Below are 55,180 nucleotides of genomic sequence, written 5' to 3'. Positions count from 1 at the left end.
TTGGCCGCAAGCACCCCGCCGATCGTGCCGCGCCCCGGCTCCGCTCCAAGAAGCGGGCCATAGTCCATCGGCTCGAAGGCGAACTCCTGATTGTTTTCGGCGAGCAGGGCCTCGATCTCGGCCAGCGGCGTGCCCGCCTTTGCCGAAAGCACCAGTTCCTCCGGCTCGTAGAGGGTTATGCCCGAGAGCTTCGAAAGATCCAGCGTGTGCTCCGTCTGCACGGGCCGGCCGATGCTGCGCTTGGAGCCGTGGCCGACCACCTCCAGTGGCATTTCCTCAGCCACGGCCCATTGGACGATTTCAAGCGTCTGGGCAGCGGTGGTGGGGGTGAAGGTGGTCATGTTCGAGCACAGACCTGCATTATCGATGGGCCTCCAAAATTGCGAGCAGCGCCCTGCCCCGCGGCGAAAGTCCGTATCCAACGTCTAGGCTCTCTGTCAGGCCCAGTTCTTTCAATTTACGCACGTCGCGCTTGAGCTTGAGCTTCTCCACCCCAAGTTGCTCAGCGATGCGTGCTGCGGCAACGCCGCTTCCGGCCGCGATGGCATCGAGAATGCTGCGGTGATAGCCCTCGCGGCCGTTGGCCTTGTCCCAGCGGGACAGCTTTGCCTCGATCGCCGCCGCCTCCTGCGGAGCAAGTGCGCTTTCCTGCCGTAGCGGGACGCGACGGTCCACTTCGATCCCGCACAATTCGATCCGGTAGAGACGGCGGCCTTCGCCGTCCCGCAGGTCTTGCCTGAGTTCGTCCAACGAAGCGAAACCCGCCCTTTGCGCCTCTTCCTCTCCGAGTGCTGCTTCTTCGGCCCGTTCCACGGCGCCGATCCGCACCTCGCCCAAGGCCGTCCGCAATCGTGCGCCCGGAGAAACCGTGGGCTTCTTCCAGTGACGGAACGCGAGCGTGATTTCGCCCCGCGCTATTCCTACTAGGACCGACCGCCTGAAGAGCACCGCCTCAAAACCTCTCCAGTTCCGGAAACGGCATCTGCCCCCGGTGAATGTGCATACGGCCGAGCTCCGCGCAGCGGTGAAGCTGCGGGAACATCTTGCCGGGGTTGAGCAGATGGTTCGGGTCGAAGGCGCATTTGACGCGGATCTGCTGGTTGAGGTCGTCCTCGGTGAACATCTCCGGCATCAGGTCGCGTTTCTCGACGCCCACCCCATGCTCGCCGGTCAGCACCCCGCCGACCTCGACGCACAGCCGCAGGATATCGGCGCCGAAATCCTCCGCCTTTTCCAGCTCCCCCGGCTTGTTCGCGTCGTAAAGGATGAGCGGGTGCAGATTGCCGTCGCCGGCGTGGAAAACGTTGGCAACGCTGAGCCCGTATTTCTCCGAAAGCGCCCGCATGCCCGCAAGCACGCGCGGCAGTTCCTTGCGGGGGATGGTGCCGTCCATGCAATAATAGTCCGGCGAGATGCGGCCGACGGCCGGGAAGGCCGCCTTGCGCCCGGCCCAGAAGGCCTGGCGCTCCTCGTCGGAATTGGAAACACGGCTGGTCGTCGCGCCATTCTTGCGCGCGATCTCTTCCACACGGGCGATCAGGTGGTCTACCTCCGCCTGCGGCCCGTCGAGCTCGACGATCAGCAGCGCTTCCACGTCGAGCGGATAGCCCACTTGGACGAAATCCTCCGCCGCATGGATCGCCGGCTTGTCCATCATCTCCATGCCGCCGGGTATGATCCCGGCACCGATGATATCGGCAACGCATTGGCCGGCCTCTTCGCTCGAAGGAAAGCCGATCAGGAGCGCCCGTGCCGTCTCCGGCTTCTTCAGGATGCGTACGGTGACCTCGGTCACGACGCCCAGGAGCCCCTCCGAGCCGGTCATCAGGCCGAGCAGGTCGTAGCCTTCCGCGTCGAGATGCTTGCCGCCGAGGCGGATCACCTCGCCGGTCATCAGCACCATCTCGATGCCGAGGATGTTGTTGGCCGTCAGCCCGTATTTCAGACAGTGCACCCCGCCGGAATTCTCCGCCACATTGCCGCCGATCGAGCAGGCGATCTGGGACGAGGGATCGGGTGCATAATAAAAGCCTTCCTGCTCGACCGCGTTGGTGATGCCGAGATTCGTCACGCCCGGCTGCGCCACCACGGCCCTGTTTTCGAAATCGATTTCCAGAATCCGGTTGAAGCGGCTCATGACCAGAAGCACCGCGTCGGCGAGCGGCAGCGCGCCGCCCGAAAGCGACGTGCCAGAGCCGCGCGGCACCACGCGGATATTGCGCTCGTGGCAATATTTGAGAATGCGCGAGACCTGGGCAACCGTTTCCGGCAGGACGACCACGAGCGGCAACTGCCTATAGGCGGTCAGCCCGTCGCTTTCGAAGGCACGCATCTCGTTTTCAACCGCCACCACACCTTCGCCGGGCACGATGATGCGCATGTCCGCGACGATCTCCTCGCGCTTTTTCAGCGTTGCCGCGTCGGCTTCGGGCATATGCGGTCCGGACATGGCCTCTTGTTCCCGGTGGTAAGCAAACCGACCGCTTTTCCCTGCGCTACCGCGCTTGAGAAAGCTTTGTCGAAAATTGGTTAAAACATTTGACCAGTTGTCGTCAATGTCGCTAGATTGCCGCCATAGCCAAAAGCCCCGTTTTGCCGTGGATACCATCTATTCCAGAATCGAACATGCCCGTACGGCCGACGCCGTGGTGCGCCAGATCGAGGCGCTGATCCTGCAGGGTATTCTGCGCGACGGCGACCGGCTGCCGGGCGAGCGCGAGTTGGCGAGCCGGATGGACGTCTCGCGCCCCATCCTGCGCGATGCGCTCAAGGCGCTCGAAGCCAGAGGTCTTCTCGTCAGCCGCCAGGGCGGCGGCACGCACGTTGCCAGCATCGTCGGCGAAGTCTTCGCCAAGCCCATGCGCGAGCTCATCGCCACCCATCCCAAGGCCACCGCCGACTATCTGGAGTATCGCCGCGAGGTCGAGGCCGTCGCCGCCGAAATGGCGGCGCGCCGGGCGACGGAGGCCGACAAGGCACTGCTCGCCGACATCGTCGCGCGGATGGAGCATGCCCACGCCACGGCCGATTTCAAGACGGAAGTCGAGATCGACGTCGAGTTCCACAACGCCGTCGGCGAATGCACGCACAATTTCGTGCTGCTTCATACCTTGCGCTCCTGCTACCGGCTGCTGGCGGATGGGGTGTTCTACAGCCGCGCCCGGGTCTACGGCCTGCCGGGCGCGCGGGAAGATCTGCTTTCCCAGCACCGGGCGATCTTCCTCGCCATCCGCGACGGCGATCCCGCGACCGCGCGTTCCGCCTCCGTCGATCACATCGCATATGTGGAGTGGGCGAGCACGGAGGCCGAGCGGACAGGCGAGTGGGAGCATATCGCGAAGCTCCGCCTCCAGCAGCGCTCTTCGCCGGAGGCGAAGGCCGTGCGATCGGGCCGGTCCCGGCGGTCCGCCGCCGCCAAGTCAAAAACAGGATGATGCCTTTGAAACACGAAACCCTGAAACAGCCGCGCGTCGGACTTTTCGTCACGTGCCTGGTCGATCTCTTCCGGCCCACCGTCGGCTTCGCCTCGGTCAAGCTTCTGGAGGATGCCGGCTGTAAGGTCGACGTGCCGATGGCCCAGACCTGCTGCGGTCAGCCGGCCTATAATTCCGGCGACCGGGACGACACGACGGCCATCGCGCAAAAGACGATCGAGACTTTCGAGGAGTTCGACTATGTGGTGGCGCCGTCCGGCTCCTGCGCCGGGATGCTGAAGAAGCATTATCCAGCGCTTTTCAAGAACGGTCCCTGGGCGGAGCGCGCGGCCGCCTTTTCGGACAAGGTGCACGAGCTGGTCAGCTTCCTGGTCGATGTCCTGGGCGTGGCGGACGTCAAAGCCGCCCACCAGGGCAGCGTCACCTATCACGATTCCTGTTCGGGCCTGCGCGAACTCAACATCCGCGAGCAGCCGCGGCGCCTGCTTGCGAGCGTATCCGGCCTTGAATTGAAGGAACTGAAGGATTCCGACGTCTGCTGCGGTTTCGGCGGCACCTTCTGCGTGAAATATCCCGATATCTCCAACCGTATTGTCGAGGAGAAGGCGGCAAATATCGAGGCCTCGGGAGCGGGCACGCTGCTTGCGGGCGACCTCGGCTGCCTCATGAACATGGCCGGCAAGCTGCAGCGCCAGGGCAAGGACGTCGCCGTGCGCCACGTGGCCGAGGTGCTGGCCGGGATGGATAACGGTCCGGCGATCGGCAGGGGAGAGCGCTGATGCAGATCACCTCACCCTTCTTCAAGGCGAATGCGCGTGCGGCGCTCGCCGACCCGCAACTGCAGAAAGCCCTTCATCACGTGCGCTCGGGCTTCATCGACAAGCGCCAGAACGCGGTCGACGCGCTGCCGGAATTCGACTCCCTGCGCGACTCCGCCCGCGCCATCAAGGATCATGCTCTCGCCCATCTCGACCTTTACCTCGAAGCCTACGAGGAGAAGGTGCAGGCGGCCGGCGGCCATGTGCACTGGGCCGAGACGGCGGAGGATGCCCGCGCGGCGATCCTAGAGATCTGCCGCGCCGCCGGAGCCCGCACGGTGACCAAGGGCAAGTCCATGATCACCGAGGAGATCGGCCTCAACGAATTCTTCGAGAAGGAGGGCATCCGCCCCGTCGAGACCGATCTCGGCGAATACATCATCCAGCTTCGCGGCGAACACCCGAGCCACATCATCGCGCCCGCCGTGCATCTGACCAAGGATCAGGTGGAGAGCGATTTCCGCCGCGTGCACGACCACCTGCCGCCGGGCCGCGACCTGTCGGAACCCGAGGCGCTCCTGGGCGAAGCGCGGCGCGTGCTGCGCTCGGAGTATTTCTCCGCCGATGTCGGCATCACCGGCGCCAACTTCCTGGTCGCGGAAACCGGCAGTTCCGTGATCGTCACCAACGAGGGCAATGGCGACCTGACGCAGATCCTGCCGCGTGTGCACATCGTCGTCGCCTCGATCGAGAAGATCGTCCCGACGCTGGAGGATATGGGCCAGATCCTGCGCGTGCTCGCCCGCTCCGCCACCGGCCAGGACATGAGCGTCTACACCACCGTCTCGACCGGGCCGCGCCGGCCCGAAGACCCCGACGGGCCCGACGAGTACCACGTCGTCCTGCTCGACAACGGCCGTTCCGCCATGCTCGGGACGGAGTTCCAGGACATGCTGCGCTGCATCCGCTGCGGCGCCTGCATGAACCACTGCCCGGTCTACCACGCCGTCGGCGGCCACGCTTACGGCTGGGTCTATCCCGGGCCCATGGGCGCGGTGCTGACGCCGTCGCTCGCCGGCGTCGACAAGTCGGGCCATTTGCCGAACGCCTCGACCTTCTGCGGCCGCTGCGAGGCGGTGTGCCCCATGCGAATCCCATTGCCGAAGATGATGCGCCACTGGCGCGAGCGGGAATTCGCCCGCGGGCTCAACCCGGCAGGCCAGCGCTACGGCTTGCGGGCATGGGCCCTCTTCGCCCGCCGCCCGCGCCTTTACCGGCTGGCCACGTCCTTAGCCATTCCCGCCCTTTCGCTCATGGGTGGGGCAAAGCGCCGGTTCCGCTACCTGCCTTTCGCCGGCGGCTGGACCAGGCACCGCGACCTGCCGGCCCCCGAAAGCCGCACCTTCATGCAGCAATGGCGCGATCGCGAGGCGTTGAAACAGGGAGCGCGCGCATGAGCGGGCGCGAGGCGGTACTGGGCAAGGTGCGCGCATCCCTTGGGGCTGCACCGGGCGATAGCCGCGCCGCAAAGGTGGCAAAGCGGCTCAAGGATGCGCCGGCGGGCATCATTCCCCGGCGCGGCCAGAAAGCGGAAAACGAGCGCATCGCCCTGTTCTGTGAGATGGCGCACAAGGTTTCCGCCACCGTCGAGCGGGTGAAAGCGCCGACCGATGTGCCGAAGGCCGTCGCGGCCTATCTGCGGGCGAAGAACCTGCCGGCCGCCGTGCGCATGGGTGCGGACGAGCGGCTGGGCGCCATGCCGTGGAAAAAGGTCAAGGCGCTTGAGGTCAAGCCGGGCCCTGCGGACCCGGACGACCAGGTGGGCGTCAGCCACGCCATCGCCGGCATCGCCGAAACGGGCACCGTCGCGCTGCATTCGGGCGCGGAGAACCCGACCACTGTCAATTTCCTGCCGGAGCACCATATCGTCGTGGTGAACGCAAAGGACATTGCCGGCGATCTGGAGACGGTGTTTTCAGGCCTCCGGCGGAAATTCGGCAAGGGAACGATGCCGCGCACGCTCAACCTGATTACCGGGCCGTCCCGCTCCGGCGACATCGAGCAGACGCTGCTCCTGGGAGCCCATGGACCGCGTGCGCTGCATCTCGTCGTGGTCGATGGCGGCTGAAGGGGGGATTCATTTTGACGACGCCGCCGCGCCGGAGGGCATGCGGCTTTATGCCGTGGGAGACATTCACGGCTGCTACGACCTCATGGTCGAGATGCACCGCCGCATCATGGCCGAAATCATCGAGGAGCGGCCGCCGGACTGGCGCATCATCTATCTCGGCGACTATGTCGACCGCGGGCCGGCGTCGCGGCAGGTGATCGAGTTTCTATCGCGCACAACCGCGAGCGACCCGCGTGTCGTGGCGCTCGGCGGCAACCACGATGTCGGTTTCCTGGAATTCCTGATGGAGCCGATGCCGGATGGCATGTTCGCCAATTATGGCGGCACCACCACGGCACGATCCTACGGTGTGGAGATGGCTTTTCATCCGCTCGAGGCGCTGGAGCGTTCCGCACAGGCCTTGCGGGATATGATCCCGCAGGCGCACATGGATTTCCTGCGCGGGTTGAAGCTGTCGGCGAGCTTCGGCGACTACTTTTTCTGTCATGCGGGCATCAAACCCGGCGTGCCGCTGGAGGCGCAGTCGGCCGAAGACCTCATCTGGATTCGAGACCTGTTCCTTAGCCACGTGCAATTGCACTCAAAGGTGATCGTGCACGGCCATACTCCCGTGCCGAGGCCGGAAATCCTGCCTAACCGGGTAAACCTCGACACCGGTGCTTTTCACAGCGGCCGCTTGTCCGCGATGATGTTCGAGGGAAAGCGCAAGCGCCTCCTGGGCGTCGGCCGATAAAGCGAAATGCGCACGCATTCGCTTCAATATATCGCCTTACCTCTTTGCCTTTGGCGCGTTTGCGGGCGAAAGAATTCCGCTTGGCAAATTGCCTTAACTACTTCGCGAATGTTGTGATGCCGTAGCCATCCGTCGTCTCATAGACATCGGAGGCGGTCGCTGCCCAGATTCCGGCGCCGCTCGTCGCAACGGCTGTGATCAACATCAGGGAGAGAAAAGCTGTGCGCATGGGGCTCGTCTCGTGTCAGTTCGGCAGTCAAGAGTATGACTCGCGGGGTTACCATTTGGTTCCGACGAAACGTCGGGAGAAAAATTGTTCGAATTGTCTTCAATTCACGAGTGATGGCCCAATTATCCGTCGGGAAGGGAAACGCAAGATGACGATAAGGGGCATCCACGTCTTTGCGTCGGCATTGTCGCCCTCCGGCAACACCGGTCGTGCCGGGCTCGTCGCCTGAAGGAGGATGCCATGCCGCTGCAGAACCGTGCCGATCCTTTCGGCGCTCTTCACGCGATTGCCGCGCGTGGCCTCTTTACGGGCAATCGCGGGGTCATTCACGATCCGGAGACGAAGACTTTGCTCGCCCGCCGCTGGACGACCCGCGCCTGGATCGTCTGCGAGTGCACGTTCAAGGACCGCCGGCGTGCGGTGATGGGCCGGAACGGGCGCTCTGGCGGCCCCGGCTGGACGGAGCTCTTCTTCCTCGACGAGGTGACGGCGCTCGCCGCCGGCCATCGCCCCTGCTTCCTCTGCCGCAGGGAGCGGGCGCTGAGCTTCGCCCGTTTCTTCGCGCAAGGCGCCGGGCGTGGGCGCCTGTCCGCACCGGAAATCGACAGCCGCCTGCATCGCCAGCGGCGGGCCTCCGGCATTCCGTCCTTCGCCCTGCGCATGGCCCAGGTCGATGATCTGCCTGACGGCGCGATGGTCGAGGTGGATGGCAGCGCTTTTGCTGTGCACGATGGCCGGTTGCTGCCGTGGGATTTCGGCGGCTACGGTGCGGCTCGAGACCCGCGCAAGGTCGCCGGCCCGTTCCTGCTGATCACGCCGCCTTCCACCGTTTCCGCCTTGCGCTGTGGATATGCGCCAATCTGGCACGCAACTGCGCGCCCTTGACCGCATCGCTCACGCGGCGCATCAAGCTGCCATGCGAGCGAACTACAAGATGCAGCGGCTTTTCCTGCCGGAGAATCTCGCCGCCGAGGCCGAGATCGAAACGACGCGCCACCAGGCGCATTATCTCGCCAATGTACTGCGCATGCGCGAAGGCGATCGGCTGCTCCTGTTCAATGGCCGCGACGGCGAATGGCTGACGGAGATCGCCGCGCTTTCCAGGAAGTCCGCGCGGCTGAGGCCTCTGCAGCGGGAGCGCCCCCAAACGCCTGTTTCCGACCTCTTTTACTGCTTCGCGCCGCTGAAGCAGGGACGGTTGGACTACCTGGTGCAAAAGGCGGTCGAGATGGGCGCCGGCATTCTCCAGCCCGTCGTCACCCAGCACACGCAAGTGCCGAAGCTCGGCATGCAGCGCCTCGAGGCCAACGTTATCGAGGCGGCCGAGCAATGCGGTATCCTCTCCGTTCCAGAGGTGCGCCAGCCGCTCAAGCTCGACAAGCTGCTCGAGAGCTGGGAGGAGGAAAGGCAACTCGTCTTTTGCGACGAGGACGCACCAGGCAACAACCCGCTCGATGCGCTGCTGGCGCTGAACGGTGCAAGTCTCGGCCTTCTGGTCGGGCCGGAGGGCGGTTTCTCCGATGCCGAGCGGAAGCGCCTGCGCGCGCTGCCCTTCGTCCTGCCGATTCCCCTTGGCCCGCGCATCCTGCGTGCCGACACGGCGGCCGTTGCCGCGCTGGCGCTGATCCAGGCCGCGGCCGGAGACTGGCGCGCCGAGCCGGCAACTGCTTGATGCAGCGTTCAGAACTTTTTGCTTGATTGCCTCGGCCGACTTGGCCAATCAGGCGTTGCATCCGAACGAGAGGCCGGAGGGATGAATGGCGCGCGACACGACCGATAACCGGCCGATCGAAGGGATCGACGAACTGGTGGGCTACATGGCCCGCGGTTCGAAGCCGAAGGAGGCATGGCGAATCGGCACCGAGCACGAGAAGTTTCCGTTCTATGCCGACGGCAACCGGCCCGTCCCCTATGAGGGGCCGCGCGGCATTCGGTCGCTGCTCGAAGGCATGCAGAAGCTGCTCGGCTGGGATCCGATCGAGGATGGCGGGCGCATCATCGGCCTCGTGGAGCCGACGGGCCAGGGAGCGATCTCGCTGGAGCCGGGCGGCCAGTTCGAGTTGTCCGGCGCCGCTCTCGAGACGCTCCACCAGACCTGCCGGGAGGGCAACGCCCATCTGGCGCAACTGCGCGAGATCGCCGAGCCGCTCGGCATCCGCTTCCTGGGCCTCGGCGCCAGCCCCAAATGGCGGCTTTCCGAGACGCCGAGAATGCCCAAGTCGCGCTACGATATCATGTCCGCCTACATGCCCAAGGTGGGCAGCCACGGCCTCGACATGATGTACCGCACCTGCACGATCCAGGTGAACCTCGACTTTTCCTCCGAAACCGACATGCGGCGCAAGATGCAGGTCTCTTCGCGGCTGCAGCCGCTGGCGACCGCGCTCTTCGCCAATTCGCCCTTCACCGATGGAGCCCCGAACGGCTACCAGTCGTGGCGCGCGGAGATCTGGCGCGACACCGACAACCAGCGTTCGGGCCTCTTGCCCTTCGTCTTCTCCGACGGTTTCGGCTTTGTGGATTACGTGGAATGGGCGCTCGACGTGCCCATGTATTTCGTCATTCGCGAGGGGCGCTATCACGACTGCACCCACGTCACCTTCCGCCAGTTCATGGATGGCGCACTGCGCGAGACGGTCCCCGACGGAATGCCCACCATGGGCGACTGGGCCAACCACCTTTCGACGCTCTTTCCCGACGTGCGGCTGAAGCGCTTTCTGGAAATGCGCGGTGCCGACGGTGGCCCCTGGCGGCGCATCTGCGCGTTGCCGGCCTTCTGGGTCGGGTTGCTTTACGACGATGAAGCCCTCGATGCGGCCGAGGAAATGACCAAGGGCTGGAGCTTTGTGGAGGTCCAGGCCTTGCGGGACGCCGTGCCCGTGGAAGGGCTTGCCGCCCGCTTCCGCAATCACGAGCTTCGCGAGGCCGCGCGCGAGGTGCTGGCGATCTCCCGCATGGGGCTGAAGCAGCGCGCGCTGCTCAACCGCGAAGGCTACGACGAGGCGGAATTCCTGAACCCGCTCGACGAAATCGTCGCCCGCGGCACCACCAGCGCGCAGGAGATGATGAGCGCCTTCAACACACGCTGGGGCGGCTCCATCGAACCGGTTTTCTTTGAGCAGGCATATTAGGGGAGCAAGGGAATAGCCATGCGCCGGTAAGGGGCGGCTCCGCGGTTCTGCCGCATTTCTTCCTATCGCCTTACTGCCCGTCTCCTTCCCTCCCCTCATTCATTGACTTTCGGCAACGCGCTTCTTATAAGCCCGGCACGTCCGGGCCGGCTGCCCGGCGCATGGTTCGTGCGCCCCGGCGGTCTGGAATGCTCCTGTTCATCGAGACAGAATAAAGAAGGGCCGCACGCCGCGGTATTAAACAAATGAAGCGCACATATCAGCCCTCGAAACTCGTCCGCAAGCGCCGGCACGGCTTCCGCGCGCGCATGGCCACCAAGGGCGGCCGCCGCGTGATCGCTGCCCGCCGTGCACGTGGTCGCAAGAAGCTCTCGGCATAAGGTGATGGGCGCAGGGCCGAGACGGTGTCTGGCCGGGCGCAGGTACGCCATCCCGCGCGCCTTACGAAGCGCGCCGAGTTTCTGGCGGTGCGCCGTGGAACAAGGCGGCGCGGCCCGTTTTTCCTGCTTGAAGTCCTGGAGCGCGGCGACGACGGCCCGCCGCGTCTGGGAATCACCGTGACCCGCAAGGTCGGCAACGCCGTCGAGCGCAACCGCATCCGGCGCCGCCTGCGTGAGGCGGTGCGCGTCCATGCCGCCGATGACATGGCGCCAGGCACTGACTATGTGATCGTGGGAAGGCGCGAAATATTGAATGCGCCCTTCGCAGCGCTGAAGGAAGAGCTTTCACGCCGTATGAGCGGCAGAAACCCCGTGCGCACGGGCTAAGGACATTCATGGACAACAATCGCAACTTTCTGATCACGATCGCGCTGTCGGTGCTGATCCTGACGGTCTGGCAGGTGTTCTACATGAACCCGCGCATCGAGGAGCAGCGCGAGACCGCTCAGGTCGAGGCGGAGCGCCCCGGCGAGACCACCGCCCAGCAAGGCACCGGAACTGGCGGGGAAGGCAATATCCCGTCGGCGAACGGCGCGCAGGGCGGCACGGTTCCCGGCAGTTCCCCTGCCACGACCGCACCGGCCAGCCGCGAGGCGGCGGTCGGCGCGGCCGAGCGGGTGAAGATAGACACGCCGCGCCTTGCCGGTTCCATCAATCTCACCGGTGCGCGGCTGGATGACCTTCTGCTCAAGGACTACCACGTCACGGTCGACAGGGATTCGCCGAACATCGAACTGCTGAACCCGGCCGCATCGCCGGACGGCTACTATGTGGAGACGGGATATGTCGGCGATGGGGCGGGCACGCTTCCCGGCCCGCAGACCGTATGGATGCTCGAGGAAGGCTCGGTGCTTTCGCCCGGCAATCCGGTCACGTTGCGTTACACCAACGACGCCGGCCTGACCTTCCTGCGCACCTTCTCGGTCGACAGCAATTATCTCTTCACCATTTCCGACACGATCCGCAACGAGGGAGGCGAGGCGGTCGCGCTGAGCAACTATGGCCGCAGCACGCGTCTCGGCCAGCCCGAAACCACCGGCATTTACATCCTGCACGAGGGTTTCATCGGCGTGACCGGCGAGGAAGGCCTGCAGGAGATCAGCTATTCCGAGGCCGAGGACGAGGAGGGCAACGCCATCACGCCCGCAAAGTCCTCGGATGGCTGGCTCGGCATCACCGACAAGTACTGGGCGGTGACCATGGTGCCGCGCGCCGGCGAGGACTTTCAGCCGCGCTACTCCTATTTCCAGGACGGCCGCACGGGCTACCAGGCGGATTTCCTGACCGACCCCGTCACCGTCGCCCCGGGCGGCGAGACGACCGTCGACACGCTGGTCTTTGCCGGCGCGAAGGAGGTCAACGTCATCAACAGCTACGAGCGTGAGCAGGGCATCCGCCAGTTCGAGCTTCTGATCGACTGGGGCTGGTTCTACTTCATTACCAAGCCGATGTTCTATCTCATCGACTGGCTCTTCAAGCTGCTCGGCAATTTCGGCCTCGCCATCCTGGCGACGACCGTTATCGTCAAGCTCATTTTCTTCCCGCTCGCCAACAAGTCCTACAAGTCGATGGCGAACATGAAGAAGGTCCAGCCCGCGCTGATGGAACTCCGCGAGAAATACGCGGACGACAAGATGAAGCAGCAGCAGGCGATGATGGAGCTCTACAAGAAGGAGAAGATCAATCCGCTGGCCGGCTGCTGGCCGATCCTTATCCAGATTCCGGTGTTCTTCGCGCTCTACAAGGTGCTCTACGTCACCATCGAGATGCGCCATGCGCCCTTCTTCGGCTGGATCCAGGATCTCGCGGCGCCTGACCCGACCTCGATCTTCAATCTGTTCGGCCTTCTGCCCTACGACGTGCCGTCCTTCCTCATGATCGGGGTCTGGCCGCTGATCATGGGCGTCACCATGTTTCTGCAGATGCGCATGAACCCGTCGCCGCCCGATCCCACCCAGGCGATGATCTTCAACTGGATGCCGGTGGTCTTCACCTTCATGCTGGCGACCTTCCCGGCCGGTCTCGTCATCTACTGGGCATGGAACAACCTGCTGTCGATCATCCAGCAGGGCGTGATCATGAAGCGCCAGGGCGCCAAGATCGAGCTGTGGGACAATCTGGTAGGCCTGTTCAAGCGAAAGCCGGATCCGGCGGAATAGCCGGAGAGACGGAAAAGTCCGGGGCCCGCTTCGGCGGGCCCTTTTTCCCTGAAGGCGCACTTCGGCAAGTCGGGTCAGGTACCATTAAGGCACGGCGCATCGGACCGGAGGAAAGCCATGCCGCCATCCAGTGAAAGTTCCGTTCCGCAGACCATGGCAGCAATGGTGCTGACCGGCCATGGCGGCACCGACAGGCTCGTCTATCGCAAAGACGTGCCGGTTCCAAAACCGGGACCGGGCGAGATCCTTGTCAAGGTGACAGCCACCGCCAAGAACAACACCGACCGCAAAGCGCGCGAAGGCCTCTATCCCACCAGGGACAAGGGCGATGTGACGTCCTTCCAGATCGGCGGCACGCCCACTTTGACCTTTCCGCGCATCCAAGGGGCCGACGTGGTCGGTCATGTAGCCGCGGTGGGCGAAGGGGTTGATCCCGCACGCATCGGCGAGCGCGGCCTGCTGGATTTCAATCTCTACGCAGACGAACGTCGGGATATCAATCTGACGCCGGACTATTTCGGCCATGGCGCCGACGGGGGCTATGCGGAGTACATTGCCGCTCCGGCGGATCAATTCCATACGGTCGAGAATCGGGAACTTGCCGACGCGGAACTGGCCGCCATGGGCATGTGCTCCTATCAGACTGCGCTGCACATGCTGAACGTCGCGGGCGTTGCGCCGGGCGAGCGAGTTCTCGTGACGGGAGCGAGCGGCGGTGTCGGAACGGCACTCATCCAGCTGTGCCGCATCATGGGCGCCGTGCCCTACGCATTGAGCCAGCGCGAAAAGACGGATGCACTGCTCGCGTTGGGCGCCGAAGCGGTTCTCGACCGGTCCGACATGCAAGGTTTCACGGAGGAGATTCGCGAACTGACCGGCGGTGCGCCGCTCGATGCGGTGATGGATCTCGTCGGCGGCGACATGACCGACCGCTTCATCGACGCGATGGTCTTCGACATGAAGCGCCGCACCACCTATCCGCGCCTGAGTATCGCAGGGGCAAGCGCGGGCAACCTCACCGAAATCATGTGGACGCGCATCTATCTCTACCAAGTCCAGATCTTTGGGGTCTCCCACGGTACGCGTGCTGAAGCCGCACAGTTGATCGCGTGGATACGCGACGGTCGGTTGAAGCCGGTCCTGCACGGTGCGTTCAAGCTTTCCCAACTTCATGAAGCCGAACGTTATTTCGTCGATCGCACGAAGGACTTTCTGGGCAAGATCGTCATTGTGCCCGACTCGGAATGGGCCAGCCACGGTGCGGGCTTCGCCTTGGCCAGTTGATATCCCGCATGTGCAGCGCGCACCATCTGAGGATGGCGGCCGATCACATCGTTTGTTATGCGTCGGCGGTGCGCTATAAGATGTCGAACCATTGGGGAGCATGTTCGATGATCGGCTGACGGGACCGCACATATCGCACGTTCGTCCGGGATCAGGTCCGTCCCGGGGCTTCTCGGAAGAAGCAGACGCGCGAAATCCTCCGTCATTTTCCCGCGACCATGGGGACCGCCATGCATGGACCGAATCCCGAGATCAAACATCCCATCATGATGCATCCACGCGTCGGCTTCCTGAAGCCGCTCGTCGACAAGCCGAACATCGAAATCGGCGAATATACCTATTACGACGATCCGGAGGGGCCGGATCTGTTCGCCGAGAAATGCGTGCTGCATCACTACGAATTCATTGGCGACAAGCTCGTCATCGGCCGCTTCTGCGCCATTGCCGAGGGCGCCCGCTTCATCATGAACGGCGCCAATCACGTGCTGTCCGGCTTTTCCACCTATCCCTTCAACATTTTCGGCCAGGGATGGGAGCAAGGCTTCGACGAGGAGACCTGGCGCCGCGAGGTGCGCGGCGACACGATCGTCGGCAATGATGTGTGGATCGGCTTCGACGCGGTCATCATGCCGGGGGTGAAGATCGGCGACGGCGCGATTGTGGGCGGCCGCTCCGTCGTCACGCGCGACGTGCCGCCCTACGCGGTCGTCGCCGGCAATCCCGCGGAGATGGTCAAGATGCGTTTCGACGCGTTCACCGTGCGCCAGCTCCTCGCCATCGCCTGGTGGAACTGGCCGGCCGACAAGATCACGCGCAATCTGGACGCCATCCGAGGAAACGATCTGGCGCGTCTGGAGGCATCAAAGTGAGCGAGAACGACGCCGTGACGTCGGGCGGCCGGGCCGGCGAAAAGCTTTTCGCGCGGCCGTGGATTTTCATCCGTGGCGTGCCGGCGATGAAATTCCTGCCTCCCGAGGGTCCATCCGAGGTGGCGTTTGCCGGCCGATCCAACGTGGGAAAGTCGTCTCTTATCAACGCGCTGGTGAGCCGCAAGGGGCTTGCCCGCACCTCCAACACACCGGGCCGAACGCAGGAACTCAATTATTTCGTTCCCGAGGGCTACAGCGGCGAGAAGGGCGACCTGCCGCCGATGGCGCTCGTCGACATGCCCGGCTACGGCTTCGCCAAAGCGCCCAAGGCGAAGGTCGATGCCTGGACCAAGCTCGTCTTCGACTATCTGCGCGGCCGCGTGACGCTGAAGCGCGTCTATCTGCTGATCGACGCACGCCATGGCATCAAGACGGTCGACGACGAGGTGATGGACCTGCTCGACACCGCCGCCATCTCCTACCAGGTGGTGCTGACGAAGGCCGACAAGATAAAGCCCCCGGCGCTCGCCCGGCTTGTCGAGGAGACGCGGCAAAAGCTCGCGAAGCGCCCCGCCGCCTTTCCCGAGATCGTCGCCACGTCCTCGGAGAAAGGACTGGGCATCGACGACCTGCGCGCGGCAGTCCTGCGCGCGGTCGACCATGGTTGAGTGCCTGTCTGCTCCTGGAGAGAAGAGATCAGGGCGCCTACGCTGTCTCTCCCGGCCGGAACGTCAGCGCCACGCCGTTGATGCAGTGGCGCTTGCCGGTGGGCGGCGGACCATCGTCGAAGATATGGCCCAGATGCCCGCCGCAGCGCCGGCAATGGCATTCCGTGCGCACCATGAAGAAGGAGCGGTCGTCCTTCGTGCCGATGGCGCCGGGCAGCGACTCCCAGAAGCTCGGCCAGCCGGTGCCGGAATCGTATTTGACTTCCGACGAATAGAGCGGAAGATCGCAGCCCGCGCAGTGGAAAAGGCCAGCCCGCTTTTCGTCGTTCAGCGGACTGGAGAATGCGCGCTCCGTCGCCTCCTCGCGCAGCACGTCATACTGTTCGGGCGTCAGGATGGCGCGCCACTCTTCTTCCGATTTCACGATCTCGAAGCTCTCGGCCTTGGCGCTTCCGCGCGAACCGGCGCGAAACATCAGCGCACCGCCGGCGAGCGCGGTGACGGCGCCAATGCCGCCATACAGGAAATTGCGCCGTTTCATCGTCTCGTCCTCCGTTCGGACCGGAGATTAGGCGCGCTTGCCGTATCACGGCAAATCAATGGGCCGTGAGGGAATTTGAAGCGGAACGTTTGCCTGCCGCCGCGAATGCGCTATGAGACCGCTGGTCGATCAAGCCTTGGGGGCCGAGATGACGGAGAATGCCGGGATTGCCGAAGACCAGGCCCGCCTGCTTTCGGCGGCGCTGCCCTATATGCAGCGCTACGAGAACTCCACGGTCGTGGTGAAATATGGCGGCCACGCCATGGGCGATGCCATGCTCGGCCGCGCCTTTGCCCGCGACGTGGCGCTTCTGAAGCAGTCCGGCGTCAACCCCATCGTCGTCCACGGCGGCGGGCCGCAGATCGGCTCCATGCTCAAGAGCATGGGCATCGAATCGAAATTCGAGAACGGCCTTCGGGTCACTGACCAGGAGACGGTCGAGATCGTCGAGATGGTTCTGGCCGGCTCGATTAACAAGCAGATCGTCGCCCTCATCAACGCCGAGGGCGAATGGGCGATCGGCCTGTGCGGCAAGGACGGCAACATGGTCTTTGCCGAAAAGGCCCGCAAGACCGTGACCGACCCCGATTCCAACATAGAGCGCGTGCTCGACCTCGGCTTCGTCGGCGAGCCGGTGGAGGTCGACCGCACGCTTCTGGACCTGCTCGCCCGCTCCGAGATGATCCCCGTGATCGCACCCGTGGCGCCGGGCCGCGACGGCCACACATACAACATCAACGCCGATACGTTCGCCGGCGCCATCGCCGGCGCCGTCCAGGCCAAGCGGCTCCTCTTTCTCACCGACGTTCCGGGTGTTCTCGACCGCAACGGCAAGCTCATCGATGAACTCACCGTCGCCGATGCGCGCGCCCTGATCCGGGACGGGACGATCGCCGGCGGCATGATCCCGAAGGTCGAGACCTGCATCGAAGCGATCGAGCGCGGCGTGGAGGGTGTCGTTATCCTCAACGGCAAGACCGCGCACTCGGTCCTGCTCGAACTCTTCACCGAGCACGGCGCCGGTACGCTGATCGTGCCCTGACCCCCGCCGGCCTCCTTTCGAGCCCTGAAGGCCTCAGCCGATCAGCATCAGCGCCACGATCCCGGCGACGATCAGCACGCAGCCGGCCACTTCCGTGCGGTTGATCCGCTCGCCGAAGAAATAGACGGACGAGGCGAAGGTGAAGATCATTTCCACCTGAGCCAGTGCCTTCACCACCGCCGCCTGCTGCAGCGTCATTGCCGTAAACCAGCCGAGCGAGGCCGTGGCACCGACGAAGCCAGCGAAGAGCGAGGGCTTCCAGGCTCGGCCGATACGCACCAGCTCATCGCGGTCCCGCCACAGCATCCAGCCCGCCATGAGGACCGTCTGGAAGCCGATGGTGAACATCAAAGTCGTGGCTGCCTGCATCAGGAAGTTCGGCCCCCCGAGCGAAAGCGAGGCGGCGCGGTAGGAGACTGCGGCGATGCCGAACAGGGTGCCCGAGGCGAGCCCGATGAGGGCGTTGCGGCTGACCAGCGAGGCGAAAAGATTGCGCCAGCTCATTGTCGTGTGGGCGACCGAGATCAGCATGACGCCGACGACCGTGATCGCGATCGCCGCCAGCGCCCCAGGGCCGGCCAATTCGCCGAGGAAGATCAACCCGAAGATCGCCGCCTGCACCGGCTCCGTGCGCGAATACGCTGTGCCGACCGCGAAGTTGCGGAAGGAGAAGAGATGGATGAGCAGGAAGTTCGCGGCGATTTGCGTCGTTCCGCCGATGAGGACCCACACCAGGAACCTGCCGTTCGGCTGCGCGAAGGCGAAATCTGCGAAAACATGCAGCGCCAGGACGAAGAGAACGGCGAAAGGCAGGCCGAAACCGAAGCGAACGAAGGTGGCGCCGGTCGTGCCCATGACGCCCTTCAGGTGTTTTTGCGCCACCGAGCGCAGGTTCTGCAAAAACGCGGCCGCGATGGTGATGGGGATCCAAAGTTCCATGGAAATGTCCGAAATGGCGGGCGGGCAAGATGCCAAGACCTACCGGCCTCGCCTCATCGGCGCAAGCATGCTTGGCTGGCGGCGCAGTCCGTTGCGTTCATCGCGCGCCGGCAAACCGTTTCCATCAGGTTTGCGTTGAAAAGGCAGGCGAAACATCTGACATAGGAAGCATGACAAACCGTCCCGATCCGGCCCGATTCGCCCATGTCACCGACTGGGTGTTCGATCTCGACAACACACTTTATCCCCACGACAGCAATCTGTTTTCACAGATCGACGTGCGGATGACTGCCTATGTGTCGGAACTGCTGCAGCTTTCTCGCGAGGACGCGCGCACGCTGCAGAAGGCGCTCTATCGCGAGTTCGGCACGACGCTGAAGGGGCTGATGGAGCGCTATCGCGTCGATCCGGACGACTTTCTGCAGAAGGTGCACGATATCGACTACGACTGGCTGCAGCCGGATCCCGCACTTGGCGAGGCCATCCGTGCCCTACCCGGCCGCAAGTTCATCTTCACCAACGGCAGTCGCCGACACGCCGAGTGCGCCGCACGCCAGCTCGGCATTCTCGACCATTTCGAGGATATATTCGATATCGTCGCCGCCGGCCTCACCCCGAAGCCGGCGGCCGAAAGCTACGACCTGTTTCTCGCCCTGAACACGATCGTCGGTTCGGATGCGGTGATGTTCGAGGACCTGGCGCGCAATCTTCTGGTCCCCAAGCATCTCGGGATGACCACCGTGCTGATCGTGCCGAAGAATTTCGAGCCGACCTTCTCGGATATCTGGGAGCAGGACAAGGAACAGGAAGACCACGTCGACTACGTGACGGACGACCTCACGCACTTCCTGCGCGCCGTTGCGCCAGGCTAGCTAACGCCGTCGCTTTTCTGGCCGGTAGGCGGCACGCTCCAGCACCTTCTGTGTTTCGCTGTCCTTGTCGGAACCGAGCAGTGTGCCGAGACCGCGATTGGCACGGGTGTCTTTCTCGATGCGCTCTTCGGGCGTCTCTTCTTCCGCGTCCCGGGCTTTCTGGGGCTGCGACTTGGTCGCGTGCCCCAGGTCCCTGGCCTGCTGGCCATCCATGATGTCGTCGTCAGGTACGCTTCTGGGCATATCGGCCTCCTCTATTCAAGGAAGAAACGCCGCGAGGCCTGTCGGCGTTCCCTAGGGGCGCAGCGCCGCCGCCGTGCTCTACAGCTTGTAGAACGCCGCTATATGGGACCACGCGTCCTCGGCGGTGTCGACGAAGGTGATGAGTTCCTCGTCGCCCGGCGAGATGGTGCCTTGCTCGGCCAGGAACTCGAGGTCGATGGCGCGCTCCCAGAACGTACTGCCGAAGAGGATCACCGGCATGCGTTCCATGCGGCCGGTCTGGATGAGGGTCAAGGCCTCGAAGAGCTCGTCCATCGTGCCGAAGCCACCGGGAAAGACGGCCACGGCCTTGGCCCGCATCATGAAATGCATCTTGCGGATCGCGAAGTAGTGGAAGTTGAAGCACAGCTCCGGCGACACATAAAGGTTCGGCGCCTGCTCGTGCGGCAGGACGATATTGAGGCCGATGCTCGGGGCCCCACAGTCAGTGGCACCGCGGTTGCCCGCCTCCATGACGCCCGGCCCGCCGCCGGTCACCACCACATATTCGCGGTAGCGCGATTTGGCCGACTGCTCCGAGCACAACCGCGCGAACTTGCGCGCTTCGTCGTAATAGCGGCTGTTGTCCTCGAGGTTCTTTTTCTGCACCTCGTTCTTCGCCGCCCACGCCTCGCCGCCCGGTTCGGGAATGCGCGCGCCGCCGAACAGGATGACGGTGGAGCGGATGCCGCGCTCGGCCAGCACCATCTCCGGTTTCAAAAGCTCGAGTTGCAGGCGCACCGGCCTGAGCTCGCGGCGCGTCATGAAGTCCTCGTCGTCCCAGGCAAGCCGGTAGGTCTCGGCGCGCGTCTGCGGCGTGTCGGGTACGCTGCGGGCGCGTTTCAGGTCCTCGTCGGAATGCGGCAGGGGTGTCCAGCCGCTTCTGTCCTCTGTTTTCATGCGGTCCCTGTCCCGTGTTCCGGCGCGTCCCCCCGCGCGGCCGCGATTGACCCTTTCCGGCGCTTCGCATAGGTTCGCGCCGGCTTGTCTTGCAAGCCCATTCTGACCTTATTTTGCAGCCCTTAACAGCCCGTGTAGCGGAGACAACCTGCAGATGAAGAACCCGGACATCGCCGCCCTCGAGCAAACGGTGGAAAAAGCGTTCGAGGAGCGCGATTCCGTGACGGTCGAAACGCGCGGCGAGGTGCGCGAGGCGGTGGGGGAAGCGCTGGCCTTGCTCGACAGCGGAAATGCGCGCGTCGCCGAGCGGGGGGCTGACGGCACCTGGCAAGTGAACCAGTGGCTGAAGAAGGCCGTGCTGCTCTCCTTCCGGCTCAATCCGATGCAGATCATCAAGGGCGGGCCGGGCGAGGCAGTCTGGTGGGACAAGGTGCCTTCCAAGTTCGACGGCTGGGCGGCCGGCGATTTCGAGCGCGCCGGCTTCCGCGCCGTGCCCAATTGCGTGGTGCGCCACTCCGCCTATGTGGCGCCGGGCGTCGTCCTCATGCCCTCCTTTGTGAATCTCGGCGCCTATGTCGGCAAGGGCGCCATGGTCGACACATGGGCGACGGTGGGCTCCTGCGCGCAGATCGGCGAGAATGTGCACCTGTCCGGTGGTGTGGGCATCGGCGGTGTGCTGGAGCCGATGCAGGCCGGCCCTACCATCATCGAGGACCATTGCTTCATCGGCGCGCGCTCGGAGGTGGTCGAAGGCTGCATCGTACGCGAGGGCTCCGTGCTCGGCATGGGTGTGTATATCGGCAAGTCCACCAAGATCGTCGACCGGGCGACGGGCGAGGTTTTCTATGGCGAGGTGCCGCCCTATTCCGTCGTGGTGGCCGGCACCATGCCGGGCAAGCCCATGGGCAACGGCGAGCCGGGCCCGGGCCTCTATTGTGCCGTGATCGTCAAGCGCGTCGACGAGAAGACCCGCGCCAAGACGTCGATCAACGAGCTTCTCAGGGACTGACGGCGCAAAAGGGGGCGGGCGGACGTGGACGGAAAACAGCTCAAGTGGCTCTTCTTCGGCTTTTCCGGTCGCGTCAGCCGCATGGCCTATTTCCTGGCCGGCCTTCTCCTGGCGATCTTCCAGGCCTTCGCGCTCTACCAGTTCACCCTGGCGCCGGAGGAAAGCAGCGCCAGCCAGGTATGGGCAACGCTCTTCTGGACCGTCTTCTTCATCTCCGTCTGGTCCTATGTGGCGCTGGGGGTGAAGCGGCTACACGATTTCGGCAAGCCGGGCATCTTCGCCGTGACGCTGTTCATTCCCATGGTCTCGATCCTCGCCTTCATCGTCCTGTGCCTCTATCCCGGCGATCCCGGTGGGAACGAATACGGGGAGCGGACCAACGCGCCGCGGTGAGCCGACTTGGCGGATGACAGCAGCGCCTGCTTCGACTATCCCTCGCTTTATGACATTGCCTACGGATCCAGTTGCCAATCTGTCCGCTCTCATCCGCTGTCCTTCCGTTACGCCGGAAGAGGCCGGAGCGCTCACCGCCTTGGAGAAGATGCTCGCGCCTCTCGGTGCGACGGTTGAACGGCCGATCTTCCGTGACGGCGGAACACCGGATGTGGAGAATCTCTATGCCCGTCTCGGCGAGGGCGGCCCGCACCTGATGTTCGCCGGCCATACGGACGTGGTGCCCCCCGGCGACGAGGGTGCCTGGCGGCATCCGCCCTTCGCCGCGGAGGTTGCCGACGGCGCCATGTTCGGCCGCGGTGCGGTGGATATGAAGGGGGGCATCGCCTGTTTCGTCGCAGCCCTCGGGCGGTATGTGGACGCCCACGGGGCGCCCCGGGGCTCCGTCTCGTTCCTCGTCACCGGAGACGAGGAGGGCCCGGCGGTCAATGGGACGGTGAAGCTCCTCGAATGGGCCAGAGAGCGCGGGGAGACGTGGGACGCCGCGCTGGTCGGCGAGCCGACCAACCGCGAGATGCTGGGCGACATGATCAAGATCGGCCGGCGCGGCTCGCTGTCGGGCCGGATCACCGTCCGCGGGAGACAAGGCCACGTGGCCTATCCTCATCTGGCGGACAATCCGGTGCGCGGCCTTCTCGCGTTCGCCGAGGCGCTTCTCCAACCGCCATTCGACGAGGGAACGTCCGATTTCCCGCCGAGCAATCTGGAGCTCACGTCGATCGACGTGGGCAATCCCGCCGTCAACGTCATTCCCGCCCGCGCCACGGCCGCCTTCAACGTGCGTTTCAACGACCTGTGGGAGACTGAAACCCTGCAGGCCGAAATTCACCAGCGCCTCGATCGTGCGGCGGCCGGCGAGAACCGATACAGACAGGAGCGGCCAGACCCGGTCGACTTCGACATCGAATGGCGCGATCGTCCGAGCCCGGCTTTTCTCACACGAAACGAAAGGTTGGTGAAGACGCTTGCGGCCGCCGTCGGCGCGGTCACGGGCCGCCGGCCCGAGCTTTCCACCTCCGGCGGCACCTCCGACGCCCGCTTCATCAAGGACTACTGTCCGGTGGTCGAGTTCGGCCTCGTCGGCCAGACCATGCACATGGTGGACGAGCGGGTCGCGCTCGAAGACCTGGAGACGCTGACGCGCATCTACACGCGTTTCCTGGACGATTGGTTTGCCTGATGCCCTCAGGTGCGGAAGTTCAAGAACATCTGACCGGAGTCTGGCGCATAATGACGGGCCGGGCCGATGGCTTCAAGATGCTCGACCTGTCCGTCGACGGCTTCTGGAATTCGTTTTTCGCCATCGTCGTGGCGCTGCCCGCACTGGTCGTCGGATGGGTCGGGATCGCCAACGACATGGCGGGAATGCTTACCTTCGAACTCAGATTGTCCCTTTTGTTGCGGCTGTTCCTGGCCGATATCGGCGCCTGGATCCTGCCGCTGGTCGTGCTGGCCGTGGCCGCCCGCCCGGCCGGCATTGCAAACCGTTTCGTCCACTACGTGGTAGCCAGCAACTGGGCCTCGGCTATCTTCGCATGGCTGATGCTGCCGCCTGCGCTTTTGCGCATGTTCATGCCTTCCGCGGGGGAACTGATCGTTCTCGTCTCGCTTCTCCTGTTTGTGGCGACGCTCGTCCTCTCCTGGCGGGTGACGGTGGCCGCGATCGCCCGGGGGCCGTCGGTCGGCTCGGCCGTCTTCTTCGCCATGCTGGTCACCTCAATCGGTGTGCTGATGAGCTTGCAGGCCCTGCTCGGGCTCGACATTCAGTAGTCGACACGGACGAGGTACAGTCCTTGCGGCGGTGCCACGGGGCCACAGGCAGCGCGGTCGCGCGCCGCAAGCGCTCGCTCCACATCCTCCGCCATCCAGGCGCCTTCCCCGACCCTTTTCAGCGTGCCGACGAGGGAGCGCACCTGATTGTGCAGGAAGGAACGCGCGGAGGCACGGATCTCGATAATCTCGCCCGCGCGCAATACATCCAGCCGGTCGAGCGTCTTTACCGGGCTCTTCGCCTGGCATTGGACGGAGCGAAAGGTGGTGAAATCGTGCTTGCCGAGGAGGCGCTGTGCCGCATCATCCATGGCCTCGGTGTCGAGCCGGCGCACCACGTGCCAAGCCCGGCCGCGCTCGAGCGCCGGCGGCGCGCGCCGGTTGACGATCCGGTAGAGATAGTGCCGTGCCCGGGCGGAGAAGCGCGCATCGAAGTCCGCCGCCGCCTCGGCAGCGCCGAGCACGCTGACGGTTTCGCCGGCGAGACCGAGATGGGCGTTCACCGCGTCGCGCACGGTATCGGCTTTCCAGGTATGGGTGAGGTCGAAATGGGCGACCTGGCCCAGCGCATGGACGCCGGCATCCGTGCGCCCGGCCCCGCGCAGGATCACGTCCTCGCCGCTGAAGGCGGCGATCGCCTTTTCGATCGCTTCCTGGACGCTGGGCTGTCCGGCCTGGCGCTGCCAGCCGGCATAGGCCGCGCCGTCATATTCGACGTCGATACGATAGCGCGGCATGGTCAGCCGAGATCCGAAAAGGGCGCGGCATAGTCGAGCCGGCCGGTCGTTGGCGCCTCGTCCCAGGCCAGCGCCTGCAGGGCCTCGCCCTGATAGACGCTTTCGAAATTCGCCGCGCGCGCATGCGTATAGCCGAAACGGCAGTAATAGGCGGGATCGCCGAGCACGACCGACAGGCGTTCGCCCAACCGCTGCAACTCCAGATGCGCTTCGTCCACCAAAGCCGTACCGATGCCTTCGCCCTGATGGGTCGGAGCGACGGCGAGAGGCGCCAGCGCCACTGCGGGAAACGAGGTCTCTTCCTGTCTCACCATCAGGCGGGAGAAAAGAATATAGCCGCGGGGATCTCCGTCGCGCTCGGCGACGAGCGAAAGGACGATGTGGCCGCCCGCGCGCAATGCATCCACCAGTCGCGCCTCGCCCTCGGTGCCAAAGGCGCTGGTGAGCAGCGCACCGATCGCTGACCGGTCCTGCGGGTCTTCCGGGCGTATGACGACGGCGCTCATGACAGGCGGTCCCCCTTCTCGAGCTTAGCGCCGCGCAGGAAATCACCGGCCGAAACCGGCTTGCCGCCGGCGCGCTGCAGCGTGACGAGGCGCACCGCTCCCGTCCCGCAGGCGACAGTGAGATCATCAAGAACCGTTCCCGGAGAACCACTGCCTTCAGAAAGCTCTGCGCGCAACAGCTTCAGGCGCTCGCTCCGCCCGCCGAGATTCATCGTGCACCAGGCACCGGGAAAGGGCGCAAGCCCGCGGATGTGGTTGTGGACCTCTCTGGCCGGGCGGCGCCAGTCCACACGCGTCTCGTCTTTGGAGATCTTTTGCGCGTAGGTGGTCCCCTCCTCCGACTGCGACTCCAGCCGGAGTTCCTTGCGTTCAAGCTTCGCAATCGCTTTGGCCATGAGCAGCGCGCCCTTTTCCTTCAGCACGTCGTGCAATTCACCGGCGGTCATGTCAGGCCCGATCGGCACACGCTCGGTCAGCCCCACGGGCCCGGTGTCCAGCCCTTTCTCCATCTTCATCACCATGACGCCCGTCTCGCGGTCGCCGGCCATGATGGCGCGCTGGATGGGCGCAGCGCCGCGCCAGCGCGGCAGCAGCGAGGCATGGCCGTTGTAGGCGCCGAAGCGCGTGCCTTCCAGCACCGGCTTCGGCAGAATGAGACCGTAAGCCACCACCACCGCCGCATCCGCTTTGAGGGCACGAAAGGAGGCATGTTCTTCCGTCGGCTTCAATGATTCCGGCGTACGCACGGGCAGGCCGAGTGCTTCAGCCGCCTGATGCACGGGGGATTTCACCAGTTCCAGCCCGCGCCGGCCGGCCGGTCGCGGCGGCTGCGTGTAGACAGCCGCGATCTCATGCCCGGCCCCGGCCAGCGCACGAAGCGTCGGCACGGAGAAATCCGGCGTTCCCATGAAAACGAGGCGTAGGGGCATGACTTGATCCGGTGCCTGGAAGACGTTGTCTTGAAACGCCGTCGGGCGTTCGCACCCCGTTTCAAACGGGTTTACACGCTTCAGGTCAAGGCCCTCGAAGCTCCACACGTTCCGTGTTGCGAGCATTGCACCGTCAGCAACAACTGGCTGCGATCATCGCGTCTTCCGAGTTCATTGTCCGGCCGGTGGCGCGTCGGGCAGTGCTCACGCGTCGGTGGATACCGGCGGCTGGTGGCCGAAGGGCAGAATTCGACCCTCGAACTTGTACTTGATGTGCGTGACGTCTAGAGGCAGTTAGGAGACGCAGTGTCAAACGAAATGCGCCTCGCGCCGGGACCACGTAGCGGCTAGGACACTGCATCTTTTGAGCGCAAAGCGGGATTGCACCCATGCCGAAAAATTTTCTTGTACTTCTCGGACGAATTCTCATCGCCGTGATCTTCGTCGCCTCCGGTTTCGGCAAACTCACCGATATCGCCGGCACCGCCGGCTATTTCGGCAGCATCGGCCTGCCGATGCCGACCGCCACGAGCTGGATCGTGGGACTGCTGGAATTCCTCGCCGGGCTGGCCGTTCTGTTCGGCCTGTGGACGCGGATCGCCGCGGTGGCGCTGGCCGCCTTCACCGTAGGGGCGGCGCTCGTCGCGCATCTCGATTTCGCCGATCAGATGCAGGTCATCAACCTGATGAAGAACCTCGCCATGGCCGGCGGTCTCCTGGTCCTGGCCGCACACGGCCCGGGAGCGATCTCGGTCGACTCCCGCGGCGGTTGAAGTTGCACGCGGCCTCAACCTTGGAACGGCCGATCACGAGGAGGTGATGGCTCGGGGGTGCCTTCTCAAAAGCCGGTGAGACGGGCGCGGGCGCATTGCCGGGCGCCCGGGAACAAGTCATGACAGGCGCCGGAACCGATAAGAGCCTGAACAGGCCGGCGAAGGCGCGAGATGACCAAGGCGGACGACAGGAAAGGCGCAGCGTATCGCCGCACGGCGTGGCGGTTCGCACCGCTGGTCGTCATCATGCTCGCACTCGCTGCCACCTACGCCCTGGGCTGGCACCGCCACCTCAGCATTTCCGGGCTGGCCGAAAGCCGTGCGGTTCTGAAAGCCTATGTGGATCTGCACCCCGTGCTGGCGCCCGCCCTGTTCGTCCTGGTCTATGCGGCCGCGGTGGCGATCTCGTTTCCCGCCGCTTCGCTGCTGACGGTCGCCGGCGGCTTCCTCTTCGGATGGCTTGTCGGCGGAACGCTCGTGATCATCGCCGCGACGACGGGTGCGACGCTCCTCTTCCTCGCCGCGCGCACGGCCTTGCGCGGCGTCTTGCGGGCGCGGGCGGGTGAACGCATCTCCCGGCTGGCCGACGGCTTCGAGGCCAGTGCGTTCGGCTATCTCCTGATCTTGCGCCTCGCCCCTGTCTTCCCCTTCTGGCTCGTCAACATCGCGCCCGCCTTTTTTGACGTGCGGGTGAGCACCTATGTGGGCGCGACCGCGCTCGGCATCATGCCGGGCTGCTTCGCCTACGCCTATCTGGGAGAGGGCCTGGAAAGCGTCCTTCTGGCGGCGGCCCAATCCGGGCAGGATCTGCACTTCAGGGAACTCGTGACGCCGGAACTGACGCTGGCTCTGTTTCTGCTTGCCGCTTTGGCGGCCGTGCCCATCCTGCTAAGACGGTTGCGGGGTGCCGGCTCATCCTGATCTTCATCGGCTTCAGGCGTTTTTCATGACCACGCTTCTCAAACCGGATATCTGCGTCATCGGCGGCGGTTCGGGCGGGCTTTCCGTCGCGGCGGCGGCGGCCGCCTTCGGCGTGCCGGTGGTGCTGATCGAGAAGGGCAGGATGGGCGGCGACTGCCTGAACTATGGCTGTGTGCCCTCCAAGGCGCTGCTGGCGGCGGGAAAGCATGCGCACCAGTTCTCCCGCGGCCGCCCTTTCGGGGTGGCGGATGTGGAGCCCGAGATCGATTTCGCGCAGGCGATGAAGCATGTCGAGCGGGTGATCGGTGCAATCGCACCCAACGACTCGGTCGAGCGCTTCACGGCGCTGGGGGTGCGGGTGCTCAAAGAGGAAGCGCGCTTTCAGGACCCGCGCACGGTCGTGGCCGGCGATCATGTGATCCGCGCCAGGCGCTTCGTGATCGCCACGGGCTCCGCGCCGGCCGTCCCACCGATACCCGGGCTCGACACCGTGCCCTTTCTCACGAACGAAACGATCTTCGCGCGGCGGCGGCTGCCGCGGCACCTGGTGGTGATCGGCGGCGGGCCGGTGGGCATTGAACTGGCCCAGGCGCACCGGCGGCTCGGTTCACGCGTCACGGTCATCGAGGCCGCGGCGGCGCTCGGCAAGGAAGACCCGGAACTGGCGGCAGTGGTCCTTGAGCGCCTGCGGGCGGAAGGGGTGGACATCCATGAGCAGGCGAAAGTGGAACGCGTGGAAAGGCATGGACGCACCGGGATCCGCATCCACCTCGAACGCGCGGAGGAGCCGCTGACGGTCGAGGGCTCGCATTTGCTCGTGGCGACGGGGCGCAAACCCGATCTGAAGCCGTTGGCGCTGGAAAAGGCGCGCATCGCTCATGACGCGCGCGGTATCAAGGTGAACAGGGCCCTGCGCACCACCAACAGGCGCGTCTATGCCATTGGAGATGTCACCGGCGGGCTGCAGTTCACCCATGTTGCCAATCATCATGCCGGCCTTGTCACACGCGCGCTCCTGTTCCGGCTGCCGGCCCGTGAGAACCGCCTCGTCATTCCGCGGGTCACCTATACGGACCCCGAACTCGCGCATATCGGGCTCACCGAGTCCGAGGCGCGGGCGCACGAGCGCGGCGTCAAGGTGCTGCGCTGGCCCTATGCCGAAAACGACCGGGCCCAGACCGAGCACCGCACGGAAGGCTTCATCAAGCTCGTCGCCGGGCGCGGCGGGCGGCTCCTCGGCGTGACGATCGTCGGCGCGGAGGCCGGCGAGATGATGAACTTCTGGTCGCTGACCCTGTCGAAGGGTTTGCGCATCAAGGACATCGCCGGCTATGTGGCCCCCTACCCGACCATGAGCGAGATCGGCAAGCGCGCCGCGCTCGCCTATTACGGCGAGGCCACCCGGAGATCATCGGTGCGTAGACTGATTCGCTTCCTGCGTTTATTCGGTTAGACTCGGGGGCTCCGGGAAGCCCGGCACGACCGGAGCATCTCTGGCAGGGAGCGGCCATGGCCGAGAATGAACGGCAGGACGGGCGCAACGAGGCAGCGGACGACCGGCGCGCGGTGCCGCTGACGCGCGGGCTGTCGACGAAATTGCTCCTTCTGACCATCCTCTTCGTGATGCTGGCGGAGGTGCTGATCTTCATTCCCTCCGTCGCCAATTTCGCCCAGCAATGGATGCGCCAGCGGCTGCAGAGTGCAGCAGCCGTCGGCATCGTTCTGATGGAAGGCGATCCCGACAGCCTGAGCCGCCGCGCCAGCAACGACGTCCTGATGGCGACCGGCGCCATGGCCATCGCGGTGCGCGACGGCGGGACCTCGCGCCTGCTCGTCGTCTCGCAGATGCCGCCGGAGATCGACATGCACGCCGACCTCGACAATGTCGGCCCGCTCAAGGCGATCCGGCAGGCCTTCGGCACGATGTTCTTCGGTGGCGACAGGGTTCTGCGCGTGTTCGGCCGCGTCGGCGAAAGCCGCAACCAATACGAAATCATCATCCCCGACAGCGCGTTGCGTTCGGCCATGCTGGTCTATGCGCGTAACGTAGCCGTACTTTCGCTCATCATCTCGCTTTTCACGGCGATGCTGGTCTTCTATGCCATCAACCGCATCATGATCGGCCCGATCCGCGCCATGACCCGATCCATGCTGGCTTTCGCGGCAGCGCCCGACGACGCTGAGCGCATCATCAAGCCGGAAGACCGGGACGACGAGATTGGCATCGCCGAGCGGGAGCTTGCCGGCATGCAGGAAACACTCAACCGGGCGCTCGGCGAGCGCAAGCGGCTGGCAGATCTCGGCCTTGCGGTCTCCAAGATCAACCACGACATGCGCAACATGCTGGCCGCGGCCCAGCTCATGTCCGACCGCCTGGCGCAGATCAAGGACCCGACGGTACAGTCGCTGACGCCGAAGCTGGTGCGTACGCTCGACAGGGCCGTCTCCTATTCCGAAGGGGTTCTGGCCTATGGCCGCGCCCAGGAGGCGCCGCCATCGCGCCGGCGGTTGCAGCTTCACGCGCTGGTGGAGGACGTGCGCGCCACGCTCGGCATCGACCCGGCCAGCGGGATCGAGTTCGTGAACAAGGTGGATCCGCTTCTCGAAGTGCACGCGGATTCGGAACAGCTTTTCCGCGTGCTCGCCAATCTGTGCCGCAACGCCGTCCAGGCCATGTCGGGCAAGGACGAGGCGGCGCTGGTGCGGCGGCTGACCGTCTCCACCCTGCGGGAGAACGGCGCTCTGCGCATCTTCGTGGCCGATACCGGGCCCGGTCTGCCGCCGCGGGCGCGCGAGAACCTCTTCACCGCCTTCCGCGGCTCGGCCAGAAGCGGCGGCACGGGCCTTGGCCTGGCCATCGCCCAGGAACTGGTGCGCGCCCATGGCGGGGAAATCTCCCTTGTGGAAAGCGGCAGCGGGCACACGGTCTTTGCCATAGACCTGCCCGATGCCGTCCGCGTGCCGTCAACACCGGCCAGAACCGGCCAGAGGCACGAATCTGCGCGGTGAACGGCCGGCCGGAGACACATGACCCGTTCCGGCGCCATTGGCGTGCCGGTGAAAAAGCGTTTAAGATTTGTCACTTCCGTGCTTGCTTTTGCCGTCCTCTATCGTTAGGTAAGCGGCGTTCGGCCAACGGCCGGTTCGGCCTTGATGGCCGCTGCCGAAGCAGCAAAGCGCCCGTAGCTCAGCTGGATAGAGCACCAGACTACGAATCTGGGGGTCGGGAGTTCGAATCTTCCCGGGCGCGCCACTTTTGCATTTCCGCCACGCCACATCGAAATTGCCGCCGCTCGCCGCCGAACTGCGCCCGGGCGATGGCCGCTACGCACCGCTATAGCCGTCCAACGAGTCTGCCACCCGGTCCCACAAGCCGCAGTATAGTCAAATTGATCGGGCAGCCCAACCGTTCGGCGTTCCATGCGCACTCCAAAAACCAATTGCAAAATGCAATCATTCGAGCTAGCTTATAATCGATCGCGTTACGCAGCCACAACGCGCGGATGTGCCGCGTGAGGAGGGAAGCGGGCATGGCTAAGCTCGTGTTTGGAATGAACCAATCCCTGGACGGCTACGTCGACCATATGGCGTTTGCGCCAAGCCCCACGCTCTTCCGCCACTTCATCGAGGAGGCGCAGGGGCAGGCGGGCAGCGTGTATGGTCGCCAAATGTACGAGGTCATGCGTTACTGGGACGATGATCATCCTGAATGGAATGCAGAGGAACGCGCCTTCGCAGCGGCGTGGCGGAAACAGCCGAAATGGGTCGTCTCGCGCTCGTTGAAGTCGGTCGGTCCCAACGCCAGGCTTGTTGAGGGTGATCTTGAGGGCGCGATCCGCGCGTTGAAGGCCGAGCGCGACGGGGAGATCGAAGTTGCCGGCCCGGACTTGGCGCGAAGCCTCACCGAACTTGGCCTGATCGACGAGTATCGAATCTACCTGCACCCCGTCGTGCTTGGTCACGGCAAGCCGTATTTCGCCGGACCCAGGCCGCGGCTCCGTCTTGTGGCCAGTGACCGGATCGGCGAGGATGTGGTCAAATTGACCTACGTTCCCGCTTAGTCTCGCGACGGGACCTGTCGGTCCGCTCACGGCTCTCAAACCGGCACAGTTAGAAACACCTGATCTCGCAGCTTCATGCACCGCGGGCGTACTGCGCTGGCGACGCCCCCATGCGCCGCGAGAACGCCGAGCTGAAGGCACTCGTTGAGCCATATCCGATCTTCGCCGCAATCTCCGCGATGCTGTGCTGCCGCGATCGAAGCATGTGCTTGGCGAGCGTCATCCGCCAGCTTTGCAGGTATTCCATCGGCGCCATGCCCACCACCCGGTTGAACCGTGTGAAGAAGGCCGAGCGGGACAGCCCCGCCTCGCGCGCCAGCTCGGCGACGCTCCATGCGCGGTCCGGCGCCGCGTGGATGACGCGTAGCGAGCGGGTCAACCGGTCATCCGTCAGGCCGCGCAGCAGGCCTGGCGTGGCGCCCGTCCCCGTCGAGGAACGCAGAGCTTCGATGAGCAGCACCTGCAGCAGATGTTCCAGAACCACGTCGCGGGCCGGTCGATCTGCGCGCGCCTCGTCCCGCACCAGCCGTGCCAGATCGCCAAGGCGCTGCACGCCCCGCACCAAGGCGATATCGGGAAGCAGCGGTACCAGAAGCTCCGCATCCGGAGCGCCGAAGCTGCAATAACCGATGAGCTGCTGCACCTCGACAGGCGCATCCTCCGGCCCGATCCGTACTGTTCCGTCCGGACGGATCACAGGATGGCTTTCCAGCCCAGGCGGCGGCACGGGATCGGTACTCGACATGGAAAAGCTCTCCACCGCCGGCACCAGCACGAAATCTCCTTGGCAAAGGTCCATCGGCGGCTTGCCGTCCACCTCGAGACGTGTCCGACCGGCAAGCAGCAGGCAGTAGTAAACCTGTCCCACCTCGGTACGCCGCACGCGCCATGCGCCGGAAGCGTTCACCAGCTTCGAAAAGGGCGCGCGCGGGCGCAAAAGGGCAATCACTTCGGAGAGCGGATCTGACATATCGGACTCTCGATAAACAATCGTGGATGTACGATTATAGAAAGTTCGCTCTGTAAGGTCGATATCCCGGGTATCCGAGAAAAGGAGACACGATTCATGAATACCGTGATGATCACCGGATGTTCCTCCGGCTTCGGGCTGGAGACCGCGCGCCACTTCATCGACCAGGGCTGGTCGGTCGTCGCCACGATGCGCAGCCCGCGCGAGGACGTCTTGCCCGCCTCCGACCGGCTGCGCATCCTGCAACTCGACGTGACCGAGCGCGATGCGATCAGCCGCGCGGTCGAGGCGGCAGGTCCGATCGACGCCCTCGTAAACAATGCGGGCATCGGCTGGATGGGTCCGCTGGAGGGCACGCCGGAAGAGACGATCCGCGAAATCTTCGAGACCAACACTTTCGGCACGTTCGAGATGACCCGCGCCGTGCTGCCGCAGTTCCGGGCACGCGGAGCGGGGACGATCGTCAATGTTTCCTCCAGCACGACGCTGAAGGCGCTGCCGCTGCTGCCGATCTACACGGCCAGCAAGGCTGCGGTGAATGCCTTCACCGAATGCCTGGCGCTGGAGCTCGAGCCCTTCGGCATCCGCACGCGGCTGGTCCTGCCCGGCCAGGCTCCGGGAACCCGTTTCGGGGCCAACGCACGCGGCAAGATGGCAGAGGCAGGGGGCATTCCCGAAGCCTATGACGCTTTTGCCAAACGGGTCTTTGCCGCCCACGCGTCGGCGGCGGACGCGAAGGTCACCGAGCCGGAGGACGTCGTTGCAGCCATCTGGCGGGCAGTGACCGAGCCGGACTGCCCCTTGCGCCAGGCCGCAGGCGCCGATGCGTTGGCTCTTGCCGCATGACGGCAGGAATGCCGCGGGCCCTGTCCGACGCCAGTGACGGCAGGGCAGCGGGCGCCGACGCAGGTGCCCCCTGCCGGCTACCGCCGGCGAGGCTTTGGTGTTTATGATGCGCCCATGACTCGCCTCGCCCGATGGATACAGCGCGTCCTCATCTTCTTGATCGCCTCAGCGACGTTATGGTTCATCGTCACCCAGATCTTCGAGAGGATTGACCAGCGGGTCCCCGTCTTCGCTGCATTGCTGCTTACCTACGCCCTCGCTGCCTATGTGGTCCTGCCGCCGGTCATCCGTGCGAGCGTGGCGGTCCTCCGCCGCAACCGTATCCCGAGAGTCACGCGCGCAGCGGACGGCCTTCCCGCAGATCCCGTCAATGTCGTCCTGATCGGCTCGCAGGAGCAGCTCCGCTCGGCATTTGCAGTGGCAGGCTGGCAGGTTGCCGATATACTAACACTTCGCTCTGCCGTGAGAATGGTGGTGAGCTTCGTTCTCGATCGTTCCTATCCTACCGCCCCGTTCAGTGCGCTCTATCTGTTCGGCCGCAGGCAGGACATCGGCTTCCAAGAGGACGTCGGCAACAGTCCGAGGAAGAGGCATCACATCCGCTTCTGGGCGGCAAACATCGACCCTGAACTCGGAGCCGGCGATCTTGCGTACTGGACGCGGAAATTGCGCATCGATCCGTCGCAATCACATATCTGGGTCGGCGCTGGCACGACCGATACCGGCTTCGGCCTGCAATCCATGACATGGCAAATTTCGCATAGGGTGGACCGCGATGCAGATTCCGAGCGCGAGCATATCGTGGCCACGCTTCGTAACTTCGGCTGCATTGCGGAGGAATACTATATCGAAGCAGGTGAGCCGGTGGGAACCCACTTCACAACCGATGGCCGCATCTTCCACGCCCGGCTCGTCCCTCGCGGCTGGCCATAGGAACAACCGGTTTGCTGCCCAAGTACGACCCGCATGTGCTTGGCTAGGGCTGCGGCGAAAGCGGAGCGAGGCGTTTGAAGATCTGCTCACGGGTCCCGCAAGAACCCGGGATTCCGCGAGGCATAGGACCAAGACGAGCGTATGGGCCATGGCCGCTCCCCTTTGTGATTGCGAAGCGCCGGACGATCGGTCCATAGATGCGATGATGGAAACGACAGCAAAGACAGGCACGATCCCGAATGTCCGCCAAGCCTGAGCAGGCATGCCGTTCTGCAAATCCGGCTCGTCTTGACCACAGCGTGCGCAACGACAGCGATGATGGTTCCGCGCGTCGGCGTACAGTTGAAGGAACTTGATCTCACGCCTGCCTGCCGGCTGGTACCGAACGCGCCAGCTTCGCCGGCATCGGCACCGGACCGGTAACATTCAAAGCGCAAGGGCCCGTTATGACCACCACATCCGATCCCGTCGTCATCGTCTCGGCCGTGCGCTCTCCGCTGGGCCGCTTCCTCGGCGATCTCGCGCCCATGCAGGCGAGCGCACTCGGCGCCCATGTCATCGGCGCGACCCTCGAACGCGCGCAGCTGTCGCCCGACCGGCCGGACGAGGTGTACATGGGCTGCGTACTACCCGCCGGCCAGGGACAGGCCCCTGCCCGGCAGGCGGCGCGCGGCGCCGGCCTGCCCGATACCGTCGGTGCCACCACGATCAACAAGGTCTGTGGTTCGGGCATGAAGGCGACCATGCTGGCGCACGATGTCATCCGCGCCGGTTCGGCCGATGTCGTCGTGGCCGGAGGCATGGAGTCGATGTCGAACGCACCCTATCTGCTCTCGCGCGCCCGCTCCGGCTATCGTGTCGGTCATGACCGCATCTTCGATCACATGATGCTCGACGGTCTGGAGGATGCCTACGAACCTGGACGTGCCATGGGCGACTTCGGCGAAGCAGCCGCCGAGGCTTACCAGTTCACGCGCGCCGACCAGGACGCCTATGCTATCGAGACCCTGTCCCGCGCCCGTACAGCGATCGAAACCGGGGCCTTTTCCGACGAGATCGCGCCGGTCACCGTCGCGGGCAAGGGCGGCGACAAGGTCGTCGACACCGACGAGCATCCGCTGAAGGTTTCGCGGGAGAAGATCCCCAGCCTCCGGCCGGCCTTTCGCGCCGACGGCACGATCACGGCCGCAAGCGCCTCCGCCAATGCGGATGGCGCTGCCGCGCTCATTCTCACGCGCCGCTCGGTCGCCCAACGTGAGGGCCTGCCCGTCCTCGCCGAGATCAGGGCACATGCCACGCACAGCCAGGAGCCGGCCTGGTACACGACGGCCCCGATCCCGGCGATCCGCAACCTGCTGCAGAAGGCGGGCTGGAGCGTCGATGAGGTCGATCTCTTCGAGATCAACGAAGCCTTCGCGGTGGTGGCGATGACCGCGGCCAAGGAACTGGGGATCGCGCGCGACCGGCTCAACGTCAACGGCGGAGCCTGCGCGCTCGGTCATCCCATCGGCGCCACCGGCGCCAGGCTGATCGTGACCCTCTTGCATGCCCTGGCTCGGCGGGGCTTGACGAAGGGGATCGCCGCTCTTTGCATCGGCGGCGGCGAAGCCACCGCGATCGCCATCGAGCGCACACATTGACGCGCAGCGGTGCGGGCGCGTCGTAGAAGACGGCATGCGATGCGTTCCTTGTGATTAAGGCGGGCGTGGTCCCCAACAACCCTTGCCGTGCCCTATCGATCAGACAACTGTCCTCACGACCTGAGGTCTGGACTCAATGCTTAGCGGGATGCGACGATTGCGTGGGTAGAGGACGGCCATCTCACCACGGTCGCAGCCAAAAATGAGCATGGAGCGGAAATCGGACGTAATATTCTGGCGTCGAACGGACATGGCGGGTTTGGAGCGTCTGATGCTGACGGTTTCCGCCGATGCTGTGCACGCAGTGTCGAGCGTGATCTGCGTGGAGGACGGCGGTTACCGGATCGACCACCGATGGAAGATATCACCTGATTGGCGGGCGCTTTCGCTGGAGGTGGAGAAATGGGGCGCGGGCGAATACACCCGACTGACGCTCGAGCGGGCCGGCAAGGGTTGGAATGTGGACGGGATACATCGCCCTGATCTCGACGGAGCGGATGAGCCGGATCTATCAGTGACGCCCTTCTGCAACACATTTCCGATTCAACGACTGAAGACCGAAAAGCGGGAGAGCCTCACTCTAGAGACCTGCTACATAGACGCTGCGTCCATGACGGTGACGTGTTCACGCCAGAGATACGACCGACTGCGCCCGAAATTCCTACGCTACATCGACCTTGGTCTTTCCGCCGGATTCGAAGCGGACCTGCAGGTTGACGATAGGGGCTTGATCGTCAGCTATCAGGACCTTTTCGAGCGCGTGGCCGCCCGTTAAGGAAAATTTGATTGGCTTGACGCCCCGATGGCCGGGAATAGGTGCCCGCCGTTGCGGCAAGGAACTCTCGGCAGCATCGGCCGGATCGATTGTCATCATCATGAGTTGATGAGGCGTGGCAGTCGGTTCGGGACGCGTGAACATCGCGATCCTGCTCACCCCATGAACGTCATCGGCCTGTGGCTGCCAACCTACTCGATGTGATCACGAACCGGAGGACGGATCCCGATGAGTCAACCGATGCTGTTCGACAATTGGGAAAACCTGTTGCGGATCCTGCTCATCGGCGGGGCAGCCTATGTCGCGCTGGTGTTCATGTTGCGCATATCCGGCAAACGGACGCTGAGCAAGATGAATGCTTTCGACCTCGTGGTCACGGTTGCGCTGGGGTCCACGCTCGCCACTGTCCTTCTGGACAGGAGCATCCCGCTGGCCGATGGGGTGCTGGCTCTGTCGCTGCTCGTCGCCCTTCAATATGTCATTACCTGGGGGTCGGTTCGATCCCAGTGGCTGCAAAAGCTCGTCAAGAGTCAACCCAGCGTGCTGGTCGAGAAGGGCAGCTACCGGGACGAGGCGATGCGCATCCAGCGCGTGACCAGGGAAGAAGTGGAGGCCGCTCTTCGGCAGCATGGGCATTCGAGTCTGGACTCGATCGATCGTGTGGTTCTGGAAACGGACGGTTCGCTCAGCGTCATCCCGAAGAGCGATCGGCATCAGAGCCGCCGCCGCGCATGGAGCCATTGAGGTTTAAGGCGCTTGCGACCAAACCGCGTCATGCCCTTCCCAATCTCTTTTCCGGACGTCTATACTCGCGCATCCGAAAAACGCCTGGTGATCGATGCTGGACAACAAGAAGACGATACGGCCCCGCGGGCGCAGCGGACGCACGCGCATGCCCGCATTCCTGAAAAATCTGCGCGGCGTGAAGAACTGGAAAGAGGCTTCGGCCTGGCTCGAGTGGCGCGGCATCGAGGATATCGAGTGCATCACGCCGGACCAGGCGGGTGTGGCGCGCGGCAAGATGATGCCGTCGAAGAAATTCACCTCCAACACCTCCCTGGCGCTGCCCTCGGCGGTGTTCATGACCACGATCTCCGGCGGCTACCCGGAAAGCGGCAACGGCTTCCTCTATCCGGAAGACGACGGCGACCTGAAGCTGGTGCCGGACCTTTCGACCCTCTCGGTCGTCCCGTGGGAAAGCGACCCGACTGCGCAGGTCATCTGCGACCTCGTCCATCAGGACGGGCGCGTGGTCGCATTCAGCCCGCGCAACGTCTTGAAACGGGTGATCGCGAAATATGCCGAGCACGGGCTGAAGCCCATCGTGGCGCCGGAGATCGAATTTTATCTCGTGCACAAGAACCCCGACCCCGACTACCCGCTCACCCCGCCCGTCGGCCGCTCGGGGCGGCCCATCGGCGGCGGTCAGGGCTATTCGATCGCCGGCGTCAACGAGTTCGACGAGTTGATCGACGACATCTACCATTTCTCCGAAAGCCAGGGGCTGGAGATCGACACGCTCATCCACGAGGAAGGGGCGGGGCAGCTCGAGATCAACCTGCGGCACGGCGACCCGATGGAGCTCGCCGACCAGGTGTTCATGTTCAAGCGCACCATCCGCGAGGCGGCGCTGAAGCACGACACCTACGCGACCTTCATGGCCAAGCCGATCCAGGAGCAGCCGGGCTCGGCCATGCATATCCACCAGTCCGTGGTCCAGGCGAAGACGGGCAAGAACGTCTTTTCCGACGCGCACGGCGAGGAGACCGACGCCTTCCGCCACTTCATCGGCGGCCTGCAGCGGCATATTCCCAATGCCCTCATCATGCTGGCGCCCTACGTGAACTCCTACCGCCGGCTGACCCAGGGCAACGCGGTGCCGGTCAACACGCGCTGGGGTTACGACAACCGCACGACGGCCTTCCGCGTGCCGCGCTCGGATCCGGGCTCCCGGCGCGTGGAAAACCGCATCCCCTCCTCCGACGCCAACCCCTACCTGGCGCTGGCTGCCTCGCTCGCCTGCGGCCTGATCGGCATTCTGGAAAAGACCCCGCCGGATGCGCCTGCCGGCACGGCGGTGAACCAGGATGAGATCGAACTGCCCCGCGGCCTTCTCGAGGCGGTGGCGCTCTTCGAGGGCGACGCGGCGTTGTGCGACATATTGGGTGAGCCTTTCACCACCACCTACGCGGCGATCAAGCGGGCCGAGTTCGAAACCTTCATGCGGGTGATCAGCCCGTGGGAGCGGGAGTATCTGCTGCTGAATGTGTGATTTGGGAAGAGGTGAATGGCTGACAGCATTTCGTAATTCTGCAGCCGCTCCAAATATCGGTCGCACCTCCATTCTCCATTTACCATTCACCGTTCATCTATCCCCATGCCCTACCAATCCCCCATCTCTCCCGGCTACTCCTGGTATGAGGCCAGCATCGGCGAACGGCCGGAATTTCCGGCACTCGATGGTGACCTGCAGGTCGATGTCGCCGTCGTCGGGGGCGGCTTCACCGGGCTTTCGGCGGCCGCGCATCTCGCCAAGGCGGGCGTGAACGTCGCACTGATCGACGCCCACCGCTTCGGCGACGGCGCCTCCGGGCGCAATGGCGGCCAGCTCGGCACCGGTCAACGGGCCTGGCCGGAGGAATTGGAAGCCGATCTCGGCTTCACGCGCGCCAAGGCGCTGTTCGATCTCGGCGAGGAGGCCAAGGCGCACCTGCTTTCCTTCGCCGAGGCGAACGGGATCGACATCGACTACATGCCGGGGCAGATGTCAGTCGTCCACAAACGGCGCTACCTCGACGACTACCGCGCCCATGCCGAGATCATGGCCGAGCGCTTCGACTATCCGCACGTCACCTTCATGGACCGCCGGGAAACAGCGGAGCGACTCGGCTCCAACCACTATTTCGGCGGCATCCGCGATACCGGCACCGGCCACATCCATCCTTTGAAGCTGGTCGTGGGCACCGCTCGCGTCGCGGCCGCCGCGGGGGCGCGGCTTTTCGAGAGGACGCCGGCGGAGAGCATCAAATCGGACGGCGGCAAGGTGCGGATCGCCGCGGCCCGTGGCACCATCACCGCCGACAAGTGCCTGATCGCCACCAACGCCCATGGGGGCGGGTTGGAGCAGACCACGGCGGCGCATCTGATGCCCATCGGCTCCTTCATCGGTGCCACCGTGCCCCTGGCGGCCGACAGTCCGGTGCTACCCGGCGGCGAAAGCGTCGACGATTCGCGCTTCGTTGTGCGTTATTTCCGCAAGACCGCGGATGGCCGGCTGCTCTTCGGCGGCAGGGAAGCCTATTCCAGAAACAACCCGGGCGGCATTGAGAAGGCGATCCGCCGCCAGATCGCCGAGATCTATCCCGCGCTGGCCGATGTGGAGATCACCCACACCTGGGGCGGCTATGTCGGGATCACCATGCCGCGCCGGCCTTTCGTGCGCGAGGTGATGCCGAACGTGATCGCCGTCGGGGGCTATTCGGGCCACGGCGTCATGCTGGCGAACTTCACCGGCAAGCTTTATGCGGAAACGGTGGCCGGCAATCGGGACCGGCTCAAGCTCTTCGAAGAGCTGAACATCCCGCCATTTCCCGGGGGTACGCGCCTTCGCCCCATCCTGCTTTTCCTGGCGCTCAACTGGTATGCGCTGCGCGACAGGATCTGAACAAACCCGGTAAGCGCCCTCACCCGGCGGCCAGCACCATCTCATCCTGCCTGCGGCGCAGTTCCATGAGTTTGGTGCCGGGCACGGGCGCGGCATTGTCATAGGTCAGGAGCGCGCCCTTCCTTACCGGTGCGGTCACCGTGCCGCCTTCCAGAAGGCCGCAGGGAACAGCGTTGGCGGCGCGCGCGTCCTCCACCGTCATGATCCAGGAACGGTAGGTGTACTCGCCGATCGCATCCAGCCTCTCGCCCCGCTGCAGGTCGCGCTTGGCCACAGCGCAAACCTCTGCCACCGGCCGGTCGAGCGGCACCATGTCGGCCTTTCCGTAAAGAACCGCGCGGGCGCAGGTGAGCGGCACCTCAAGGCTTGTCAGATGATGCGGGCGATAGAAGGTGAAGTAGGGACCATCCCCGAGCTTCAGGTCCGCCATGCGCTCACGGAGCCGCGGATGAGCCATGTCGGCGATGACGAAGACCCCAGGGGCGACGCCCGGACCGACGGAGAAGTCCACGCAGCCCTTCTTCGACAACACGCCGCCATCGGAAACGGGACACAGAACGCGCGGCAGGTCCTCCAGCGAGGCCATCGGGCCGTGCATGCCGGGCCTGTCCGGCACGAGGCCGGTTGCGTTGGCGATCGCCGCCATCTCCACCATGGTCTTTGAGCCGTCGACGAACTCCACCAGCATGCGCGGGTTCATGTTGCGGCGTTTGGCTTCCTCACGGTAGTCGTCGGGCACGGCGTCGGGATTGAACGGGTTGTTCTTGCCCTTGCCGGCGGCCACGATCTCGTGGCCCATCGCCGTGACGAACTCGATGAGCTCCATGCAGGAGGACGGCTCGTCGCCGGCACCCACGGAATAGACCACGCCCTGCCTGTCCGCCATGCGCCGAAGATAGGCGCCGATGGTGACATCGGCCTCCACGTTCATCATGACGAGATGCTTGCCCGCCTCGATCGCCGCAAGTCCCAATTCGGCGCCGGCGGCGGGCCTGCCGGTGGCGTCCACGACCACCTCGACCTCCGCGCATTCCGTGAGCTGCATGGCGTCACCCACAATCGCCGTGCGCCCGGAGCGGATCACGTCCGCCATGGCACCCGGCGAGGCGGCCCGCGCGGCGCTTTCCGGCGGACGGCCAGCTATGCGGATCGCGGCTTCCGCATTCACATAACGCCGGTCGACGATCGCCGCCACCTCGATGCCCTGCATCAGCGCGACCTGGGTGACAATGTCCGTTCCCATCTCGCCGCAACCGATGACGCCGATGCGCACGGGCCTCCCCTCTTCCGCGCGGCGGGCGAGGTCGCGCGCCAGTCCAGTCAGGGCCACATTGGTCATCGGCTTAGTCCCGGTATCGAATATGCGGCGGAGATAGAGGGGCCGCGGGAGGCTTTGTCAACCGTCGTGATCGCCGCGCCGCAGGCCGCTGCAATCCGCGCAAATTTCCCTTGCCCCCCGGGAACCGCTGTGCGAGACCCCAGCGAAAATCCTAAAAGCCGAAGGGAGAGGCTCATGCCTATGATTTCGCGCAGGACATTCGCCGTGCTGGCGCTCGCCGGGACCGCCGCCGGCATGCTGTCCGGCGGTGCTTCGGCGGCGGACAAGATCAATGTGGGCATCATTCCTTCGCTCACGTCCCATTCGCCGAGCATCATCGCCGAAGCCAAGGGCTATTTCGCCGAACGGGACCTTGAGATCGAATTCGTCAGCTTTCAGTCCGCACAGCCCATGGCGGTGGCCATCGCCTCGGGCGACGTCGATTTCGGCATGACGGCGATTTCCGGCGGGCTCATCAGCCTGGCCGACAAGGGCGTCATCAAGGTGATCGGCGGCGCTCTGCAGGAGACGCCGGACATCGAAGGCCAGAAGATCCTCGTCTCCAAGGCCGCCTTCGACGACGGCGTAAAAACGCCGGCCGACCTGGAGGGCCGCAGCTTCGGCATCACCAGCACCGGCTCGTCCTTCCACTACATGGCGCACAAGATCGCCGATGGCGAGGGTTTCCCCCGCTCCGCGATCAGCCTGAAGCCGCTGCAGAAGGTGCCGGCCGTCATCGCCTCCCTGCAGACGGGGCAGATCGACGCCTGGTCCATCGTGCCCAGCATCGCCGGCAACCTGACGACCGGCGGAGATGTGATCGAGATCGGAAATATCTCGGACTACATCGACAACTATCAGGTGACAACCATCTTCACCTCGACGGCCAACACCCAGGAAAAGCCCAAACTGGTGGAGCGCTTCCTTGCGGGTCTTTCAAAGGGTATGGCCGACTATAACGCCGCGCTTGTCGACAAGTCGATGAGCGAGGACAAGACGGCCGAGATCGTCGCCGCGATCCACGAATATATCTATGCCGACCAGCCGCTCGAGAAGGCCGGTCCGCGCATTCGCGCCGGCGCCATGCGCATGAGCCCGGGCGCGGCCCTGAACCTTGCCAGCGTCGAAGACCAGCTCGAATGGTTCAAGTCCGAGGGTCTCGTTCCGGACGGCGTGACCATGGACAAGCTCGTCGATCCAGGCTTCGTGGAAACCCGCTGAGCGCTTCCGCCGCCGGAGCGGCTAAGCCGGAACGGATGAAATGCAGCTCATCCTCACAGGCATCCGCCACTGCTATGGCGGCACGAGCGTCGTGGACGACATCTCGTTCACCGTCGGCGACGGGGAGATCGTCTGCATCGTCGGGCCGTCGGGTTGCGGCAAGTCCACCTTGCTCAGGATTGCCGGCGGGCTGGAACGGCCGGACGCGGGCGAGGTGCTGGTGGCGGGCCAGCCGGCGGACGGCTCGCTGAACCCCCTCACCTACATCTTCCAGGATTTCGCGCTCCTGCCGTGGCGCACGGTGGAGGGCAATGTCAGCCTTGTCCTTGAAGACCATGCCGTCGGGCGCGAGGACCGGCGTGCCATCGTCAAGGATGTGCTCGCCCGCACCAATCTTTCCGAGTTCGCCCGCGCCCTGCCGCGGCAGCTTTCCGGCGGCATGAAGCAGCGCGTGGCAATCGCCCGCGCGCTTGCGGTGAAGCCCGCAATCATGCTGATGGACGAGCCGTTGTCGGCGCTCGACAGCCAGACCCGCGAACTCCTGATGGACGACCTCGTAGCGCTGTGGCAACGCGAGCGCTTCTCGGCCTGCTACGTTACGCACAACCTCAATGAGGCGGTGCGGCTCGGCCGGCGCATCATCGTGCTTTCACGGCGGCCGGGGCGCATTCGCGAGGTGGTGGAGATCGACATGCCGCTGGCGCAAAGGCCGCAACGGCTTGCGGAACTGGAAAAACTGCAGCGGCGGGTCTGGGAGATCATGCGCGAAGAGGCGCGCGAGGCCGACAGGGAGATTTCCGATGTCGCGTGAAGTGGTCGATGCCGATGACGAGAGGACCGAGGGCGGCCCGGCGGCCGACATGCAGGCGGTGCGCCCCGTTCCTTTCCGCGGCGGCGGCTTCACCCATGGGCGGCGGCTGGGGCCTGTCGCGCCGCTGGTCTTTCTCTCGGTGCTTGTTCTTTGGGAGGCCGGCTCGCGCAGCGGCATCATCAGCCCCGTCGCCCTGCCCGCGCCGTCGGAGGCGCTCGGCGCGCTGGCCGATCTCGTCACCACGGGCATGCTGTGGAAGCATCTCGGCGCGAGCCTCTACCGCCTGGCTATCGGCTGGACGCTGGGCAGCCTCCTCGGCATCGCCGTCGGGCTTCTGATCGGCCTCTTCTCGCTGGCGCGCGCCGGCCTCCTGCCGCTCGTCTCGGCCCTCTTTCCCATCCCCAAGATCGCCCTTCTGCCGCTCTTCATCATCTGGTTCGGTATCGGCGAAGGCTCGAAAGTGGCGACCATCCTGTTCGGCACGTTCTTTCCGACCGTCATCGCCACCTATGGCGGGGTCGACAATGTCGACCGCAACCTCATCCGCATGGGCCAGTCCTTCGGCCTGTCGTGGCTGTCGATCGTGCGCAAAATCATCGTGCCCGGCGCAATGCCGGCGATCCTGTCGGGCTTCCGAATCTCCGCCTCGATCGCCATCGTGCTTCTGGTGGCGGCCGAAATGATCGGCGCCGAACACGGCATCGGCGCCTATATCCTCATGGCGGGTGCGCTCTTTGCCACGGACCAGCTGATCGCCGGCGTGGCGCTGCTGTCGGCCCTGGGGCTGACGATCGGCTGGCTGATCGGCCGCGCCGAGCGCGCGCTCCTGTCCTGGCGCACCTAGCTGGGCGTGCTGGCCGCCATCACCTTGCCGCCGTGTCGCGCATCCGGCTCTCCATCTCGCCGAGCAACTCCGCCGGGACCTTAAGGGCCGCGCCGTTCTCGTCGATACACCTGGCATCGTAACGGGACAGCGCAAAGCCTTCGAGCGTTGCGCAGTTCTGGCATGACCCTCAGTCGCATTTTGCGATCGCATACACTAAACTTTGCGGGCGACTTACTTGGGAGGACCTGATGGAAATCTCCGGCCGGCGCAGGAGCGCGGGCCTTTCACGTCGTGACGTTTCGCTCGCGTTGGCTGCGAGCCTCTTGGCCGCCAGTTCTGTCACCGTCCGCGCCAACGAGACCACGTTCAAATTCGGCCTGACGCCGGTCTTCCTGACCAGCGACTTGGAACTGCTTGGTCATTTGAGGACATACCTGTCCGGTAGGATCGGCGGTCCGGTCGAACTGGTTATGCGGCGGACCTACCAGGAAATCACTGCGCTATTGGTTTCGGGCCAGATCCAGTCGGCATGGATCTGCGGCTACCCCTATGTGCAGTACCGGGAGCGGCTGGATCTGGTGGCCACGCCCTCCTGGCAGGGAAAGCCGCTCTACCAGTCCTATCTGATCGTCCCCTCCGATCGCGCAGCCAGCAACTGGCGGGACCTGCGCGGAGACATCCACGCCTTCTCCGATCCCGACTCCAATTCGGGTTTCCTCGTCACGCGCACGCTGCTTGCCGAGCACAGGATGATGCCGGATGAATTCTTCGCGCGACACTTCTTCACCTACGGACATCGCAACGTCGTCCGCGCCGTGGCGTCACGCCTGGCGCAATCGGGAAGCGTCGACGGCTATGTCTGGGAGGTTATGCGCGAGACGGAGCCGGACCTTGTCGCTCGAACGAAGATCGTCAGACGCTCCGAATGGCTAGGCTTCCCACCCATAGCGGCGCCGAAATTCCTGGCCGACGAACCCGCGCTTGTGCGCTTAAGAAAGGCGCTCGTCTCGATGGCCGACGATCCCGACGGAAAGAAGGTGCTGGAGCTTTTGAGGCTGGACGGTTTCGTGGTGACAGAGCCTTCCTTGTTCGACACGATCGCCGCCAAGGTCGAGACGGTAAGGCAGTTCGGATGAAGCTGATCAATCGCATCAGATCGATCCCGATCTCCTATCGCATGCCACTGATCGTGGCACTCTTGATGGTGGCGGTCAGCGCGGCGATCTCCGAGCGGGTTCTCGACCGCCTGTCACGCACCCAGGAGCGATTCCTGGACGGGCTGGCGCAGACCTATCTCGACGGGCTCTCTTCCGCGGTTCTGCCTGCGGTGCTGCGTGACGACGTGTGGGAGGTGTTTGACGCGCTTGACCGGTCCGCCTCTTCCTATGGCGCGCTGGCTCCGCTGGAAACGATCGTGACCGGAGCCGACGGGCGCGTGCTGGCAGCAAGCGATCCTGGAAGGATCGCCGCCTACTCCGAATTGCCGGATGGCTTTGTCGACCGATACGGTCCCGGTCTGGTCACCATCGACGAGACCTCGATGACGGGATTTACGCGTCGCGAGCTCGTCTACCAGGGGCTGCCGATCGGCACGATTCATGCGACGTTCGACGTGGCGCACCTGTTTGCCGAGCGGCGCGAGATCCTCATCACGCTTCTCGTCACCAACGGCGCGCTGGCCGCCCTTTTTTCATTGGGGGGATTTCTGCTCGTCAGGCGGATGATCGGCCCGATGCGCGTGCTCGAAAGCCATATGCGGGCCGCAGCGAACGGGACAGCCGAGCCGATCTCACCGGGCGAGTTCCCCTCCCGGGACCCGGAAGTCGCAAGCCTGTTCCGTGGCTATAACGCCCTGGTGCATGCCGAGCGTGAGCGAGCGGACCTTGCAATGCGGCTCGCCGAGGAAGAAAAGGTGGCGAGCCTCGGGCGGCTCGCCTCCGGTATGGCGCATGAGATCAACAATCCACTCGGCGGTCTGTTCAATGCTCTCGACACGCTGAAAAAGCACGGCAGCACGCCCGGAGTTCGCATAACCTCGATCAACCTGATCGAGCGTGGATTGCAGGGCATTCGAGAGGTCGTCGAGGCGGCGCTCGCCAATTACCGGCCCGAGCGCTCCGCTCGCCTGATTTCGCCGACGGACCTGGAAGACGTTCGCTTGCTCCTCAGGCCGGAGCTGCGGCGCCGCCGCCAGCGCCTTGCCTGGACCGTCGAGTGGAGCGACCAGGGCGAATTGCCCATCAAGAGCGCCCCCGTGCGGCAGGCAGTATTGAATCTGCTCCTGAACGCGAGTGCCGTGACAATGGAAGACGGCGAGATCGGACTTGCGGCCCGTGTCTCCAGCGGAGAATTGAGCATTGAAATTCACGATCAGGGTCCGGGATTTCCCGGAGACATCGCCGGTATACTGGTCGATGATGATCCTGGCCCCGCATTGCGCGCTGGCGGCGGATTAGGCCTATGGATGGTGCGGCGCGTGGTTGACGATCTCCGTGGAGAGGTGAGAATTGTCGAGAAGCCTGAGGGCGGAACCGTGGTGACCTTGATCTTGCCTTTTCCCGGTGAGGAGAGACGGGCCGATGCCGCCTGAACGCCCACGCATAGGATTGGTCGAGGACGACCCGGTGATGGGCGGGTCGATCATCCAGCGGCTGGAGCTGGAGGGCTGGGATGTGACCTGGTGGCAGACGGGCCGCGCGGCCATCGAAGCTACAGGTTCCGCCGCCCTTGACCTGGTCGTCTGCGATATCCGCCTGCCGGACATGTCGGGTGAAGCCGTTTTCGGCGAGCTTGCCAAGCGGCCGGACACGCCGCCCTTCCTGTTCGTCACAGGCCATGGCGAGATCGACCAGGCAGTGAGGCTTATGCGCTCGGGCGCCGTCGACTTCATGACCAAGCCGTTCAGCATGGACGATTTCCTGAAACGCATCGAGGCAGGCCGCAGAACCTCGACCTCGACCGCTCGCATCACGGGATGTCTCGGGGAATCCACAGCCATCCGGCGGGTCGAGGATTTGCTGCACCGTTACGCCGGCCACGATCTTCCGGTACTGATCACTGGGGAGACTGGATCGGGCAAGGAAGTGGCGGCACGGCTTCTGCACCAGATATCCCCGCGCGCCGCCGAACCTTTCGTCGCCGTCAACTGCGCGGCGATCCCGGTGGAACTTCTGGAAAGCGAGATCTTCGGTCACGAGAAAGGTGCCTTCACCGGCGCTCACGTGCGGCACCTCGGCTATGCCGAGCGCGCCGGCAGGGGCACGCTCTTCCTCGACGAGATCGGCGACATGCCGCCTGCCCCGCAGGCGAAGCTCTTGCGCCTCATCGAGGATGCGGGCTTCACGCGGCTGGGTGGGGAGGCGATCATCCCTTTCCGGGCACGCATCGTCGCTGCCACCCATCGCGACCTGGCGGAAGGCGGATCGAACACGGGCTTCCGAGACGACCTCTATTTCCGCCTCGCCGTGCTGCCGGTTGAAATTCCACCCTTGCGCAGGCGCCCGGAAGACATCTCCTGGCTGTTGGACCGCTTTCTCGGGAATGCGGTCGCCCGCACCGGCGCGCGCATCCGTGGCTTCAGCGCGCTGGCCGAAGAGGCAGCACTGGCTCATCCCTGGCCCGGTAATGTTCGCGAATTGCGCAACCGGGTCGAGCGCGCGGCCGCACTCACCAACAATGAACGGATCATGCCGGGAGACCTTTTTCCCGAACAGGCATCGGCCGCAGGCCATGCCGCCTTCACGCCCCTGGCCGAGATCAGGGACGCGGCCGAGCGCCGGCAGATCGAGCGCGCGCTGGCGGAGGCAGGCGGGCAGGTTGGCAAGGCCGCAGGGCTCCTTGCCATCTCGAGGACCACGCTCTGGGAGAAGATGACGCGCTTCGGGATGAAGGAGCGCGCACGTTCGGATTCCTGAACCACGGGCGGTGCGGCATGTTCGGAACTTCGAACATGTCTCCGCGTGCGCGTCATCCGCTGACACCACCGACCTTTTGGAAAACTTGCTTTTCACCTTCTGGCACGCAGCTTGCTTCACGTTCCCTGACGTCGTCACACGCGAGGGGAGAAAGCCATGTCACGTTGCGACAGACTGGTGGATGTCGGCCGCCGCCAATTCTTGCGGGGAAGCGCCTTTACGGCTGCGGGCGCGGCGGCTGCGGCCACGCTTCCGCAAGAGGCAAGGGCGCAAGTCGCCATGGCCCGGGTTGAATACCCGGCGAACCGCCTGGCGAACATTGCCGACCTCACCGAAAACGAGCCGTTCGACGTCGCCTATCCGGACGAGAACGCGCCCGGTGTGCTTCTGAAGCTCGGGACGCGCGTCGAAGGCGGGGCGGGTCCCGACGGCGACATCGTCGGCTTCTCGACTGTGTGTCCGCATAAGGGCTTTCCCCTGATGTACAGCGCCGAGGATCGGACCCTGAACTGCCCCGGCCACTACTCCCGCTTCGACTGCGAGGCGGGCGGCCAGCAGATCTGGGGCCAGGCAACCCAGAACCTGCCGCAATACACGCTGCGCGTCGATGACAAGGGCGACATCCATGCCGAGGGGCTCGACGAGCTTCTCTACGGCCGCCTGTCCAACGTGCTTTGAGGGAGGGGAACATGGCTTACAAGAGACAGATCGACCGCTTGCCGATCATCCCGGCGGATGCCACCCGACACAATGTCGTCTGCCACTACTGCATCGTCGGCTGCGGTTACCACGCCTACTCCTGGCCGGTGAACAAACAGGGCGGCACCGACCCTTCCGCGAACGTTTTCGGTGTCGACCTCTCCGAACAGCAATATGCCGAGACCGATGCCTGGTATTCGCCGTCGATGTACAACATCGTCAAGCAGGACGGGAAAGACGTTCATATCGTCATCAAGCCGGACCACGAATGCGTGGTGAACTCCGGCCTCGGCTCCGTGCGCGGCGCGCGCATGGCGGAGATGAGCTATTCCCAGGCCCGCTCCACCCAGCAGCAGCGGCTGACCGACCCGCTGGTCTGGCGCTACGGCCAGATGCAGCCGACGAGTTGGGATGACGCGCTCGACCTCGTTACTCGCGTCACCGCCCGGATCGTCGCCGAGAAGGGCGAGGACGCGCTTTTCGTCTCCGCTTTCGACCATGGCGGTGCCGGCGGCGGCTACGAGAACACCTGGGGCACGGGCAAGCTCTATTTCGGGGCGATGAAGGTCAAGAACATCCGCATCCACAACCGCCCGGCCTACAACTCCGAAGTTCACGCCACGCGCGACATGGGGGTGGGCGAGCTCAACAACTGCTACGAGGATGCCGAACTTGCCGACACGATCATGGTGGTCGGCGCCAATCCGCTGGAGACCCAGACCAACTATTTCCTCAATCACTGGGTGCCGAACCTGCGCGGCTCCTCGCTCGGGAAGAAGGAGGAACAGCTTGCCGGCGAGCCACACGACCGCAGCCGCATCGTCATCGTCGATCCGCGCCGCACGGTGACGGTCGCGGCCTGCGAGGCAGAGGCCGGCAAGGAGAACGTGCTGCACCTGCAGATCAAGTCCGGCACGGACCTCGCGCTCTTCAACGCCCTCTTCACGGAGATCGCCGAGAACGGCTGGGTGGACCAGGCCTTCATCGATGCCAGCACGACCGGCGAGGCGGGAGAAGGCGACGGCAGCGATCCAGCCCATCCGGCGGTGCTCACCAGTTTCGCCGCCGCCCGCGAGGGCAACCGCATGTCCGTCGAGGAGGCCGCGGAGATCACTGGCCTTTCGCCTGACGACATCCGCAAGGCGGCAAGCTGGATCGCCGAACCCAAAGAAGGCGGTGCGCGCCGACGCACCGTGTTCGCCTATGAGAAAGGCCTGATCTGGGGCAACGACAACTACCGCACCAACGGTGCGCTGGTGAACATCGCGCTCGCCACCGGCAATGTCGGCCGTCCCGGCGGTGGTGTGGTCCGGCTCGGTGGTCACCAGGAAGGTTATGCCCGTCCGGGCGATGCCCATGTCGGACGGCCGGCGGCCTATGTCGACAAGCTGCTGATCGAGGGCCAGGGTGGCGTTCACCATATCTGGGGCTGCGACCACTACAAGACGACGCTGAATGCTGCGGAATTCAAGCGCGTCTACAAGCAGCGCACGGACAAGGTGAAGGACGCGATGAACGCCGTGCCCTACGGAGATAGAGAAGCGATGGTCGATGCGATCGTCGCAGCGATCGAGGATGGCGGCCTGTTCGCCGTCGACGTGGATATCGTGCCCACCAGGATCGGCGAAGCCTGCCATGTCGTCCTGCCGGCGGCCACATCGGGTGAGATGAACCTTACCTCGATGAACGGCGAGCGACGCATGCGCCTCACCGAGCGCTACATGGACCCGCCCGGCCAGGCCATGCCCGACTGCCTGATCGCCGCCCGCATCGCGGGCCACATGCAGCGCGTATTGGGTGAAACGGGCCACGCCGAACTCGCCGCAAATTTCGACGGCTTCGACTGGCAGACCGAGGAAGACGCCTTCATGGACGGCTACCACGCGACTGCGCATGGGGGCGAGCACGTCACCTATGAGCGGCTGCGCGCCATGGGCACCAATGGCTTTCAGGAGCCGGCAACGGGCTTCGAGGACGGGCAAATCGTCGGCACGCAACGCCTTTATGCCGACGGCAAATTCGGTACCGAGGATGGAAAGGCACGCTTCATGCACGCGGCATGGCGCGGCCTGCAGGCGCCGGGCAAGAAGGAGCAGCAGGAAAGCTACGACTTCCTGATCAACAACGGGCGCGCCAACCAGGTCTGGCAGTCCGCCTATCTGGATGTGGAGAACGACTTCGTCATGGACCGCTGGCCGTTCCCCTTCATCGAGATGCATCCCGACGACATGGCAAAGGTGGGCATAAAGGAAGGCGACCTTGTCGAGGTCTACAACGACGCCGGATCGACCCAGGCGATGGTCTATCCGACGTCCTCGGCGCGGCCCGGCGAAACCTTCATGCTCTTTGCCTATCCGACCGGCGTACAGGGAAACGTTGTCAATGCGGGCACGAACGAACTGATCATCCCGAACTACAAGCAGACCTGGGGCAACATCCGCAAGATCGCGGACGCGCCGGCCTCGGTAGCGCATCTGTCTTTCAAGTCGAAGGAATACAGCGCCGTCTGATTTGTAGTGCGACAGAGCTGCCGCGGAAGCCACGGCAGCTCGATTGCGTGGCCTATATGATCGCGCGCCGTACCTGCGACGACACCCATTCCGAAAGGATGACGGTGATGAGGATGAGGGCGAAGATGACGGTGACTTGCGACCATGCCAGCACGTTGAGCGAGGCCTGCAGTTGCAGCCCGATACCGCCGGCGCCGACAAGGCCGAGGATCGTGGATTCACGGATATTGATGTCCCAGCGGAAGACCGTGATGCCCGCGAAAGTGGGCAGCACCTGCGGGACGATGCCGTAGTCGATGACCTGCCAGCCGCCGGCTCCGGTGGCGCGCACGGCCTCGACCTGGCTCTCGTCGATCTCCTCGATGGCCTCGTAGAGCAGTTTCCCGACGAAGCCGATGGAGCGCAGCGCAATGGCAATGACGCCGGCAAGCAGCCCCGGGCCGAGGATCGCCACGAGCAGCAATGCCCATATCAGGGAGTTGATCGAACGCGAGGCGACGATGATGAACAGCGCGATCGGCCGCAGGATGAGAGCCGAAGGCGTGGTGTTGCGCGCGGCGAAGAAGGCGGTGGGCACCGCCAGCACGGTACCGATCAGCGTGCCGAGCGTGGCGATGTTGATGGTATCCCAGAGCGGAGCCCAAAGCCTGTTCAGATAGGACAGTCGCGGCGGCCAGGAACGCGACAGGAGATCGGCTGCCTGGTGCGGCGCGTCCTGCACGAAGGTCCAGATCGTGTTCTCGTTCATGATCCGCCAGGAAATGACGAACAACACCGCGGCGGCGAACCAGCCGAGCCAGACGGCCCATTCGCCCGCTGTCGTGCGTTTCGTCCAGGCCTGCCCCGAGGTGGTGGAGCCGACGGGCATCACTGCACCCACTTGCGGATATGGCTGGAGCCGTACTCGGCCAGCATGACGAGGATGATAATGAGGATCAGGATTGCCCCCGCCGTATCGTAATCATAGCGCTGCATGGAGGTGTTGAGCGTGGCGCCGATGCCGCCGGCGCCGACGATGCCGATCACCGCGGACTCGCGGAAATTGATGTCGAGCCTGTACAGCGACAGGCCGATTAGGCGGGGCATGACTTGAGGCTGGATGCCGAAGTTCACGACCTGCCACCAGCTTGCACCGGTGGCGCGCGTCGCCTCCGCCTGGCTCTCATCGATCTCCTCGATGTCGTCGGCAAGCAGCTTGGCGAGGAAGCCGATTGTGGCGAAGGAGAGCGTCAGAAATCCGGCAAAGGGACCGAAGCCGAACATCGCGACGAACAGGATCGCTATGACGATCTCCTGGAACGCGCGCGACACGGCGATGACCGACCGGCAGAAGAGATAGATCGGCGCCGGCACCAGGTTGCGCGCGGCGCCAAGGCCGATGGGTACGGAGATCAGCACGCCGACGATGGTCGAGCAGACGGTCATGGTGACGCTCTCGACCATGCCGCGCCAGATATCTTCGGTGCGCGTGAGGAAATCGGGCAGCAGAAAGCCCTGCGCAAAGCGCGCACCTCGATCAAGGCCTTCGTAGACCCGCTGCCAATTGATCTCCAGCGTGCCGAACGCGGCGACGAAGTAGATCAAAGCCCCGCCATAGATGACCCAGCGCCAAAAGCGGCTCTGGATCAGCACCGGCGGGCGCCGCCATTGGCGCGGTGCAGCGGCGACCTGCGTCATAGGAGGCCTGCCATGCGCTCTTCGCGGGCCTGTTCGAAGGCGGCTGCCTCTTCCTCGTCGCGCGCCTCGTCCTCCTTCTCCTCGCGCATGGCGTGCCAATCCTCCTCGCCGTAGATGGCGGTAAGGGCCTTCTCGTCCAGCGCATCGGGCGGGCCGTCGAAGACGACGCGGCCGGCCTGCAGGCCGATGATGCGGTCGACGAACATCTGCGCCAGCGTGACGTCGTGGATATTGATGATCGCCGGCAGCGAACGCTCGCGGCAGACCTCGCAGATGAGCCGCATGATCTGGCGCGAGGTCTTCGGATCGAGCGAGGCGGTCGGCTCGTCAACCAGGAGAAGCTCGGGGTCCTGCTCGAGAGCGCGCGCTATGCCGACGCGCTGGCGCTGCCCGCCCGAGAGCGCGTCGGCACGCTTGTCGACATGGTCGGAAAGGCCGACGCGCTCGAGCAGGGCGAACGCCTTCTCGACGTCCTTTGCCGGAAAGCGGCGGAAGAAGGAGCGCCAGAAGGGAACGTAGCCCAGGCGGCCGGACAACACGTTCTCCATCACCGTCAGGCGTTCCACCAGGGCGTATTCCTGGAAGATCATGCCGATGCGCCGGCGCATCTTCCTGAGCGCCGGGACGTTGAGCGTGGTCAGGTCCGTCCCGTTCAGAAGCACCTTTCCGGCGGTGGGCTCGACGAGGCGGTTGATGCAGCGGATGAGGGTCGACTTGCCGGCGCCCGAGGGACCGATGAGCCCGACGACCTGGCCGCGATCGACGGTGAAGGAGACGCCGTTCAGCGCCCTGTCACCCGTCCTGTAGCGCTTTTCCAGATTGTCGATCGTCAGCATGCAGGCCACCTCGCAATAGGCCAAGGGCGGGAACCCGGTGGGGGTTCCCGCCCTTGAGCGTTCAAGCAGTTTCTACTGGCAGTCGTAGGAAACGTCGTTGGCTTCATCAATCTGGCGAATCACGGCCCAGTCATCCTTGAAGGTGATCTCGATGAACTGCGCTTCGCCGGACTTTGAGAACTCTTCCTGCAGGGCAGAACCTTCCCAGGGGAAGGAGAAGAAGGCCTCGCGGATCTTCTCCTGCAACTCCGGCCGCAGGTTGTAGACGGTGCCGTACCCTGTGGTCGGGAAGGTTTGCGACTTGTAGATGGTCCTGATCTGGTCCGCGGAAATGACCTCGCGCTCGATCATGCGGTCCTTCACGGAATTCGCAATTGCTGCAGCTTGATAATCACTATTGGCGACGCCGAGAATGGAGGTATCGTGGGAACCCGAGAAGGCGGGCTCGAAGTCTTCGCCGGCTACCATATTGAACTCGCTCTTCAGGATCGCCGATGGCGCCTTGAAGCCCGAATTGGAGGTCTCCTGTGTGAAGGCGATCTGCCCGTCACGCAGGTCCTCGATCTCACCGGCATCGGAATTCGCCGGCGCGATGATCTCCATTTCATAGCCGAAAGAGCCATCCTCGGCGGCCATCATGGCGAAGGGGCGGAATCCGGCGCAGGCGACGGCAATCGGATTGGAACCGGTGTTGAAGCCCGAGATATGGAGCCGACCCGCGCGCATGGCTTCCAACTGGGCGGCGTTCGACTGAACCGGGAAGAACTCGACCTTCTTGCCGGTGACCTCTTCCATGTGCTCCAGAAACCCGGCCCAGACGTCAGCGTAAACTGCCGGATCCTCGACAGGCGTGTAGGCGAAGATCAGCGTGTCCGGATCGACGAGCTGGCTTTCGTCGGTGGGAATATCGGCCACGAGATCGCCGTCGGCGTCCTGGTACCGGCTATCAAGCTGGAATTCGGCATGCGCTGGAAGTGCGAGGGCCACTGT

General features: G+C 64.5%; 57 protein-coding genes and 1 tRNA gene (2 of these 58 only partly in view). 41 read left to right on the top strand and 17 right to left on the bottom strand.

All coding sequences use genetic code 11. The features are described from left to right. From glcE to ACFP9U_RS01840, 3 genes are all read right to left on the bottom strand, one after another. Positions 1-341: the 5' end (the start) of a glycolate oxidase subunit GlcE gene (glcE, locus tag ACFP9U_RS01850; RefSeq protein WP_378618585.1), read on the bottom strand. Its footprint begins 868 nt before the window's first position; the window shows 341 of its 1,209 coding nt (coding positions 1-341); the start codon lies at positions 339-341; its stop codon lies off the left edge, out of view. Between the two features lie 19 nt (positions 342-360). Further along, positions 361-828: an ASCH domain-containing protein gene (locus ACFP9U_RS01845; protein ID WP_378618594.1), complete on the bottom strand. Its 468-nt coding sequence runs from the start codon at positions 826-828 to the stop codon at positions 361-363. A 124-nt stretch (positions 829-952) separates the two neighbouring features. After that, positions 953-2,449 carry an FAD-linked oxidase C-terminal domain-containing protein gene (locus ACFP9U_RS01840; protein WP_378618583.1) on the bottom strand — a complete coding sequence of 499 codons (1,497 nt, stop codon included), beginning with the start codon at positions 2,447-2,449 and terminating at the stop codon, positions 953-955. A gap of 148 nt (positions 2,450-2,597) precedes the next feature. Between ACFP9U_RS01840 and ACFP9U_RS01835 the strand changes: the two genes are divergently transcribed. The 5 genes from ACFP9U_RS01835 to ACFP9U_RS01815 are packed head-to-tail and all read left to right on the top strand — an operon-like array spanning position 2,598 to position 7,056. Further along, the gene (locus ACFP9U_RS01835) at positions 2,598-3,434 is read left to right on the top strand and encodes an FCD domain-containing protein (RefSeq protein ID WP_378618581.1); all 837 of its coding nucleotides are present in this window, start codon (positions 2,598-2,600) and stop codon (positions 3,432-3,434) included. Further along, positions 3,431-4,213 carry a (Fe-S)-binding protein gene (locus ACFP9U_RS01830; RefSeq protein WP_378618580.1) on the top strand — a complete coding sequence of 261 codons (783 nt, stop codon included), beginning with the start codon at positions 3,431-3,433 and terminating at the stop codon, positions 4,211-4,213. Before ACFP9U_RS01835 ends, ACFP9U_RS01830 begins: the two co-directional genes overlap by 4 nt. Continuing rightward, positions 4,213-5,649 carry a LutB/LldF family L-lactate oxidation iron-sulfur protein gene (locus tag ACFP9U_RS01825; protein ID WP_378618578.1) on the top strand — a complete coding sequence of 479 codons (1,437 nt, stop codon included), beginning with the start codon at positions 4,213-4,215 and terminating at the stop codon, positions 5,647-5,649. Before ACFP9U_RS01830 ends, ACFP9U_RS01825 begins: the two co-directional genes overlap by 1 nt. Next, a complete protein-coding gene (locus tag ACFP9U_RS01820) occupies positions 5,646-6,320 on the top strand; it encodes a LutC/YkgG family protein (protein ID WP_378618577.1) in 675 nt (224 codons plus the stop codon). The genes ACFP9U_RS01825 and ACFP9U_RS01820 overlap by 4 nt, the downstream gene beginning before the upstream one ends. Further along, positions 6,277-7,056, top strand: coding sequence for a metallophosphoesterase (locus tag ACFP9U_RS01815; RefSeq protein ID WP_378618576.1), 780 nt, complete (start codon positions 6,277-6,279; stop codon positions 7,054-7,056). Before ACFP9U_RS01820 ends, ACFP9U_RS01815 begins: the two co-directional genes overlap by 44 nt. A gap of 97 nt (positions 7,057-7,153) precedes the next feature. On the opposite strand, the gene ACFP9U_RS01810 is transcribed toward ACFP9U_RS01815, so the two are convergent. Further along, positions 7,154-7,285, bottom strand: coding sequence for a hypothetical protein (locus ACFP9U_RS01810; protein ID WP_378618575.1), 132 nt, complete (start codon positions 7,283-7,285; stop codon positions 7,154-7,156). Positions 7,286-7,525: 240 nt separating this feature from the next. Here ACFP9U_RS01810 and ACFP9U_RS01805 point away from each other — a divergent pair, with 240 nt between their 5' ends. From ACFP9U_RS01805 to yihA, 9 genes are all read left to right on the top strand, one after another. Beyond that, positions 7,526-8,170 (top strand): hypothetical protein, encoded by a 645-nt coding sequence (locus ACFP9U_RS01805; protein WP_378618574.1) that lies wholly within the window; start codon positions 7,526-7,528, stop codon positions 8,168-8,170. A gap of 31 nt (positions 8,171-8,201) precedes the next feature. Further along, a complete protein-coding gene (locus ACFP9U_RS01800; protein ID WP_378618573.1) occupies positions 8,202-8,957 on the top strand; it encodes a 16S rRNA (uracil(1498)-N(3))-methyltransferase in 756 nt (251 codons plus the stop codon). Between the two features lie 85 nt (positions 8,958-9,042). Beyond that, complete coding sequence (locus tag ACFP9U_RS01795) at positions 9,043-10,416, top strand: glutamate--cysteine ligase (protein ID WP_378618572.1); 1,374 nt, start codon at positions 9,043-9,045, stop codon at positions 10,414-10,416. Positions 10,417-10,661: 245 nt separating this feature from the next. After that, positions 10,662-10,796 carry a 50S ribosomal protein L34 gene (rpmH, locus tag ACFP9U_RS01790; protein ID WP_322452786.1) on the top strand — a complete coding sequence of 45 codons (135 nt, stop codon included), beginning with the start codon at positions 10,662-10,664 and terminating at the stop codon, positions 10,794-10,796. A gap of 24 nt (positions 10,797-10,820) precedes the next feature. Next, positions 10,821-11,183 carry a ribonuclease P protein component gene (rnpA, locus tag ACFP9U_RS01785; RefSeq protein ID WP_378618571.1) on the top strand — a complete coding sequence of 121 codons (363 nt, stop codon included), beginning with the start codon at positions 10,821-10,823 and terminating at the stop codon, positions 11,181-11,183. Between the two features lie 8 nt (positions 11,184-11,191). Continuing rightward, positions 11,192-13,015, top strand: a complete 1,824-nt coding sequence (gene yidC / locus ACFP9U_RS01780; protein WP_378618570.1) for a membrane protein insertase YidC — start codon at positions 11,192-11,194, stop codon at positions 13,013-13,015. Between the two features lie 117 nt (positions 13,016-13,132). Next, positions 13,133-14,299, top strand: coding sequence for a zinc-binding dehydrogenase (locus ACFP9U_RS01775; RefSeq protein WP_378618568.1), 1,167 nt, complete (start codon positions 13,133-13,135; stop codon positions 14,297-14,299). 230 nt (positions 14,300-14,529) lie between these two features. Then, positions 14,530-15,168 carry a CatB-related O-acetyltransferase gene (locus ACFP9U_RS01770; RefSeq protein WP_378618567.1) on the top strand — a complete coding sequence of 213 codons (639 nt, stop codon included), beginning with the start codon at positions 14,530-14,532 and terminating at the stop codon, positions 15,166-15,168. Then, complete coding sequence (gene yihA, locus ACFP9U_RS01765) at positions 15,165-15,836, top strand: ribosome biogenesis GTP-binding protein YihA/YsxC (protein ID WP_378618565.1); 672 nt, start codon at positions 15,165-15,167, stop codon at positions 15,834-15,836. The genes ACFP9U_RS01770 and yihA overlap by 4 nt, the downstream gene beginning before the upstream one ends. A gap of 37 nt (positions 15,837-15,873) precedes the next feature. Here yihA and msrB read toward each other — a convergent pair whose 3' ends face one another. Further along, positions 15,874-16,377 (bottom strand): peptide-methionine (R)-S-oxide reductase MsrB, encoded by a 504-nt coding sequence (gene msrB / locus ACFP9U_RS01760; RefSeq protein WP_378618563.1) that lies wholly within the window; start codon positions 16,375-16,377, stop codon positions 15,874-15,876. A gap of 148 nt (positions 16,378-16,525) precedes the next feature. Between msrB and argB the strand changes: the two genes are divergently transcribed. After that, positions 16,526-17,419 (top strand): acetylglutamate kinase, encoded by an 894-nt coding sequence (gene argB, locus ACFP9U_RS01755; protein ID WP_378618562.1) that lies wholly within the window; start codon positions 16,526-16,528, stop codon positions 17,417-17,419. Between the two features lie 33 nt (positions 17,420-17,452). Here argB and ACFP9U_RS01750 read toward each other — a convergent pair whose 3' ends face one another. After that, positions 17,453-18,358, bottom strand: a complete 906-nt coding sequence (locus tag ACFP9U_RS01750) for an EamA family transporter (RefSeq protein WP_378618560.1) — start codon at positions 18,356-18,358, stop codon at positions 17,453-17,455. A gap of 170 nt (positions 18,359-18,528) precedes the next feature. Between ACFP9U_RS01750 and ACFP9U_RS01745 the strand changes: the two genes are divergently transcribed. Further along, a complete protein-coding gene (locus ACFP9U_RS01745) occupies positions 18,529-19,230 on the top strand; it encodes a pyrimidine 5'-nucleotidase (protein ID WP_378618559.1) in 702 nt (233 codons plus the stop codon). On the opposite strand, the gene ACFP9U_RS01740 is transcribed toward ACFP9U_RS01745, so the two are convergent. Next, positions 19,231-19,473, bottom strand: coding sequence for a hypothetical protein (locus ACFP9U_RS01740; RefSeq protein ID WP_378618557.1), 243 nt, complete (start codon positions 19,471-19,473; stop codon positions 19,231-19,233). Positions 19,474-19,551: 78 nt separating this feature from the next. Then, positions 19,552-20,391, bottom strand: coding sequence for an LOG family protein (locus ACFP9U_RS01735; protein ID WP_378618556.1), 840 nt, complete (start codon positions 20,389-20,391; stop codon positions 19,552-19,554). A gap of 154 nt (positions 20,392-20,545) precedes the next feature. Between ACFP9U_RS01735 and dapD the strand changes: the two genes are divergently transcribed. Genes dapD through ACFP9U_RS01715 form a run of 4 tightly spaced genes read left to right on the top strand, consistent with a single transcriptional unit; the run spans position 20,546 to position 23,623 of the window. Then, on the top strand, positions 20,546-21,400 hold the full coding sequence (dapD, locus tag ACFP9U_RS01730) for a 2,3,4,5-tetrahydropyridine-2,6-dicarboxylate N-succinyltransferase (RefSeq protein WP_378618554.1): 855 nt from the start codon (positions 20,546-20,548) through the stop codon (positions 21,398-21,400). A 24-nt stretch (positions 21,401-21,424) separates the two neighbouring features. Next, positions 21,425-21,793, top strand: coding sequence for a DUF805 domain-containing protein (locus ACFP9U_RS01725; RefSeq protein WP_378618552.1), 369 nt, complete (start codon positions 21,425-21,427; stop codon positions 21,791-21,793). A 49-nt stretch (positions 21,794-21,842) separates the two neighbouring features. Beyond that, positions 21,843-23,033, top strand: a complete 1,191-nt coding sequence (dapE, locus tag ACFP9U_RS01720) for a succinyl-diaminopimelate desuccinylase (protein ID WP_378618551.1) — start codon at positions 21,843-21,845, stop codon at positions 23,031-23,033. Continuing rightward, the gene (locus tag ACFP9U_RS01715; protein WP_378618549.1) at positions 23,033-23,623 is read left to right on the top strand and encodes a transporter; all 591 of its coding nucleotides are present in this window, start codon (positions 23,033-23,035) and stop codon (positions 23,621-23,623) included. Before dapE ends, ACFP9U_RS01715 begins: the two co-directional genes overlap by 1 nt. Here the strand turns inward: ACFP9U_RS01715 and truA are convergent. Genes truA through fmt form a run of 3 tightly spaced genes read right to left on the bottom strand, consistent with a single transcriptional unit; the run spans position 23,617 to position 25,795 of the window. Beyond that, on the bottom strand, positions 23,617-24,360 hold the full coding sequence (truA, locus tag ACFP9U_RS01710) for a tRNA pseudouridine(38-40) synthase TruA (RefSeq protein ID WP_378618548.1): 744 nt from the start codon (positions 24,358-24,360) through the stop codon (positions 23,617-23,619). The two genes, ACFP9U_RS01715 and truA, sit on opposite strands and share 7 nt — an antisense overlap. A gap of 2 nt (positions 24,361-24,362) precedes the next feature. Then, positions 24,363-24,866: a GNAT family N-acetyltransferase gene (locus ACFP9U_RS01705; protein WP_378618546.1), complete on the bottom strand. Its 504-nt coding sequence runs from the start codon at positions 24,864-24,866 to the stop codon at positions 24,363-24,365. Beyond that, entirely contained in the window at positions 24,863-25,795 is a 933-nt protein-coding gene (gene fmt / locus ACFP9U_RS01700; protein ID WP_378618545.1) for a methionyl-tRNA formyltransferase, read from the bottom strand. Before fmt ends, ACFP9U_RS01705 begins: the two co-directional genes overlap by 4 nt. Before the next feature lie 389 nt (positions 25,796-26,184). Between fmt and ACFP9U_RS01695 the strand changes: the two genes are divergently transcribed. The 6 genes from ACFP9U_RS01695 (at position 26,185) to ACFP9U_RS01670 (ending at position 31,550) form a co-directional block, all read left to right on the top strand. Beyond that, on the top strand, positions 26,185-26,568 hold the full coding sequence (locus ACFP9U_RS01695) for a DoxX family protein (RefSeq protein WP_378618543.1): 384 nt from the start codon (positions 26,185-26,187) through the stop codon (positions 26,566-26,568). A gap of 171 nt (positions 26,569-26,739) precedes the next feature. Then, positions 26,740-27,489 carry a TVP38/TMEM64 family protein gene (locus tag ACFP9U_RS01690; RefSeq protein ID WP_378618541.1) on the top strand — a complete coding sequence of 250 codons (750 nt, stop codon included), beginning with the start codon at positions 26,740-26,742 and terminating at the stop codon, positions 27,487-27,489. 25 nt (positions 27,490-27,514) lie between these two features. Continuing rightward, positions 27,515-28,942: a dihydrolipoyl dehydrogenase family protein gene (locus ACFP9U_RS01685; protein ID WP_378618540.1), complete on the top strand. Its 1,428-nt coding sequence runs from the start codon at positions 27,515-27,517 to the stop codon at positions 28,940-28,942. A 56-nt stretch (positions 28,943-28,998) separates the two neighbouring features. Continuing rightward, positions 28,999-30,498 carry an ATP-binding protein gene (locus ACFP9U_RS01680; RefSeq protein WP_378618538.1) on the top strand — a complete coding sequence of 500 codons (1,500 nt, stop codon included), beginning with the start codon at positions 28,999-29,001 and terminating at the stop codon, positions 30,496-30,498. Between the two features lie 167 nt (positions 30,499-30,665). Further along, positions 30,666-30,742 (top strand) — tRNA-Arg (locus ACFP9U_RS01675). Positions 30,743-31,019: 277 nt separating this feature from the next. Next, complete coding sequence (locus ACFP9U_RS01670) at positions 31,020-31,550, top strand: dihydrofolate reductase family protein (protein WP_378618537.1); 531 nt, start codon at positions 31,020-31,022, stop codon at positions 31,548-31,550. 73 nt (positions 31,551-31,623) lie between these two features. On the opposite strand, the gene ACFP9U_RS01665 is transcribed toward ACFP9U_RS01670, so the two are convergent. Further along, positions 31,624-32,520 (bottom strand): AraC family transcriptional regulator, encoded by an 897-nt coding sequence (locus ACFP9U_RS01665; protein WP_378618535.1) that lies wholly within the window; start codon positions 32,518-32,520, stop codon positions 31,624-31,626. Positions 32,521-32,616: 96 nt separating this feature from the next. On the opposite strand from ACFP9U_RS01665, the gene ACFP9U_RS01660 reads away from it, so the two are divergent. The 7 genes from ACFP9U_RS01660 (at position 32,617) to ACFP9U_RS01630 (ending at position 40,378) form a co-directional block, all read left to right on the top strand. Continuing rightward, positions 32,617-33,366 (top strand): SDR family oxidoreductase, encoded by a 750-nt coding sequence (locus ACFP9U_RS01660; protein ID WP_378618533.1) that lies wholly within the window; start codon positions 32,617-32,619, stop codon positions 33,364-33,366. A gap of 114 nt (positions 33,367-33,480) precedes the next feature. Further along, positions 33,481-34,299 carry an LssY C-terminal domain-containing protein gene (locus tag ACFP9U_RS01655; protein WP_378618532.1) on the top strand — a complete coding sequence of 273 codons (819 nt, stop codon included), beginning with the start codon at positions 33,481-33,483 and terminating at the stop codon, positions 34,297-34,299. A 446-nt stretch (positions 34,300-34,745) separates the two neighbouring features. Further along, complete coding sequence (locus ACFP9U_RS01650; protein ID WP_378618530.1) at positions 34,746-35,939, top strand: acetyl-CoA C-acyltransferase; 1,194 nt, start codon at positions 34,746-34,748, stop codon at positions 35,937-35,939. Positions 35,940-36,141: 202 nt separating this feature from the next. Continuing rightward, positions 36,142-36,714, top strand: a complete 573-nt coding sequence (locus ACFP9U_RS01645) for a putative glycolipid-binding domain-containing protein (protein WP_378618528.1) — start codon at positions 36,142-36,144, stop codon at positions 36,712-36,714. 240 nt (positions 36,715-36,954) lie between these two features. Further along, a complete protein-coding gene (locus ACFP9U_RS01640) occupies positions 36,955-37,458 on the top strand; it encodes a DUF421 domain-containing protein (protein WP_378618527.1) in 504 nt (167 codons plus the stop codon). A gap of 94 nt (positions 37,459-37,552) precedes the next feature. Continuing rightward, positions 37,553-38,986, top strand: coding sequence for a glutamine synthetase family protein (locus tag ACFP9U_RS01635; RefSeq protein ID WP_378618525.1), 1,434 nt, complete (start codon positions 37,553-37,555; stop codon positions 38,984-38,986). Between the two features lie 105 nt (positions 38,987-39,091). Continuing rightward, positions 39,092-40,378, top strand: coding sequence for an NAD(P)/FAD-dependent oxidoreductase (locus ACFP9U_RS01630; RefSeq protein WP_378618524.1), 1,287 nt, complete (start codon positions 39,092-39,094; stop codon positions 40,376-40,378). Positions 40,379-40,397: 19 nt separating this feature from the next. Here the strand turns inward: ACFP9U_RS01630 and ACFP9U_RS01625 are convergent, their stop codons facing one another. Then, a complete protein-coding gene (locus ACFP9U_RS01625) occupies positions 40,398-41,588 on the bottom strand; it encodes an NAD(P)H-dependent oxidoreductase (RefSeq protein ID WP_378618593.1) in 1,191 nt (396 codons plus the stop codon). Between the two features lie 303 nt (positions 41,589-41,891). Between ACFP9U_RS01625 and ACFP9U_RS01620 the strand changes: the two genes are divergently transcribed. From ACFP9U_RS01620 to ACFP9U_RS01585, 8 genes are all read left to right on the top strand, one after another. Continuing rightward, positions 41,892-42,917: an ABC transporter substrate-binding protein gene (locus ACFP9U_RS01620; RefSeq protein WP_378618522.1), complete on the top strand. Its 1,026-nt coding sequence runs from the start codon at positions 41,892-41,894 to the stop codon at positions 42,915-42,917. A 40-nt stretch (positions 42,918-42,957) separates the two neighbouring features. Then, the gene (locus tag ACFP9U_RS01615; protein ID WP_322452819.1) at positions 42,958-43,728 is read left to right on the top strand and encodes an ABC transporter ATP-binding protein; all 771 of its coding nucleotides are present in this window, start codon (positions 42,958-42,960) and stop codon (positions 43,726-43,728) included. After that, on the top strand, positions 43,718-44,572 hold the full coding sequence (locus tag ACFP9U_RS01610; protein ID WP_378618520.1) for an ABC transporter permease: 855 nt from the start codon (positions 43,718-43,720) through the stop codon (positions 44,570-44,572). Before ACFP9U_RS01615 ends, ACFP9U_RS01610 begins: the two co-directional genes overlap by 11 nt. A 230-nt stretch (positions 44,573-44,802) precedes the next feature. Next, positions 44,803-45,690, top strand: coding sequence for a PhnD/SsuA/transferrin family substrate-binding protein (locus tag ACFP9U_RS01605; protein WP_378618519.1), 888 nt, complete (start codon positions 44,803-44,805; stop codon positions 45,688-45,690). After that, complete coding sequence (locus ACFP9U_RS01600) at positions 45,687-47,144, top strand: sensor histidine kinase (protein ID WP_378618517.1); 1,458 nt, start codon at positions 45,687-45,689, stop codon at positions 47,142-47,144. Before ACFP9U_RS01605 ends, ACFP9U_RS01600 begins: the two co-directional genes overlap by 4 nt. Next, complete coding sequence (locus ACFP9U_RS01595) at positions 47,134-48,468, top strand: sigma-54-dependent transcriptional regulator (protein WP_378618516.1); 1,335 nt, start codon at positions 47,134-47,136, stop codon at positions 48,466-48,468. The genes ACFP9U_RS01600 and ACFP9U_RS01595 overlap by 11 nt, the downstream gene beginning before the upstream one ends. A gap of 156 nt (positions 48,469-48,624) precedes the next feature. Further along, positions 48,625-49,146 carry an arsenate reductase (azurin) small subunit gene (locus tag ACFP9U_RS01590; protein ID WP_322452823.1) on the top strand — a complete coding sequence of 174 codons (522 nt, stop codon included), beginning with the start codon at positions 48,625-48,627 and terminating at the stop codon, positions 49,144-49,146. An 11-nt stretch (positions 49,147-49,157) separates the two neighbouring features. After that, positions 49,158-51,677, top strand: coding sequence for an arsenate reductase (azurin) large subunit (locus ACFP9U_RS01585; protein ID WP_378618514.1), 2,520 nt, complete (start codon positions 49,158-49,160; stop codon positions 51,675-51,677). Between the two features lie 52 nt (positions 51,678-51,729). On the opposite strand, the gene phnE (ACFP9U_RS01580) is transcribed toward ACFP9U_RS01585, so the two are convergent. The 4 genes from phnE (ACFP9U_RS01580) to phnD all read right to left on the bottom strand — a co-directional run. Then, a complete protein-coding gene (phnE, locus tag ACFP9U_RS01580) occupies positions 51,730-52,545 on the bottom strand; it encodes a phosphonate ABC transporter, permease protein PhnE (RefSeq protein WP_378618512.1) in 816 nt (271 codons plus the stop codon). Next, on the bottom strand, positions 52,545-53,354 hold the full coding sequence (gene phnE / locus ACFP9U_RS01575; RefSeq protein ID WP_378618511.1) for a phosphonate ABC transporter, permease protein PhnE: 810 nt from the start codon (positions 53,352-53,354) through the stop codon (positions 52,545-52,547). Before phnE (ACFP9U_RS01575) ends, phnE (ACFP9U_RS01580) begins: the two co-directional genes overlap by 1 nt. Continuing rightward, the gene (gene phnC / locus ACFP9U_RS01570; protein WP_378618509.1) at positions 53,351-54,190 is read right to left on the bottom strand and encodes a phosphonate ABC transporter ATP-binding protein; all 840 of its coding nucleotides are present in this window, start codon (positions 54,188-54,190) and stop codon (positions 53,351-53,353) included. The genes phnE (ACFP9U_RS01575) and phnC overlap by 4 nt, the downstream gene beginning before the upstream one ends. A gap of 72 nt (positions 54,191-54,262) precedes the next feature. Continuing rightward, positions 54,263-55,180: the 3' portion of a phosphate/phosphite/phosphonate ABC transporter substrate-binding protein gene (gene phnD, locus ACFP9U_RS01565; RefSeq protein ID WP_378618507.1), read on the bottom strand. It continues 30 nt past the right edge of the window; 918 of the gene's 948 nt are visible here — the last part of the coding sequence; its start codon lies off the right edge, out of view — the gene reads right to left on this strand; its stop codon occupies positions 54,263-54,265.

This window comes from Nitratireductor sp. GCM10026969 (genome assembly GCF_042660605.1).
Lineage (GTDB): Bacteria > Pseudomonadota > Alphaproteobacteria > Rhizobiales > Rhizobiaceae > Chelativorans.
The sequence above is the reverse complement of the archived record's forward strand: the minus strand, read 5'-3'. Positions and strand labels throughout refer to the sequence as shown.

Excerpts from the sequence above, each read along its gene's own strand:
- ACFP9U_RS01840 (WP_378618583.1), bottom strand. The coding sequence starts at position 2,449 with ATGTCCGGACCGCATATGCCCGAAGCCGACGCGGCAACGCTGAAAAAG.
- ACFP9U_RS01830 (WP_378618580.1), top strand. The coding sequence starts at position 3,431 with ATGATGCCTTTGAAACACGAAACCCTGAAACAGCCGCGCGTCGGACTT.
- ACFP9U_RS01825 (WP_378618578.1), top strand. The coding sequence starts at position 4,213 with ATGCAGATCACCTCACCCTTCTTCAAGGCGAATGCGCGTGCGGCGCTC.
- ACFP9U_RS01820 (WP_378618577.1), top strand. The coding sequence starts at position 5,646 with ATGAGCGGGCGCGAGGCGGTACTGGGCAAGGTGCGCGCATCCCTTGGG.
- ACFP9U_RS01815 (WP_378618576.1), top strand. The coding sequence starts at position 6,277 with ATGGACCGCGTGCGCTGCATCTCGTCGTGGTCGATGGCGGCTGAAGGG.
- ACFP9U_RS01810 (WP_378618575.1), bottom strand. The coding sequence starts at position 7,285 with ATGCGCACAGCTTTTCTCTCCCTGATGTTGATCACAGCCGTTGCGACG.
- ACFP9U_RS01805 (WP_378618574.1), top strand. The coding sequence starts at position 7,526 with ATGCCGCTGCAGAACCGTGCCGATCCTTTCGGCGCTCTTCACGCGATT.
- ACFP9U_RS01800 (WP_378618573.1), top strand. The coding sequence starts at position 8,202 with ATGCGAGCGAACTACAAGATGCAGCGGCTTTTCCTGCCGGAGAATCTC.
- ACFP9U_RS01795 (WP_378618572.1), top strand. The coding sequence starts at position 9,043 with ATGGCGCGCGACACGACCGATAACCGGCCGATCGAAGGGATCGACGAA.
- rpmH (WP_322452786.1), top strand. The coding sequence starts at position 10,662 with ATGAAGCGCACATATCAGCCCTCGAAACTCGTCCGCAAGCGCCGGCAC.
- yidC (WP_378618570.1), top strand. The coding sequence starts at position 11,192 with ATGGACAACAATCGCAACTTTCTGATCACGATCGCGCTGTCGGTGCTG.
- ACFP9U_RS01775 (WP_378618568.1), top strand. The coding sequence starts at position 13,133 with ATGCCGCCATCCAGTGAAAGTTCCGTTCCGCAGACCATGGCAGCAATG.
- ACFP9U_RS01770 (WP_378618567.1), top strand. The coding sequence starts at position 14,530 with ATGCATGGACCGAATCCCGAGATCAAACATCCCATCATGATGCATCCA.
- msrB (WP_378618563.1), bottom strand. The coding sequence starts at position 16,377 with ATGAAACGGCGCAATTTCCTGTATGGCGGCATTGGCGCCGTCACCGCG.
- argB (WP_378618562.1), top strand. The coding sequence starts at position 16,526 with ATGACGGAGAATGCCGGGATTGCCGAAGACCAGGCCCGCCTGCTTTCG.
- ACFP9U_RS01750 (WP_378618560.1), bottom strand. The coding sequence starts at position 18,358 with ATGGAACTTTGGATCCCCATCACCATCGCGGCCGCGTTTTTGCAGAAC.
- ACFP9U_RS01745 (WP_378618559.1), top strand. The coding sequence starts at position 18,529 with ATGACAAACCGTCCCGATCCGGCCCGATTCGCCCATGTCACCGACTGG.
- ACFP9U_RS01740 (WP_378618557.1), bottom strand. The coding sequence starts at position 19,473 with ATGCCCAGAAGCGTACCTGACGACGACATCATGGATGGCCAGCAGGCC.
- ACFP9U_RS01735 (WP_378618556.1), bottom strand. The coding sequence starts at position 20,391 with ATGAAAACAGAGGACAGAAGCGGCTGGACACCCCTGCCGCATTCCGAC.
- dapD (WP_378618554.1), top strand. The coding sequence starts at position 20,546 with ATGAAGAACCCGGACATCGCCGCCCTCGAGCAAACGGTGGAAAAAGCG.
- dapE (WP_378618551.1), top strand. The coding sequence starts at position 21,843 with ATGACATTGCCTACGGATCCAGTTGCCAATCTGTCCGCTCTCATCCGC.
- ACFP9U_RS01715 (WP_378618549.1), top strand. The coding sequence starts at position 23,033 with ATGCCCTCAGGTGCGGAAGTTCAAGAACATCTGACCGGAGTCTGGCGC.
- truA (WP_378618548.1), bottom strand. The coding sequence starts at position 24,360 with ATGCCGCGCTATCGTATCGACGTCGAATATGACGGCGCGGCCTATGCC.
- ACFP9U_RS01705 (WP_378618546.1), bottom strand. The coding sequence starts at position 24,866 with ATGAGCGCCGTCGTCATACGCCCGGAAGACCCGCAGGACCGGTCAGCG.
- fmt (WP_378618545.1), bottom strand. The coding sequence starts at position 25,795 with ATGCCCCTACGCCTCGTTTTCATGGGAACGCCGGATTTCTCCGTGCCG.
- ACFP9U_RS01695 (WP_378618543.1), top strand. The coding sequence starts at position 26,185 with ATGCCGAAAAATTTTCTTGTACTTCTCGGACGAATTCTCATCGCCGTG.
- ACFP9U_RS01690 (WP_378618541.1), top strand. The coding sequence starts at position 26,740 with ATGACCAAGGCGGACGACAGGAAAGGCGCAGCGTATCGCCGCACGGCG.
- ACFP9U_RS01685 (WP_378618540.1), top strand. The coding sequence starts at position 27,515 with ATGACCACGCTTCTCAAACCGGATATCTGCGTCATCGGCGGCGGTTCG.
- ACFP9U_RS01680 (WP_378618538.1), top strand. The coding sequence starts at position 28,999 with ATGGCCGAGAATGAACGGCAGGACGGGCGCAACGAGGCAGCGGACGAC.
- ACFP9U_RS01670 (WP_378618537.1), top strand. The coding sequence starts at position 31,020 with ATGGCTAAGCTCGTGTTTGGAATGAACCAATCCCTGGACGGCTACGTC.
- ACFP9U_RS01665 (WP_378618535.1), bottom strand. The coding sequence starts at position 32,520 with ATGTCAGATCCGCTCTCCGAAGTGATTGCCCTTTTGCGCCCGCGCGCG.
- ACFP9U_RS01660 (WP_378618533.1), top strand. The coding sequence starts at position 32,617 with ATGAATACCGTGATGATCACCGGATGTTCCTCCGGCTTCGGGCTGGAG.
- ACFP9U_RS01655 (WP_378618532.1), top strand. The coding sequence starts at position 33,481 with ATGACTCGCCTCGCCCGATGGATACAGCGCGTCCTCATCTTCTTGATC.
- ACFP9U_RS01650 (WP_378618530.1), top strand. The coding sequence starts at position 34,746 with ATGACCACCACATCCGATCCCGTCGTCATCGTCTCGGCCGTGCGCTCT.
- ACFP9U_RS01645 (WP_378618528.1), top strand. The coding sequence starts at position 36,142 with ATGAGCATGGAGCGGAAATCGGACGTAATATTCTGGCGTCGAACGGAC.
- ACFP9U_RS01640 (WP_378618527.1), top strand. The coding sequence starts at position 36,955 with ATGCTGTTCGACAATTGGGAAAACCTGTTGCGGATCCTGCTCATCGGC.
- ACFP9U_RS01635 (WP_378618525.1), top strand. The coding sequence starts at position 37,553 with ATGCTGGACAACAAGAAGACGATACGGCCCCGCGGGCGCAGCGGACGC.
- ACFP9U_RS01630 (WP_378618524.1), top strand. The coding sequence starts at position 39,092 with ATGCCCTACCAATCCCCCATCTCTCCCGGCTACTCCTGGTATGAGGCC.
- ACFP9U_RS01625 (WP_378618593.1), bottom strand. The coding sequence starts at position 41,588 with ATGCAGGGCATCGAGGTGGCGGCGATCGTCGACCGGCGTTATGTGAAT.
- ACFP9U_RS01620 (WP_378618522.1), top strand. The coding sequence starts at position 41,892 with ATGCCTATGATTTCGCGCAGGACATTCGCCGTGCTGGCGCTCGCCGGG.
- ACFP9U_RS01615 (WP_322452819.1), top strand. The coding sequence starts at position 42,958 with ATGCAGCTCATCCTCACAGGCATCCGCCACTGCTATGGCGGCACGAGC.
- ACFP9U_RS01610 (WP_378618520.1), top strand. The coding sequence starts at position 43,718 with ATGTCGCGTGAAGTGGTCGATGCCGATGACGAGAGGACCGAGGGCGGC.
- ACFP9U_RS01605 (WP_378618519.1), top strand. The coding sequence starts at position 44,803 with ATGGAAATCTCCGGCCGGCGCAGGAGCGCGGGCCTTTCACGTCGTGAC.
- ACFP9U_RS01600 (WP_378618517.1), top strand. The coding sequence starts at position 45,687 with ATGAAGCTGATCAATCGCATCAGATCGATCCCGATCTCCTATCGCATG.
- ACFP9U_RS01595 (WP_378618516.1), top strand. The coding sequence starts at position 47,134 with ATGCCGCCTGAACGCCCACGCATAGGATTGGTCGAGGACGACCCGGTG.
- ACFP9U_RS01590 (WP_322452823.1), top strand. The coding sequence starts at position 48,625 with ATGTCACGTTGCGACAGACTGGTGGATGTCGGCCGCCGCCAATTCTTG.
- ACFP9U_RS01585 (WP_378618514.1), top strand. The coding sequence starts at position 49,158 with ATGGCTTACAAGAGACAGATCGACCGCTTGCCGATCATCCCGGCGGAT.
- phnE (WP_378618512.1), bottom strand. The coding sequence starts at position 52,545 with ATGCCCGTCGGCTCCACCACCTCGGGGCAGGCCTGGACGAAACGCACG.
- phnE (WP_378618511.1), bottom strand. The coding sequence starts at position 53,354 with ATGACGCAGGTCGCCGCTGCACCGCGCCAATGGCGGCGCCCGCCGGTG.
- phnC (WP_378618509.1), bottom strand. The coding sequence starts at position 54,190 with ATGCTGACGATCGACAATCTGGAAAAGCGCTACAGGACGGGTGACAGG.